Annotated in this window: 39 protein-coding genes and 2 tRNA genes; 6 read left to right on the top strand and 35 right to left on the bottom strand. The window is 55.1% G+C overall.

Annotated features, from left to right (window positions below):
- From rnr to PVA01S_RS20625, 9 genes are all read right to left on the bottom strand, one after another.
- The coding region (rnr, locus tag PVA01S_RS20585; RefSeq protein WP_127609147.1) for a ribonuclease R at window positions 1-2279 on the bottom strand (2279 nt) is incomplete at its 3' end.
- Window positions 2280-2599: 320 nt separating this feature from the next.
- Entirely contained in the window at window positions 2600-2839 is a 240-nt protein-coding gene (secG, locus tag PVA01S_RS20590; RefSeq protein ID WP_054797504.1) for a preprotein translocase subunit SecG, read from the bottom strand.
- A 130-nt stretch (window positions 2840-2969) separates the two neighbouring features.
- Complete coding sequence (locus PVA01S_RS20595) at window positions 2970-3680, bottom strand: M50 family metallopeptidase (RefSeq protein WP_127609149.1); 711 nt, start codon at window positions 3678-3680, stop codon at window positions 2970-2972.
- A 244-nt stretch (window positions 3681-3924) separates the two neighbouring features.
- Window positions 3925-5217: a phosphopyruvate hydratase gene (gene eno, locus PVA01S_RS20600; protein ID WP_054797503.1), complete on the bottom strand. Its 1293-nt coding sequence runs from the start codon at window positions 5215-5217 to the stop codon at window positions 3925-3927.
- A gap of 44 nt (window positions 5218-5261) precedes the next feature.
- Window positions 5262-6806, bottom strand: coding sequence for a 2,3-bisphosphoglycerate-independent phosphoglycerate mutase (gene gpmI, locus PVA01S_RS20605; protein ID WP_127609151.1), 1545 nt, complete (start codon window positions 6804-6806; stop codon window positions 5262-5264).
- 1 nt (window position 6807) lies between these two features.
- On the bottom strand, window positions 6808-7560 hold the full coding sequence (gene tpiA / locus PVA01S_RS20610) for a triose-phosphate isomerase (protein ID WP_127609153.1): 753 nt from the start codon (window positions 7558-7560) through the stop codon (window positions 6808-6810).
- A 57-nt stretch (window positions 7561-7617) separates the two neighbouring features.
- The gene (locus PVA01S_RS20615) at window positions 7618-8802 is read right to left on the bottom strand and encodes a phosphoglycerate kinase (protein ID WP_127609155.1); all 1185 of its coding nucleotides are present in this window, start codon (window positions 8800-8802) and stop codon (window positions 7618-7620) included.
- A gap of 288 nt (window positions 8803-9090) precedes the next feature.
- Entirely contained in the window at window positions 9091-10098 is a 1008-nt protein-coding gene (gap, locus tag PVA01S_RS20620) for a type I glyceraldehyde-3-phosphate dehydrogenase (protein WP_127609157.1), read from the bottom strand.
- Between the two features lie 60 nt (window positions 10099-10158).
- Window positions 10159-11187 carry a sugar-binding transcriptional regulator gene (locus PVA01S_RS20625; protein WP_127609159.1) on the bottom strand — a complete coding sequence of 343 codons (1029 nt, stop codon included), beginning with the start codon at window positions 11185-11187 and terminating at the stop codon, window positions 10159-10161.
- Between the two features lie 243 nt (window positions 11188-11430).
- Between PVA01S_RS20625 and PVA01S_RS20630 the strand changes: the two genes are divergently transcribed.
- Together PVA01S_RS20630 and clpP are read left to right on the top strand one after the other, a co-directional pair.
- Window positions 11431-11505, top strand: a tRNA-Arg gene (locus tag PVA01S_RS20630).
- A 133-nt stretch (window positions 11506-11638) separates the two neighbouring features.
- Window positions 11639-12220, top strand: a complete 582-nt coding sequence (gene clpP, locus PVA01S_RS20635) for an ATP-dependent Clp endopeptidase proteolytic subunit ClpP (RefSeq protein ID WP_127609161.1) — start codon at window positions 11639-11641, stop codon at window positions 12218-12220.
- Between the two features lie 79 nt (window positions 12221-12299).
- On the opposite strand, the gene PVA01S_RS20640 is transcribed toward clpP, so the two are convergent.
- From PVA01S_RS20640 to PVA01S_RS20760, 25 genes are all read right to left on the bottom strand, one after another.
- Complete coding sequence (locus PVA01S_RS20640) at window positions 12300-13112, bottom strand: hypothetical protein (RefSeq protein WP_127609163.1); 813 nt, start codon at window positions 13110-13112, stop codon at window positions 12300-12302.
- Window positions 13113-13335: 223 nt separating this feature from the next.
- Window positions 13336-15114 carry a copper amine oxidase N-terminal domain-containing protein gene (locus tag PVA01S_RS20645; RefSeq protein WP_127609165.1) on the bottom strand — a complete coding sequence of 593 codons (1779 nt, stop codon included), beginning with the start codon at window positions 15112-15114 and terminating at the stop codon, window positions 13336-13338.
- A 451-nt stretch (window positions 15115-15565) separates the two neighbouring features.
- Window positions 15566-15835 carry an HPr family phosphocarrier protein gene (locus tag PVA01S_RS20650; RefSeq protein WP_010500412.1) on the bottom strand — a complete coding sequence of 90 codons (270 nt, stop codon included), beginning with the start codon at window positions 15833-15835 and terminating at the stop codon, window positions 15566-15568.
- A gap of 225 nt (window positions 15836-16060) precedes the next feature.
- Window positions 16061-16987, bottom strand: a complete 927-nt coding sequence (gene whiA, locus PVA01S_RS20655; RefSeq protein WP_127609167.1) for a DNA-binding protein WhiA — start codon at window positions 16985-16987, stop codon at window positions 16061-16063.
- 5 nt (window positions 16988-16992) lie between these two features.
- Complete coding sequence (locus PVA01S_RS20660; RefSeq protein WP_127609169.1) at window positions 16993-17982, bottom strand: gluconeogenesis factor YvcK family protein; 990 nt, start codon at window positions 17980-17982, stop codon at window positions 16993-16995.
- Window positions 17979-18878, bottom strand: coding sequence for an RNase adapter RapZ (gene rapZ, locus PVA01S_RS20665; protein WP_127609171.1), 900 nt, complete (start codon window positions 18876-18878; stop codon window positions 17979-17981). The genes PVA01S_RS20660 and rapZ overlap by 4 nt, the downstream gene beginning before the upstream one ends.
- A gap of 295 nt (window positions 18879-19173) precedes the next feature.
- Window positions 19174-20124, bottom strand: coding sequence for an ROK family glucokinase (locus PVA01S_RS20670; protein WP_127609173.1), 951 nt, complete (start codon window positions 20122-20124; stop codon window positions 19174-19176).
- A 190-nt stretch (window positions 20125-20314) separates the two neighbouring features.
- Window positions 20315-21262, bottom strand: a complete 948-nt coding sequence (gene trxB, locus PVA01S_RS20675; RefSeq protein WP_054797499.1) for a thioredoxin-disulfide reductase — start codon at window positions 21260-21262, stop codon at window positions 20315-20317.
- Window positions 21263-21296: 34 nt separating this feature from the next.
- A complete protein-coding gene (locus tag PVA01S_RS20680) occupies window positions 21297-23045 on the bottom strand; it encodes a tetratricopeptide repeat protein (protein ID WP_127609175.1) in 1749 nt (582 codons plus the stop codon).
- A gap of 180 nt (window positions 23046-23225) precedes the next feature.
- Window positions 23226-24176 (bottom strand): ribose-phosphate diphosphokinase, encoded by a 951-nt coding sequence (locus PVA01S_RS20685; RefSeq protein WP_054797498.1) that lies wholly within the window; start codon window positions 24174-24176, stop codon window positions 23226-23228.
- Between the two features lie 100 nt (window positions 24177-24276).
- Window positions 24277-25104: a histidinol-phosphatase HisJ gene (gene hisJ, locus PVA01S_RS20690; protein WP_054797497.1), complete on the bottom strand. Its 828-nt coding sequence runs from the start codon at window positions 25102-25104 to the stop codon at window positions 24277-24279.
- A gap of 31 nt (window positions 25105-25135) precedes the next feature.
- Window positions 25136-25828 (bottom strand): bifunctional phosphoribosyl-AMP cyclohydrolase/phosphoribosyl-ATP diphosphatase HisIE, encoded by a 693-nt coding sequence (hisIE, locus tag PVA01S_RS20695; RefSeq protein ID WP_127609177.1) that lies wholly within the window; start codon window positions 25826-25828, stop codon window positions 25136-25138.
- Window positions 25825-26583 (bottom strand): imidazole glycerol phosphate synthase subunit HisF, encoded by a 759-nt coding sequence (gene hisF, locus PVA01S_RS20700; protein WP_127609179.1) that lies wholly within the window; start codon window positions 26581-26583, stop codon window positions 25825-25827. Before hisF ends, hisIE begins: the two co-directional genes overlap by 4 nt.
- Window positions 26584-26628: 45 nt before the next feature.
- Window positions 26629-27357 carry a 1-(5-phosphoribosyl)-5-[(5-phosphoribosylamino)methylideneamino]imidazole-4-carboxamide isomerase gene (hisA, locus tag PVA01S_RS20705; protein WP_127609181.1) on the bottom strand — a complete coding sequence of 243 codons (729 nt, stop codon included), beginning with the start codon at window positions 27355-27357 and terminating at the stop codon, window positions 26629-26631.
- Between the two features lie 40 nt (window positions 27358-27397).
- Complete coding sequence (gene hisH, locus PVA01S_RS20710) at window positions 27398-28018, bottom strand: imidazole glycerol phosphate synthase subunit HisH (protein ID WP_127609183.1); 621 nt, start codon at window positions 28016-28018, stop codon at window positions 27398-27400.
- 3 nt (window positions 28019-28021) lie between these two features.
- The gene (hisB, locus tag PVA01S_RS20715; protein WP_127609185.1) at window positions 28022-28639 is read right to left on the bottom strand and encodes an imidazoleglycerol-phosphate dehydratase HisB; all 618 of its coding nucleotides are present in this window, start codon (window positions 28637-28639) and stop codon (window positions 28022-28024) included.
- Entirely contained in the window at window positions 28632-29921 is a 1290-nt protein-coding gene (gene hisD, locus PVA01S_RS20720) for a histidinol dehydrogenase (RefSeq protein WP_054800217.1), read from the bottom strand. Before hisD ends, hisB begins: the two co-directional genes overlap by 8 nt.
- 17 nt (window positions 29922-29938) lie before the next feature.
- A complete protein-coding gene (hisG, locus tag PVA01S_RS20725; protein ID WP_054797495.1) occupies window positions 29939-30583 on the bottom strand; it encodes an ATP phosphoribosyltransferase in 645 nt (214 codons plus the stop codon).
- 15 nt (window positions 30584-30598) lie between these two features.
- Window positions 30599-31798 (bottom strand): ATP phosphoribosyltransferase regulatory subunit, encoded by a 1200-nt coding sequence (locus tag PVA01S_RS20730; RefSeq protein ID WP_127609187.1) that lies wholly within the window; start codon window positions 31796-31798, stop codon window positions 30599-30601.
- Between the two features lie 287 nt (window positions 31799-32085).
- On the bottom strand, window positions 32086-32586 hold the full coding sequence (locus tag PVA01S_RS20735) for an acyltransferase (protein WP_127609189.1): 501 nt from the start codon (window positions 32584-32586) through the stop codon (window positions 32086-32088).
- Window positions 32583-33239: a pyrophosphatase PpaX gene (gene ppaX, locus PVA01S_RS20740; RefSeq protein ID WP_127609191.1), complete on the bottom strand. Its 657-nt coding sequence runs from the start codon at window positions 33237-33239 to the stop codon at window positions 32583-32585. The genes PVA01S_RS20735 and ppaX overlap by 4 nt, the downstream gene beginning before the upstream one ends.
- Window positions 33240-33270: 31 nt before the next feature.
- On the bottom strand, window positions 33271-34269 hold the full coding sequence (lgt, locus tag PVA01S_RS20745) for a prolipoprotein diacylglyceryl transferase (RefSeq protein WP_127609193.1): 999 nt from the start codon (window positions 34267-34269) through the stop codon (window positions 33271-33273).
- Window positions 34270-34330: 61 nt separating this feature from the next.
- Window positions 34331-35272, bottom strand: coding sequence for an HPr(Ser) kinase/phosphatase (hprK, locus tag PVA01S_RS20750; RefSeq protein ID WP_127609195.1), 942 nt, complete (start codon window positions 35270-35272; stop codon window positions 34331-34333).
- A gap of 143 nt (window positions 35273-35415) precedes the next feature.
- Window positions 35416-36540, bottom strand: a complete 1125-nt coding sequence (locus PVA01S_RS20755) for an ABC transporter ATP-binding protein (RefSeq protein ID WP_127609197.1) — start codon at window positions 36538-36540, stop codon at window positions 35416-35418.
- Between the two features lie 93 nt (window positions 36541-36633).
- Window positions 36634-37737, bottom strand: a complete 1104-nt coding sequence (locus PVA01S_RS20760; protein ID WP_127609199.1) for a PucR family transcriptional regulator — start codon at window positions 37735-37737, stop codon at window positions 36634-36636.
- Window positions 37738-38015: 278 nt separating this feature from the next.
- Between PVA01S_RS20760 and PVA01S_RS20765 the strand changes: the two genes are divergently transcribed.
- From PVA01S_RS20765 to PVA01S_RS20780, 4 genes are read left to right on the top strand one after another with little or no spacing between them, the layout of a single operon-like run.
- The gene (locus PVA01S_RS20765) at window positions 38016-39281 is read left to right on the top strand and encodes a nickel-dependent lactate racemase family protein (protein ID WP_127609201.1); all 1266 of its coding nucleotides are present in this window, start codon (window positions 38016-38018) and stop codon (window positions 39279-39281) included.
- A 24-nt stretch (window positions 39282-39305) separates the two neighbouring features.
- Window positions 39306-39698 carry a hypothetical protein gene (locus tag PVA01S_RS20770; RefSeq protein WP_127609203.1) on the top strand — a complete coding sequence of 131 codons (393 nt, stop codon included), beginning with the start codon at window positions 39306-39308 and terminating at the stop codon, window positions 39696-39698.
- 7 nt (window positions 39699-39705) lie between these two features.
- Window positions 39706-40314: a gluconate 2-dehydrogenase subunit 3 family protein gene (locus tag PVA01S_RS20775; RefSeq protein WP_244933003.1), complete on the top strand. Its 609-nt coding sequence runs from the start codon at window positions 39706-39708 to the stop codon at window positions 40312-40314.
- Entirely contained in the window at window positions 40311-41891 is a 1581-nt protein-coding gene (locus tag PVA01S_RS20780; RefSeq protein ID WP_127609205.1) for a GMC family oxidoreductase, read from the top strand. The genes PVA01S_RS20775 and PVA01S_RS20780 overlap by 4 nt, the downstream gene beginning before the upstream one ends.
- 114 nt (window positions 41892-42005) lie before the next feature.
- Here PVA01S_RS20780 and PVA01S_RS20785 read toward each other — a convergent pair.
- Window positions 42006-42078: transfer RNA gene (locus tag PVA01S_RS20785), tRNA-Lys, on the bottom strand.
- Window positions 42079-42087 lie beyond the last annotated feature (9 nt).

Raw genomic sequence — 42087 nt, forward strand, 5'->3', positions numbered from 1 at the left:
CGCTTGCCGCTTGCGCCGGTGCCCGTGCGTTCGCCGCCTCCCCGCCCGGCCAAGCCTTCCCGTGCGCCGCGGCCGCCCCGCTTGCCTTGGCGCACCGCTTTCAGCGCGTCAACGAGGCTCACCTTCTGCTGCCGCGGCTTCATGTCCACCATCTCGAAGTCGATGGTGCGTTCATCCATGTTCACACGCGACACACGCACCTTCACCTCATCGCCAAGGCGGAAAATCTTCGAGGTGCGCTCGCCGATCAGCGCGTGCTGGGCATCGTGGTAGTGGTAGTAGTCGTCCGTTAAGTCGGACAGACGGATAAGCCCTTCCACGGTATTGTCCAGCTCGATGAACATGCCGAAGCTGGTCACGCTGCTGATGATGCCGCCGAATTCCTCGCCGACCTTGTCGAGCATGAACTCGGCCTTCTTCAGCGACTCCGTCTCGCGTTCCGCATCTACGGCGACGCGCTCACGCTCCGACGACTGCCGCGCGATATCTTCCATCCTCGATGCCAAGTATTCGTGACGCTTGTCGCTGAGTACGCCGCCGCTCTCCAGCACCTCGCGAATGACGCGATGGATGATCAGGTCCGGGTACCGCCGGATCGGGGAAGTGAAGTGTGAATAAAACTCCGCCGCGAGGCCATAATGGCCCAGACTATTGGCATCATACTTCGCCTGCTTCATCGAACGAAGCATCACGGTGCTGATAACCGTCTCTTCCTTCGTACCCTTGATTTCCTCCAGCAGCGTCTGCAGCGCCCGCGGATGCACCGTATTGCCCTTGCCGCGCACCACATACCCGAAGTTCGTAATAAACTCCATGAAATGCGCCAGCTTCTCGCCGTCCGGGTCTTCGTGAATCCGGTACAAGAACGGCACCTTCATCCAGTAGAAATGCTCCGCCACCGTTTCATTCGCCGCCAGCATGAACTCCTCGATGATCATCTCGGCGATCGTACGGTCGCGCTTAATAATGTCGGTCGGCTTCCCGTTCTCGTCTACCAGGATTTTCGACTCTTGAAAATCAAAATCAATCGCGCCGCGCCGCATCCGCTTGGACCGAAGCTTCATCGCGAGCTCTTCCATCAGCCGGAAGTCGTCCATCAGGTAGCCGTACTTCTCGAGCAGCTCCGGTTCCGGAGCTTCTTCCGTAAGCAGCGTACGTACGTTCTTATACGTCATTCGCTCGCTGGTCTTGATCACACTCGTGAAAATATCATGCCGGACGACATTCGCATCCTGATCGAACTCCATCTCACAGGACATCGTCAGCCGGTCGACCTGCGGATTCAACGAGCAAATCCCGTTCGACAACCGGTGCGGCAGCATCGGAATGACCCGGTCCACCAAATACACGCTGCAGCCGCGGTTGTACGCCTCCTGATCAAGCGCCGAGCCCTCGCGCACATAATAGCTCACATCGGCGATATGAACGCCCAGGACGTAGTTGCCGTTCGGCAAACGCTCGACGTTCACCGCATCGTCCAAGTCCTTGGCGTCTTCGCCGTCGATCGTAACAATCCGCTTGCCGCGCAGATCGCGCCGTCCCTGACTGCGGATCTCCTCCTCCGTAATCGACTCCGGTGCGGCGGCCGCTTCGTCCATCACATCGTCGGCGAACGATTCCGGCAAGCCGTGCTTCCGGATGATTGACAAAATATCAATGCCCGGATCATTCTTATGCCCCAAAATTTCGATGACTTCGCCCTGTGCCGCAGCGCGGCCTTCCGGGTACGACACGATCCGCACCACGACCTTGTGCCCGTCCATCGCTCCGTTAAACGCATCCTTCGGAATAAAAATATCCCGCACGACCCGCTTGTCGTCCGGTATGACGAAAGCATACTCTTCCAACGACTTAAACAAGCCGACAATTTGTGTATTGGCACGGCTGACTACGCGTACGACTTCGCCTTCCATACGACCGCCGGACGCGCTCTTCGAGTTGACGCGGACCAGAATAATGTCGCCGTTCATGGCGGTTCCCATATCATTGGCGTGAATGTACACATCCGGAAGCTCCCGGTCGTCCGGGATCAGAAATCCGAACCCTTTCGCATGCGCTTGCAGCTTGCCTCGCAGTAAATTCATCCGTTCCGGAATACCGTATCGATCGTTCCGGGTACGTAATATCAAGCCCTCATTTTCCAAATCGTTCAGCAGCTTCAAGAACTCTTTAAATGCCTGAGCATCCTCCAGTTCAAAATGCTGCTCCAACTCGTGGTACGTCATAGGCTTATAAGCCGTTTCTTTCATAAAATCGAGCAATGCTTCTCTTGTGATCATTGGCGCTCACTCCTATCTTCTCTTTCTAATTTATGTGGAGGAACCTGCCGCCCGCTTGTTCCCATGCCCGTATTGACCGAGTGTAAGTAAAAATCCCGAATGCATCACCAACCCGTTCCCGCTCGTCGTCCAGCAGCAGTCCATGCGAGGATTCCGGGGAATAGGCGATCTGCCGGAAAGGCGAGGACATATGCTTATCTATGTAATCGGCGCTCCTCGGAACGACCAGCGTATCTTTCAAGCCTCCTCCGCTTCATTACCCGTCCGGAGAGAAAAAAAAACAGCAGGAGTAATATTCCCCTGCTGTCGTTGTTTTATGATTAAGCGGTTTTTACAAAGTACGCCACGATCAGAGACAAAACAAAGAAAACAACGGCCAACGCCATAGTCAAACGCTGCAAGAACAGCTCCAGACCGCGCGCCTTCTGTTTCCCGAACAAATGCTCCGCACCCCCGGAGATGGCACCGGATAATCCCGCGCTTTTGCCCGGCTGCAGCAATACGGCCGCGATTAATCCAATCGACGCAATCACCAAAATAATTTTCAGTGCAATTTCCATCTTCACACCTCCTACGAGCAGCAATCACAACTTGTCCGAAAATAGACAGCAAGCTTATTATACCACAAAAAAAATACGCTGACAAATCCAGTCCATACGGATGTGCAGCGTAACGGTATTTTTGTCAGGTTCAACGTTCGAACTGTTGCTGGATGCGAGGCTTCCCTTCGCGATGAGACGATCGTCCGCGGAGGAACAGCTTCAGCGCTTTGACCGCGCACCATAACGAGAAGACGGTAAACAGCACGGCCCAGCCGATCGCCGGGAACGGCGTCACCGCGCTCAAGTTGGAGGCGTCCCCTGCTCGCATCGGATCGTTCCACGCGTACATAATGAGCGAAAGCGGCCCGAAAACCGATTCCTCCAGCGTCAGGAACGCCAGCAGCAAGTAGTACAGATCCCGCAACCATCGCGGAGCGATAGCCAGCACGATCACGTTCAGAATGATGAACCCGATCAGCCACGAAATACCGGCCGGATTCCGAACGAACAGCACCAGAGACAGCACCGCAAGCAGTGTCATTACCTGCAGCCCGAGGCGCTCTTTATCCCGCGACCGGAGCCGGAACAACAATAGCGCAAACAGCGAAGCTGTCGCATACCCCGCGAGCGAGATCGGAATTAAGCTCCATCTGCTCGATACCTGCGAATACGTAACGCCGCTGTGGTTGGCGTACAGCTCAATGTACATCACCTTGCCGGACAGCGCCAGCGTGACGACAGCGTGACCGAATTCGTGGATCATGGTATCCAGATTGCGGAAAAAATCGCTGAAGGGAATCAAATGCGTAAGAAAGGCCGATACCACAAGAAACAGTACAGTCTTTATCAGATTACCCATAAGATTCCCTCCAGGGGTTGGTCAGGTGAACAAGGTTGAGGCTAGGCGTTGCCTCCTGTCGGCTGCGAGCAGCTGTATGCCCTCCGGCCTTTGTTAAAAACGGATGATTGGATTTGAAATAAGCTGCGGGTATCATCCGTTTTTAAAGGCGGCACGTAAACTCTCCGGTGCATACACTACTCTTCGCCTGACGGCAAAGCTCCAAGTCCAAAACCTCTTCTACCTGACAGTTTATTTATATATATTATTTGAAGTTTTTCAAGTTGTAGAACGCGGATTTGCCTGCGTATTGAGCGACATCGGCCAATTGATCCTCGATGCGGAGCAATTGGTTGTATTTCGCTACGCGGTCCGTACGGGAAGGCGCACCGGTTTTGATTTGGCCTGCGTTCGTCGCTGCCGCGATGTCGGCAATCGTGCTGTCTTCGCTTTCGCCGGAACGGTGGGAAATAACCGCCGTGTAGCCGGCGCGCTTCGCCATTTCGATCGCGTCGAACGTTTCGGTCAAGGAACCGATTTGGTTCACTTTGATCAGGATGGAGTTACCGATGCCTTTCTCAATACCTTGGGACAGACGCTCGGTGTTTGTCACGAACAGATCGTCGCCGACGAGCTGAACTTTGGAGCCCAGCTTCTCGGTCAGAAGCTTCCAGCCATCCCAGTCGTCTTCGGAGCAGCCGTCTTCGATCGTGATGATCGGGTATTTGTCGACCCAAGCAGCCAAGAAATCGACCCACTCGGCGGACGTGAAGGATTTGCCTTCGCCTTCGAGGTGGTATTTGCCGTCTTTAAAGAACTCGGTGGAAGCGACGTCCATGCCGAGGAATACGTCAACACCCGGCTTGTAGCCTGCGCGTTCGATCGCCGTGATGATCGTTTGAATCGCTTCTTCGTTCGAACCCAGGTTCGGAGCGAAGCCGCCTTCGTCGCCGACAGCAGTGTTCAGGCCTTTTTCTTTCAGAACCGATTTCAGGCTGTGGAAGATTTCAGCGCCTGTGCGAAGCGCTTCTTTAAACGTAGGAGCGCCTACCGGCAAGACCATGAACTCTTGCACGTCTACGTTGTTGTCGGCATGCGCGCCGCCGTTGATGATGTTCATCATCGGAACCGGGAGCGTCTTCGCGTTGAATCCGCCGAGGTAAACGTACAAAGGAATGTCCAAAGCTTCGGCAGCTGCGCGGGCAACCGCCATCGATACCGCGAGGATCGCGTTCGCGCCCAGCTTGCCTTTGTTCGGAGTGCCGTCAAGCTGGATCATGCGCTGGTCGATGCCAACTTGGTCCAAAGCGTTCATGCCGATGATTTCCGGAGCGATGATGTCGTTCACGTTCTCAACGGCTTTCAGCACGCCTTTACCAAGGTAACGGGATTTGTCGCCGTCGCGAAGCTCTACAGCTTCGTAAGCGCCGGTAGAAGCGCCGGATGGAACGATTGCGCGGCCGCGCGCGCCGGACTCCAGATACACGTCCACTTCAACCGTCGGGTTACCGCGGGAGTCAAGCACTTCACGAGCGTACACATTAGAAATTACTGTCATGATTCTAAACACTCCTTATCATTTTTAATCAAGCTTCGGCGTCATTAAACACGCTGAGCAATCAGCGAAGTTCCGGTCATTTCCTCCGGCTTCGCTACGCCGAGAATCGCCAAGACCGTTGGGGCAATATCTGCCAAAATGCCATCGTTCCTTAGTGTAACATGACTATCCGTCACAATGAAAGGCACCGGATTCGTCGTGTGCGCCGTATTGCGCGAGCCGTCCGGATTCGTGACGACATCGGCGTTGCCGTGGTCGGCCGTAATCAGCGCAACGCCGCCTTTGGCGAGAATCGCTTCGACCACTTGACCGAGGCAATCGTCTGTCGCTTCGATCGCTTTCACCGTCGGCTCCAGCAGGCCCGAGTGCCCGACCATGTCCGGATTGGCAAAGTTCAAGATGATGACGTCCTGACGTTCCGCTTCGATCTCGGCGACCGCTGCCGCCGCGACTTCGTAAGCGCTCATCTCCGGCTTCAGGTCGTAGGTGGCGACCGCCGGCGACTTGATCAGAATGCGGGTTTCCCCCGGAAGCTCGACATCCCGGCCGCCGCTGAAGAAGAACGTCACGTGCGGATACTTCTCCGTCTCGGCGATGCGAAGCTGCTTCAGGTTGTTCTGTACGAGCACTTCGCCGAGCGTATTGTCGAGATTTTTCGGCTTATACGCCACGTAACCGCCGACCGTCTCGCTGAACAGCGTCAAGCAGACGTAGTGCAGATCCGTCGGCGCTTTATCGCCGCGGTCGAAGCCGCGGAAATCGCTGTTGGTGAATACTTGCGACAATTGAATCGCCCGGTCCGGGCGGAAATTGAAGAACACGACCGCATCGCCGGATTCGACGAGTCCGACCGGCGTACCGTCCGGCTTCACGATGACCGTCGGCATGACGAATTCGTCAAACACCGAACGCTCGTACGATTCCGTGATCGCTCTCATCGGATCTTCATACTTCGGACCGTCGCCGTATACCATCGCACGGTACGACTTCTCTGTCCGCTCCCAGCGCTTGTCACGGTCCATCGCATAATAGCGGCCTTGTACGGTCGCGATGCGGCCGACGCCGAGCTCGGCGATTTTGGCAAGCAGCTGCTCCATGTACTTTGCGGCGCTGTCCGGGGCTACGTCGCGGCCGTCCAGAAACGCATGAATGTACACATCGTCCAGCTGCTCTTTCTTGCAGGCTTCGAGCAAAGCGAACAAGTGTGCGATATGGCTATGCACGCCGCCGTCGGAGAGCAAGCCGTAAAGATGCAGCTTCTTGCCGTTCTGCTTGGCGTGACGAATCGCGCCGAGAATCGTTTCATTATCGTAAAACTCGCCGTCGCGAATCGATTTGGAGATCCGGGTCAAATCCTGGTACACAATCCGTCCCGCGCCAATGTTCAAATGGCCGACTTCCGAGTTGCCCATCTGACCCTCGGGCAGGCCGACCGCTTCCCCGCACGCCGTCAAGGTCGTGTGCGGGAATTGGTTCCAATACCGATCGTAGTTCGGCTTCTTCGCTTGGGCAACAGCATTGCCCTGCACGTCGCCGCGCAGGCCGAAGCCATCCAAAATAATGAGCGCTACCGGTTTCGGTCTGGCCATTTTACTTGGCCCCCTCAACCAGCGCGATGTAAGAGGCCGGCTCCAAGCTGGCGCCGCCCACGAGCGCACCGTCGATATCGGCTTCGTTCATGTACTCGGCGATGTTGTTCGGCTTCACGCTGCCGCCGTATTGAATCCGGACCGCTGCCGCCGTTTCCGCGCCGTACAGACCTTCGACCAGGCCGCGGATGTAACCGATCACGTCCTGCGCATCGGCCGCCGTAGAAGATTTGCCCGTTCCGATCGCCCAGATCGGCTCGTATGCGATCACGACTTGAGCTGCTTGCTCCGCGCTCAGACCGGCAAAAGCCGCTTCCGTTTGCACTTTGCACACGTCTTTCGTTTGACCGGCTTCGCGTTCTTCGAGCTTCTCGCCTACGCACACGATCGGCGTCAAGCCGTGCTTGAACGCGGCATGCACCTTCTTGTTCACCGTCTCGTCAGTTTCCGCGAAGTAAGCGCGGCGCTCGGAGTGCCCGATGATAACGTAATCTACGCCGAGGTCTTTCAGCATAACGCCGCTGATTTCGCCCGTGTAAGCGCCGTTGTCTTCAAAGTGCAGGTTTTGTGCGCCGACTTTCAGCGTCGTGCCTTTCACGGCTTCGACCAACGCCGGAAGGTTCGTGAAGGGAGCGCAAATGACGCTCTCCACGCCGTCTACCTCCGCTTTGCCTTTAACCTCGTTAACGAATGCTACGGCTTCGCTTACCGTTTTGAACATTTTCCAGTTGCCTGCAATAATCGGTTTCCGCATCGATGTCCGAGCCCCTTTCCAAATTTGCCTTAAGCAGCTTCATCTGCTTATCGTAAGCTATTCCTTATCGTTCAAAGCCACGACGCCCGGAAGCGCCTTGCCTTCCATAAACTCGAGGGATGCGCCGCCGCCGGTCGAGATATGATCCATCTTGTCTGCCAATTGGAACTTCTCGGCCGCCGCCGCCGAATCGCCGCCGCCGATAACGGTGTAAGCGCTCGTCGTCGCGCAAGCTTCCGCCACGGCACGCGTTCCGTGCGAGAACGGTTCGATTTCGAATACGCCCATCGGTCCGTTCCACACGACCAGCTTGGACTCGGCAATCACCTTGGCATATTTCTCGCGCGTTTTCGGCCCGATGTCGATGCCTTCCCAGTCCGCCGGAATTTCGCTGATCGATACGATTCGCGTGTTCGCTGTAGGGCTGAATTCGTCGGTGACCACGATGTCGTCCGGCAGCAGGAAGTTCACGCCTTTTTCCTTCGCTTTGTTGATGAAGCTGAGCGCCAGATCAATCTTCTCGTTATCGACGAGCGATTTGCCGATCTCGTTGCCAAGCGCCTTCAGGAACGTGTAGGACAAGCCGCCGCCGATAATGATGTTGTCGGCAATGTTCAGCAGATTGTTGATGACGTCGATCTTGTCTTTGACTTTCGCGCCTCCGACGATCGCAGTGAAAGGACGCTCCGGATTGTTCAACGCTTTCCCGAGCACATCGAGCTCCTTCTCCATCAGAAGGCCGGAAACGGCCGGCAAGTGATGCGCGATGCCTTCGGTCGAAGCATGAGCGCGGTGAGCAGCACCGAACGCGTCGTTCACATACAGGTCGGCCAGCTCCGCAAACGACTTGGCCAGCTCCGGATCGTTCTTCTCTTCACCGGCGTAGAAACGAACATTCTCAAGCAGCAGCACGTCGCCGTCGTTCAACGCTGCGACTTGCGCTTTGACCGCGTCGCCGATCGCTTCATCCGCTTTCAAAACCGGCTTGCCGAGCAGCTCGGACAAACGAGCGGCCGCTGGCGTTAAGCGCAGCTCCTCCACAACTTGTCCCTTCGGACGGCCCAAGTGGCTCGCCAGAATCACTTTCGCGCCGCGCTCGGTCAAATACTTGATGGTCGGCAAAGTTTCACGAATCCGCGTATCGTCGGTAATGTGGCCGTTCTCCAGCGGTACGTTGAAATCCACCCGCACAAATACCCGTTTTCCGCTAACTTCGACGCCACGCACGCTTTTCTTGTTCATTTCTCGTCGCCTCCCGATTGATTACTCGATATTCTTTCCCGCATTCTCTCTTTAATTTTCGCTCTCTATCCGAATTTTCCCTATCTGTTCACAAATTAGGCACATTTACCCGCACACAAAAATTGTGGTCATGATCTGCGTCTCGCCCGCACCTCCCGCTAGGGAACTCCGCGTTGGCCCGCTCCCGTGCAAACCGATACCGGCTTGCCGGAAGCGGACAAATGCCGTCCCTGCGCTATTGGTCGAACTTGAGTTTCAGTTCATCACCACAATGGGTTTCAAGCGATCTTACAGACCTTTTTTCGCGATGAAGCTAACGAGATCCACGACGCGGTTGGAGTAGCCCCACTCGTTATCGTACCAGGAAACAACTTTCACCATGTTGTCGCCGACAACCATCGTGGACAACGCATCGATTGTCGAGGAAGCAGGGTCGCCGTTGAAGTCGCTGGATACGAGCGGCTCTTCGGTGTAGTTCAAGATACCTTTCAGCGGGCCGTTAGCCGCTTCTCTCAAAGCTGCGTTAACTTCATCAACCGTTACGTTTTTGCTGACTTCAACTACGAGGTCCGTTACGGAAACGTTAGGTGTTGGCACGCGCATAGCCATACCGTTCAATTTGCCTTTCAGCTCAGGCAATACGAGGGAAACGGCTTTCGCTGCACCGGTCGTGGACGGAATGATATTCTCGGCAGCTGCACGTGCACGGCGCAAGTCTTTGTGCGGCAGGTCGAGCACGGATTGATCGTTCGTGTAGGAGTGAACCGTCGTCATCATCCCTTTTACGATACCGAACGTGTCGTTCAATACTTTCGCAAATGGCGCCAAGCAGTTCGTTGTGCAGGATGCGTTGGAGATAATCGTATGTGCAGCAGGATCGTATTTATCTTCGTTAACGCCAAGCACGATCGTGATGTCTTCGTTCGTAGCAGGTGCGGAGATGATAACTTTCTTCGCGCCGCCTTTCAAGTGAAGCTCGGCTTTCTCTTTAGCTGTGAAAATACCGGTGGATTCAACGACGATTTCAACGCCGTTAGCTCCCCATGGCAGGTTTTCCGGGTTGCGCTCGGCAAAGACTTTAACCGTTCTGCCGTTCACGATCAATGCGCCTTCCGTCGACTCCACCGTAGCGTCCAATTTGCCGTGCGTCGTGTCATATTTCAGCAAGTGAGCCAATGTTTTAACATCCGTCAAGTCGTTGATGGCTACGACTTCAACTTCAGGGTTATTCAGCGCTGCGCGGAACACGTTACGTCCGATACGTCCAAATCCGTTAATACCAATTTTCGTTGCCATGAGAAAGTTCCTCCTAAAATATGGTTTCTTTTTATATATGTCAAGACAGGTATAAACCCGTCAAGATGTCAAGCTTCTTACGATTTCAGCGGCGGCAGCCTCATCCGTAACGAGCACATCCTCGTGACCATGGCGGAGAACGGCGACGATCGCCTCGCCCTTGCTCTTCCCGCCCGCGATGCCGATGACCGTATCCATCTCGTGAATGTCTTCGATGCGAAGACCTACCGTAGGCATCTTGTGCAAAATGCGGCCGCTGCGGTCGAAGTAGTAGCCGAATGCCTCCGCGAGCGCTCCTTCGCGCTGCAAACTGCTCGTCGTTTCCGGATCGACCTTCCGGCGTCTTGCCATGACCATAGCATCTCCCATGCCGTGTACGACCATCCTTGCCCGGCGGATGAACTGAATGATCTCGGCGATATGATCGTCCTGTATCAACGATTGGTAGGCCTCTTCATTCAAGTGGTCCGGCACGTGCAGCAGCCGGTATCGGGCGCCGGCCTTCTTGGCCATCGTAGCCGCCACCGTGTTGGCCTGCAGTTCCACGCTTTCGCCAAGTCCGCCTCGTGCGGGGACGAACCAGCAGCTCTTCATCGACGCCGTAGCATTCAACTGATCGGCCACCTGCGCCATCGTTGAGCCCCCCGTAACGGCGATGACTTCATCTTCTTTAACCAGCTTTCGCACCACCAAAGCGCCGGCGCGGCCCAGTTCCTTCTTCGCATGCGGCGAAACTTCCGAATCCCCCGGCACGATCACCACCTGCTTCAAGCCGAATCGGTCGCGAATGAGCTCTTCCCACTCCGTCAATCCGAATACGTCTTTGACCAGCGGCTCGATCTTCTCGAGCAGAACGCGGCCCGCATCGGTGATTCGCATCCCCGAAGCATCGATCTGAAGCAAGCCCTGTTCTTTGAGAAAATCGACTTCACCGCGCAGCACCCGCTCGGTCGATCCGATCGAAACTGCCAGCGTACGGCGTCCGACGACTCCCGAAATAAGAATGTGCTGCAGAATCGTGTACCGTTTTTTCATCGTTTCGAGCAGGTCGGGCAGAAGCTGCTTCTGAATATCCAGAATATCTCGCATGGCCTCGAATCTCACATCGCTCTCTGTTGGGACTCTTTTTGTCCCGGTGATACATTTTCAGTCCCACATGACCCAAAAAAAGAACTAAGCTTCTCACTTAGATGTTCCCATTATAATTCAATTTGATTCCACATTCAAGTAGATATCCGCCTAAAAAAGACATCAACTTTGACTTGCAATTCATTGGAGAATGTCTTATAATAACTTTTGCTGTCACTCTTTGTGACTTGCACAACATCATACGCGCCCGTGGTCCAATGGATATGACGTAGGCCTCCGGAGCCTGAGATTAAGGTTCGATTCCTTACGGGCGCGCCATCTATACTAACGACAATCAGCCCTAACTTCACGTGATGGCTGTTTTTTTTACTCTTTGTTTGACCTTTCTTGACCTTTGTTTGAATTTCCGCTATGATGGATATAGTTTAATTATAAAAGGAGGCTGCAGCACATGAGTTTTATTCCTATGGTTGTCGAACCGGATGCAAGAGGGGAACGCGCATATGACATTTATTCGCGCCTGCTTAAGGACCGGATTATTTTTCTCGGTAGCGGAATCAACGACGTTGTAGCCAATTCGATCATCGCGCAACTGCTTTTCCTGGCCGCACAAGACCCGGACAAAGACATTAGCCTGTATATCAACAGTCCCGGCGGCTCGATCACTTCGGGGATGGCGATTTATGACACGATGCAGTTCATTAAGCCGGACGTTTCGACGATCTGCGTCGGTATGGCCGCTTCGATGGGTGCATTCCTGCTGGCGGCAGGCGCCAAAGGCAAGCGCTATGCGCTGCCGAACAGCGAAGTCATGATCCACCAGCCGCTCGGCGGTGCGGAAGGCCAAGCGAGCGACATCGAAATTCGCGCTAAGCGCATTCTGAAGATGCGCGACAAGTTGAACACGATCCTTGCGGAGCGCACGGGACAATCGTTCGAGCGGATCGAGAAGGACACCGACCGCGACAACTTCATGTCCGCGGAAGAAGCGAAAAACTACGGCTTGATCGACAACGTCATCGAGCGGATCTAAACCAAACCTGTAACAGCCCTGACTCTACGGCTCTCCTGCCGCGGGGTCAGGGCTGTTGTCATATCGCCAGACGGCAGGGTTATTCCGACGCCGTAGTGAACGTGAACGTATGCGTACGCCGCCCTGCCTCTACGGTGATCTGCACACGCGCTCCGGGAGCAAAGCCGCCCTCCGGCCTGTAGCTCATACCGCCGCCGGAACCCGCGGTCTCTCCCGGGACCGGTGTATCCGGCGAATCTGCGTAACGAACGCGCATGCCCATGCTGTCGTGCCGGCCCTTCCACACAACCCGAACCTCGCTATCGCGGGGAACCTCCAAGCTTCCGTCCGCCGGAACCGTTTGCGCGATCCAATGCGAGCTTTGATAGCAGTCCCAGCCCCACCACCCCCCGATAACTGCCGCGAGTAGAGCGAAATAAATCGCACCCTCCCTCGCCCTCAGCCGCAGCTCCGGCTCCATCCGGCCGGTTAATGCATAGCCTGATACGACCGCCGTCATTAACGCCGTGACCGCCAGCCAGATGTGCAGCAGCATGCCAAGCCCGAACCCGATCCGTTCCCACGGCATCCAATGGCGTACGAAGCTGCCCCCGTACATCAGCCAGCTGAACAAGGCGGGCACCTGCCCCAAGACGACGAAAGCCATGCCGACGATACCAAGCAGCAGCAGGCCTCGTTTCACCGGAAGCGAGCCCAGTCGGTACATCCGCGTACAGACTCCGACGACAAGCCCGCCGATGACGGCGAAGAACCCCCACCTTCCGATTTCTTCCTCGCGGATGCCGCCCAAGATATACCAGGGAACATAAGGTATAAACAGCGTGCCTATTGCAAATAAGCTCCAACCTGTCACTCTCATCCAATTTTCCGGAGCATGCCGTCCGATTCCCATGTTACCTGCGCCCCCCTGCTTGGTTTCCAAAAATTGACCTGCTCGTTTCTATAACGGTTCAGGAGACGCGAAGGTTACGCGGGATCGAATAACGTTTCGATGACGATTGACTGACGGCGGACATCAAGACGCGCTCACTCCATCGTGCTTAAGGCTTCGGGCATCCCGCCATTCGCACAAAAAAACCTCCCGATTCCGCTAAAGAACCGGGAGGCTTCGTTCGTTACTTGGTTTCACGCTCGTCGAGCGGGTAGAAGATTAAATCGATGGGGAACGCCGAACCGGCCGGCGGGCTGAACTCGATATCGAGCGCTTCTTCCGTCCCCGTCGTTTTAGCCAGAATCTGCATGCCGTCAAACGCCGTGATGACGCCGGATTCCGGCACAAGGCGAATTTCGCCGTTGATTTTGAACGGACCTTTAAAGACACCGCCCTTTGGCAAAATCATAACCGCCATTTTGCGCGGCTTATCGGCGTGAATTTTGTACACAACCCCATAATTGCCGTCATTGTTCACCTGCTGCATCCGAATCGTATCGTAGCCCGGCTGGAACGGATCGATCTTCCCGTCCCCGACGATCAGCCTCGACGGGCTCGTGAAGGTGGTCGCGTCGATGTTCCACTGCACCTCGGACACCGGGAACGAGCCGCGCACGTGTCCGTTGAACGGAAGCAGCGGTAACGTCAGCGAGTTTTGCGAGATCTGGCTGGAGGCGATGAACGAAAACTGCACCAGTCCGTCCGTTTCGACGTCATAGAACAGGTTCACGCCTTGACCCGGATAGAAGTCCGGCATTTGTTTATAGACGAACGTTTGATTCGGCGGAATCGTCAGCTTCTCGTTCAGCGGGTCGCCGAGCAGGAAGTCGACTGTCGCTTCGTTTCCGATCAGGTTCGCATATACGGAAGGCCATACTTCGCCTTTGTTCGTCGTTCTGACGGTGACCGGCTTATCCGTCATATTTTTGGCGAGTATCGCCATCGTCACTTTTTCGTTCGTACCGTTAATATGGTCTGCGTACAGGCGACCCTTGCCTTCGATCGTATCCTGATACAAAATCCCTTGCTGCTCGAACGTCTCGGGACTGTCGCTGACAAGCAGCTTGCGCGATTTGTCTTCCGTCACTTGCTTCGGCAGCTCCGGCAGCTCGTGGAAATTGCTCCACAGTACGGACCAGTTCGTCTTGATGAACGAGCCTACCGGGCTGCGGTAAATCGGATACTCCACCTCATTCAGATAGGTCTCCTTGCCGATAACCAGATAGCGCGTGTAGGGCTCGCTCCGGTTCCCGTGAATGTCCTCTACCGTCAAGGTCACCGGATAGGTGCCCGGCGTGAAGATCGCTTCCTGGCGGCCCTTCCAGTCGAACTTCGCAATGCCCTCGGCATCGGGATCGTAGCTCAAATCGACGTATTTGATCGGCTCTCCGATCTTGTAGACCGACTTGCCGAAGCTGAACTTGGCTACCGGCTTGGAGTTGCCGGTATCCGGGATATAGATGCCTTGCGGCGTCTTCACATATAACACTTCGACGCGTTTAAGCTCGTCGTTGTATGTATAACGGGCGCCCATGTAATCCGCCAGCCAAGTGAGTTTGACCATCAAGCGGCCGTTCACGATCGCCGCCGCGTCGTCAAAGCGCATCCAATAACCGTTGATCCAGACGGATTTGTTATCGCTGTCGAGCAAAATTTGCGCGTTCGGCGTCTCCATCTCGATCATCCGTGTCTGCTCGTTCCATTCGACTTTCATGCCGAACGCATCGCCCAGAAATTTCGCCGGAACGAACATTTTATCCTTGATAATCGTTGCCGGGGCGTCGAGTGTGACCTGCTCCCCGTTCAAGAACGCTTCCGCTTTATTTAAGTACAGCAGCACGTACGTCGTCCCTGACGATACCGAAGATTCCTTCTTGTCAGCAGCCGATGCGCTGAAGCCAAACGTCCCGAGCAATAGTGTGAAAACCAGCAATAAGGCCAGTTCCTGTTTCATACGTCTCATGTGTTGTTTCTTCTCCTCTTCTGTCTGTTTCAGGATACCAATATACGACGACAATTTAGACGATAGCTGCCTATAAAAGGTTGCGCCCCATTTGCCGCGTGTTTCGAGTATTAGTCGCCGTTTAGCCAGATGTTCATGAAATGTACAATTTTAAACATACAAAAGCCTCGACTCCCCTCCAGGAAATCGAGGCCTCCCGTTCATGTTTACCCACTACGCGACCACGAGCACAAATGCCACCAATTACGCCGCGAGCGAAATTTCCGCTAACGATCCTGCCTCGCTTTACCGGTCTGCCGCAGGCACGAAAATTGCAAGCGCATTCATCTCTGTCGTTCGCTTCCAGCAATCTGTTCTATCTGAAACAGACTGCCGTGATTCGCGAATACCGATACCATTACCGCAATCCCCGGAAGGGAAGAAGCTTCCTCCCGGAAGCTTGCGGCTCTGCTTATTGGTTCTCCAATTCCTCTTTGCTGACCAAGGTGACTAAAGCGTTTACAGCCTGCTCTGCGTCCGAACCTTCGGCACTTATGTGAACTTCGGTCCCTGTGCTGATGGCCAAGCTCATAATCCCCATGATGCTTTTGGCATTCACTTTCTTCTCGTCCTTCTCCACGAAAATCTCGGAAGAGAACTTGTTTGCTTCCTGTACGAAAAGTGCCGCCGGTCTGGCATGAAGGCCTGTTTTCAACTTAACGACTACTGGGCGTCTCGACATGCAACCAATACCCCCTACTTTTATTAGCTCATCCATGAAGGGCAAATCACCCTATAGATAAATTTTATTTTTACAAATTGCAACGGTAGACTGACTTGCTTACAGCGGTAAACAGCTGTAATCGCAAAAATGCGATTTTTCAACTAGTATAGCATTTTTCGGCGTTCTGCACTAGAATTTTTGATGATTTCCACAAAATATCTATATTTGAACCGGCTAAAGTTCTTATTTTCGCAACTTCTCCGCCATCTCGTCGATCTTCCGCAACCGATGGTTGACACCCGATTTGCTTACATGGCCTTTCAGCATATCGCCGACTTCCTTCAAATTCATGTCAGGATGCTTCAAGCGGATCTCGGCCACTTCGCGCAGCTTCTCCGGCAAGTTCTCAAGCCCGACTTCCTTCTGCAGCAGCCGGATGTTATCGATCTGCCTGACTGCAGCGCCGATGGTCTTGTTTAAATTCGCCGTTTCGCAGTTAACCAGCCGATTAACCGAATTGCGCATGTCTTTCATGATGCGGACGTCCTCGAAGCGCAGCAGCGCTTGATGCGCGCCGATCAGACTTAAGAACTCAATAATCTTCTCGCCTTCCTTGATGTACAAGACGAAACCTTTCTTCCGTTCGATACAGCGGGCGTTCAGGTCGAATTCGTTGGCCAGCTTGCAGATCGCTTTGCAATGCTCCTCGTACATCGAGTAAATCTCCAGATGGTACGACGAGCCTTCCGGGTTGTTTACCGAGCCTCCGGCCAGGAACGCTCCGCGCAAGTATGCGCGCTTACAGCAGCTCCGTTTAATGATGCCCGGTTCGATGCCGTCCGTAAAGTGGAATCCTTCGGAGACGATGTACAGCTCCTTGAGGATATCCTGTACTTGTACCGGTACGCGCACGATATATACGTTGTTTTTTTTCAACCGCATCTTTTTCCGTACAAGCAGCTCAGTGTGCACATGAAACGTTTTTTTGAGCAGCGAATAAATTCTTCTGGCAATCGCGGCGTTTTCCGTCGAGATGTCCAGCACGATTTTTTGGCTTGTCAGCTGTACGGTACCGTTCATGCGAATCAGTGCGGATAACTCAGCCCGTTCGCAGCAGCGGTCGGACTCCATGAGCGTTAGCTCTTTTTTCGTTTGTGCGGCGAAGGACACAGAAATCACCTCTTCTTGAACATCCAGCTTTCCACCAGTTGATAAATGTGCTGACTTAACCTCTCGGCATCATGACGCAAATACGTGCGGAACAAAACAAGCTTGTCGGCGATGATCTTGTACCCTTGCTTGGTTACCTCGTCCAGATCGAGATGAACGACCCTGGCGCCCTGCTCCGCATATCTCGCCTGCACCTGCTCGGGAATTTCGCCGTTGTTGACAATGACGTAATCGAACAAATCTTCGCCGACATGGTCGCGAACCGCCTTTAGATGATCGCTCACTTTGTAATCGTCCGTCTCGCCGGGCTGCGTCATCACATTGCAGATGAACATCTTCAGCGCCTTCGATTCCACAATCGTCTTCGTAATTTCCGGTACGAGTAAATTCGGCAAAATGCTCGTATACAAGCTGCCGGGGCCGACAAGGATGGCATCCGCCTCCCGAAGCGCTTCCAACGCCTCCGGCAAAGCTCGCGCGTCCTTCGGTTCGATGGAAACGCGGCGAATTACGCCCCCGGCTTTCGGAATCTTCGACTCGCCTTCGATGATGCTGCCGTCTTCCATCTCCGCCCGCAGCACCAGCGCCTGGTCCGAGGATGGAAGCACGCGGCCGCGCACGGCCAGCACGCGGCTCAGCTCACGCACGCCGGTCACGAAGTCGCCCGTAATATCGCGCATCGCTGCCAGCATTAGGTTGCCCAAGCTGTGGCCTGCCAATCCATTTCCTTTATCAAATCGATATTCCAGCAGCTGGCCCAGCAGCGGCTCTACGTCCGCAAGCGCCGTCAGCACGTTGCGGATATCGCCGGGAGGAATGATCTCCAGCTCCGAACGCAAAATGCCGGAGCTGCCGCCGTCGTCCGCCACGGTAACGACCGCCGTAATGTCGATCGGCTTTTGCTTCAACCCGCGCAGCATCACCGACAGTCCGGTGCCCCCGCCAAGCACAACGATTCGCGGTAAATAGGCTGCGCTCTCCCGATCAGAGCTCATTGTTTCACCTCAACCCGATCTCGCTCGGAATCCCGGTGGCTCACACGGACAATCTCCGTCTCGCCGTTAGCCATCACCTTGCCGAGATATTCGGCGATCGCTACCGAACGGTGCTTGCCTCCGGTGCAGCCGATACCGATAACGACTTGGCTCTTTCCTTCTTTTTTGTACTGCGGCACCAAAAAATGAAGCATATCGAGCAGCTTCGTCAAAAAATCCTGAGTCTCGTTCCATTTCATCACGTATTCATATACGTCCGGGTCTTGGCCGGTATTAGGGCGAAGGTGATCGATATAATGCGGATTCGGTAAAAAGCGCACATCAAAGATCAAATCGGCGTCGATCGGAATGCCGTACTTAAAGCCGAATGAGATCACATTGATGGAGATGATGCCCGTCTCGAGGTTCGTAAACCTGGATACAATACGTTCTTTAAGCTGCACCGGTTTCAAGCTGCTCGTATCGATGACTTGCGTGGCAAGTCCCTTCAGCTCCTCCAGCAGCTTCCGCTCTTGGTGAATCCCTTCAAGCGGAGCTCCGTTCGGCGCAAGCGGATGCTTCCGCCGGCTTTCCTTGTAACGCTGAACAAGTGCGGAATCGGTCGCATCCAGAAATAAGATTTCGTACGTTAACGTGTAATTCTCGTTCAAGTAGCGCAGCGACTCGGACAACGAATCGAAAAATTCGCGGCCGCGCAAGTCGATCACGAGCGCCACTTTGCCGATGCGGCCCTTCGATTGCTCGATCAGTTCGGCAAATTTCGGGATGAGCACCGGAGGCAGGTTATCTACGCAAAAGAAGCCCAAATCCTCCAAGCTCTGCACGGCGATCGTTTTGCCCGCGCCCGACATGCCGGTAATGATGACCAGCTTGCCTAGGCTTTGCATTTCTTCCATGGGGACTGTAGCACTCCTTTGTTAGGCTCGGAGTTGCTGCGTGGAGGCGAGACAAGCTACCTTTGCGATAGGTTTCCGCGTCCGGAGAAACTCCCTCCAAGCTCAGTTAAAATTCGGTTTCTAAAGAACAAAAGCAGCAGGGTAAAGACCGAATTTTAAAGTAGCCACGTAAACTTTCCGGGTGTTTCTCCTCCCGATCACGAATCGCAGCTAGTTAACAGCCGCCGCTCGCAGCAATCCTCGCTATAGTATATGAAAGGTTCGCGCTTTGACCTGCGAACCTTGCTTTCAAAAATTAGCCGCGCAGGTTCAAACCTGCGGCGCCAACGATACCGGCGTCGTTGCCGAGGATGGCCGGCACGATGTCCACGCCCTCTTGCGCTGTTTCCTGCGTGCACTCGCGGTAATATTTGCGGATCGCATCGAACAGAATGTCGCCGGCTTTGGACACGCCCCCGCCTACGACGAAACGCTGCGGGTTGATCACGACAGACACGGTGGCCATCGATTTGCCGAGGTACATAGCGGCGCGGTTGATAATGCGAAGCGCCGTCTCATCGCCGGTTTTCGCAGCATCGAACACGTCCTTGGCCATAATGTTCTCCACGAGCGCAAGCGAGGTATGCTCCCCGCGCTCTACGGCCTCTTTCCCCATACGGATGATGCCCGTCGCCGAAGATACGGTTTCGAGACAGCCCTTCTTGCCGCAGCCGCAATCGATCGCTTCGAGATCCGGCACGATGATCATATGACCGAGCTCACCGGCCATACCGTTCGAGCCTTGATAGATGCGGCCGTTGATAATGATTCCGCCGCCTACGCCCGTTCCAAGCGTGTAGCATACGATATTCGCGATGCCTCTGCCCGCGCCGGCCCAAGCTTCGCCAAGAGCGGCCACGTTCGCGTCGTTATCGATTTTGACCGGTTTGCCGAGCTTCTCTTCAAGAATTTTTTTGACCGGCACATTCCGCCAACCCAGGTTGGGAGATAGCTTGACAAAGCCTTCCGGGATATCCAGAAACCCCGCGATCCCGGCACCGATTCCGGCCACTTGATCCCATGTATATGCGGATTCCGTTACAAGTTTACGCGCATACTGCGCAATATTTTCCAGCACTACATCGGGGCCGTGCTCGGTTCCGGTCGGCCCTTCGTCCGTTTGCAGCAGATTGCCCTGTTCGTCGCACAAACCTACCTTAATCGCGGTGCCTCCCAAATCGACTCCCAAATACACTTGATCGCCCATACCCGTCTTCTCACCTCATAAATAATCGCATCGTCTAACTTTGTATGTGTTCGAGCTTTATGGTCTTGTCCAGCCGCTCAGGATGAGCGCTCCATGTTCCAACTATAAGGCAACCCACCCGGGAGGTCAAGAAGAGTCCACGGGAAAAAACGTGGAACAAGTTTGTTCCACGCTTTATGCAGACGGCCTTTTAGAGCGTTTGGCTCCAGTCGTGCACCATGTGTCCTTCCAGAAACTTCTCACAATCGAGCGCGGCCATACATCCGCTTCCCGCCGCGGTAATCGCTTGACGGTATTTGCTGTCCTGCACGTCGCCGCACGCGAACACGCCTTCAACGTTCGTCATCGAAGTGCCGGGCTTGACCAAGATGTAGCCGACCTCATCCGTAACGATTTGACCTTCAAGGAAATCCGTGTTCGGCTTATGGCCGATCGCGACGAAAATGCCGTCCGTCTCAATGATTTCTTCCTGGCCGGTCTCGTTGTTTTTCACTTTCAACCCGGTAACGCCCTTGTCGCCCGACACGACTTCAAGCGGAGTCCGGTTCAAGCTCCACGAGATCTTCGAATTCTCGCGCGCGCGGTCCTGCATGATCTTCGAAGCGCGCAGCTCTGCTCTGCGATGCACCAGCGTCACTTGCGTAGCGAAGCGCGTCAGGAAATTCGCTTCTTCCATCGCCGAATCGCCGCCGCCGACCACGACGATTTTCTTCCCGCGGAAGAAGAATCCGTCGCATGTGGCACATGTGCTGACGCCGCGGCCCATGCTTTCCTTCTCGTTCTTAATGCCGAGCAGCTTCGCCGAAGCGCCCGTCGAGATAATCAGCGATTCCGCTTCAATATCGCCCAAGCCCTCGACGTTAAGCTTAAACGGACGTTTCGACAGATCGACCTTGTTGACCCAGCCGGTCTTGAATTCTGCGCCGAAACGTTCGGCCTGCTTGCGCATATTATCCATTAATTCCGGCCCCATAATGCCTTCGGGGAAACCCGGGAAGTTCTCGACCTCCGTCGTCGTGGTCAATTGACCGCCGGGTTCAGGACCTTCGATGACGAGCGGGTTCAGATTCGCGCGCGCCAAGTAGATAGCTGCCGTTAAACCGGCCGGGCCGGTTCCGATTACGATTGATTTGTACATAGAAGGTGTCCTCCCTACAGATCCCGCTTATTTTTTAGGATGGAGCTTCCAGTCCGGAAAACTTTCGGAAAATGGAGTCCATTTTCTCGCGTAAACCGCAAGCCTCGTCGATGAGCTTGGCGTTCTTGCTGACCGTAGCCACGGAAACGCCATAACGGTCGGCTGTCTCTTGAAAGCTGACAGGACGACGGTGCATCCGGGCGATCCAATATTCGAGCGCCGCGGCCCAGCCCTCCACCTTTGCGATTTTCGGAACGGCGGGAAATACCCGCGTTAAATATTCTACCCAAAGGGTCTGTAAATCGTACTGCTGTACGATATCGTACCGCCGCGCCATTTCACGCTGCGCCAATTCCATGACCAGCTGCCATTTCCGGTCCCATACGGGCAGGCTCGGAGAATGCGGCGACGGTGCGACGGTCGTCGAACGGCCTTCCAGCACCGCCGGCAGCGGATCTTTCACCCCGATGCTGCGCAGGACGAACACGGCCATCTTTTTCAAATAGTCGTCTTCCTCCGGCTCCAGAATAAACTCCGTCAGCGCATCCTTTACTTCATCGTCCGCAATAAGACCAAACGCCTGAATGACCTGCAGCTTCGTATCGGTATCGCCGTGCCGCAGCGCCCAGAAGAACGAGGAACGGACGAGCGGATCTTTTTTCAAGTGATCCGGCAGGCCGCCTTCCTTACGCTCCATGCCGCGCAGCTGTTCCTCGAACGGCAGGTGATAATGATAGCTCACCTGAGCCTTCGTATCGCCGTCGCGACGCTTGTTCAAGATATTCAAATAAAATCTCGGAATATCCGAGCCCGGATCGTTCTTCTCCGCTTGCCGCCACAACCGCTCCGCTTCGTCCCAGCGGCCGGTATTGTATGCGGCTACGGCCGCATAGTGGAACAAGCAAGGGTCCGGTCCGGCCTCGCCTGTCTTTAACAGCCTTTTGAACAGCCGGTACGCTTTGTCATGTTCACTTAATATACCCATCGTCGTGGCCAGTTTAAACACATGGTCCTGATGGAAGGGATACGTCTTGCGCAGCATGTCCAGCAGCCCCGCCAGCTTCTCGCGGTCGCCGAAATGCTGGTAGAAAATCGCCAGGTTGCAAAGCGCATGCAGATTGCCGGGCTCCAGCTCGAGCACCTCGCGAATCATCTGCACCGATCGGTCGAAATGACCCATATAATAATAAGCGAGCGCCAAATTGTTGCGCGCCGCCATGAAGTCCGGATGGTTGCGAATAATGGTCTCCAGCAGCCGCACCGCTTCGGAGAACTTACCTTCCTCCAGCATGCTGCGCGCGCGATCGTGCTCGAACAAGCCTTCCCGGCTCTTGATCGTCGTCAGCTTCGCAGGACGATCGAGCTCCAGGCGCAGCAGCTCCATCATTTCTTCGGACTCTTCGAGAAATTGCCCTGTCGGATCGTTCTCCAGATAATGAACGATCGCCTTCTCGGCCGACTCGTAATTCTCCATATTGGCAAAATTGTTGGCCATATAAAAATAACATTCCGTCATCGCCGGATCGATCTGATCCAGGACATGCTGCAAAATGCGGTTCGATTCCTCGTAGTTGCCCATTTCCGACAAAAGCCCAGCCAAATTGCAATGGTTGACCGGATTTTCAGGCTCATACTCGGCCGCCCGGCGAAAATACTTCAATGCCTTATCGTAATGATAACGGTCCAGGGATTGAACGGCTTTTTCGAAAAAGAACGTGGCATCCATTTGCATCGGAACGACATTGGTGCTGGTCTGGGGCAGCACACGTTTTTTCTTCTCCATGGTTAAGGCACCTCCGTGACCCGTCCGGTAGAGCTTACCGCCGAATACGAATAACGAATGACGTTAGCTATCGTCTGTTGCTTCCCGGAATTCTAATGATTCCTAATTATAACACAATCCGGCCCAAAACCGTAGGTTTTGAAAGCCGGAGACGTGTGGAAAAAACATTTAGGATAAGTTTTATACTCCGCCGTACTTGAACAAGGAGCTGAGCGAGCCGCCCGACACGATAATGTTGATCGCATCGGCGAGCAAGTGGGACACGGACAATACCTTGAACCGGGCGGAATGATCGTCCGGAATCGCGATCGAGTCCGTAATCACCACCTCCGCAATGTTCGGATGGTCCAGACGCTGCAGCGCCGGGCCGGAGAACACCGGATGCGTAGCACAGATATAAGCGTCCTTGGCTCCGCGCTCTTTCAGACCTTCGACAACATTCACGATCGTTGTGCCCGTATCGATCAGGTCCTCGATAATGATCGGCGTGCGTCCCTCGACGTCCCCGATGACGTGCGTAATAACCGCTTCGTTATGAGCGGGTCTTTTCTTGATCATCATCGCGAACGGCGCATCGAGAATGTTGGCCAAATTCTCAGCCGTCGTAGCGCGTCCAGCGTCCGGCGATACGATGATCGGATTTTCGATATTCAGACCTTTAATATAATCACTAACCAAATCCAGCGCCGTCAAATGATCCACCGGGATGTTGAAAAAGCCTTGAATCGCCGGAGCGTGCAGGTCGATCGTGATCACACGGTCGGCGCCCGCCGCCGTCAGGAGATCCGCAACCAGCTTGGCCGAAATCGGCTCGCGCGGCGCGGCTTTACGCTCTTGGCGGGAATAACCATAGTAAGGAACGACAAGGTTGATCGTTCTCGCGGATGCCCGTTTCGCCGCATCCATCATCACGAGAAGTTCCATGAAGTGCTCGTTAATCGGATGCGAGAACGTTTGTACGAGAAACACGTCGCAGTTACGAATGCTCTCTTCGTAAAGACAGTAAATTTCCCCGCTCTTAAATCGGGAAAGTTTGATCTGACCTAGCGGCACTTCGAGCTCTTGACAAATACGCTCCGCCAGTTTCGGGTTGGACGAACCCGAGAAAATCTTCAATTTGTCGGTATACATGGTTACCTCCGCTTTCTGTTGTTACGTGGTTCGTTTGACGATGCCCAGACTCGGAAGTCTTGAGCGTTTACATAAAATTTAGAATGCTTCCACTCCCTCATTATACATGAAAAGAATCGAAACCAATAGGCACCATCGTCCGTTTCCGGCCCTTAAATGTGGCTAATTCGTTAAATCCGACATTTTTCAACAAATCGACGGCTTGATCCAAATATTGGGCGAGCCGCTCCGGCTGATGCGCATCGGAGCCGATGGTGAGCGGAATTCCAAGCTCCAGGGCGTATTCCAGCATGCGCCGGCTCGGGAACATCTCGTTCACCGGCATCCGCAGCCCCGACGCATTCAATTCGATCGCCATGCCCGCCGCCCGGACCGCCTCCAGCGCTTGTCGTTCGAGGTGTTCGACGCTTTGCTCGGGCTTGAAGCCGAATCGCTTAATGACGTCGATATGGCCGATGTAATCGTAGAATCCGGTTCGGCAAGCCTTGCCGACGGCGTCGTAGTATTGCTTGTATACTTCGTAGGCGTCGCGTTCTTTCCAGCCATCGGTTTGCCGGTAGTCCGTAATGTCCCATTCGCCCAGAAAATGAACCGAGCCGATGACGTAATCCCATGGATACGCCTTCACAAGACGCTCGATCTCGGCTTCCCAGCCTTCGATATAGTCGCCCTCCATCCCGACCCGGATGTCGATACGGTCTTTGTATTTCTCCTGCAGTCGGAACGCCTCTTCGACATAATTCGGCAATTCCTCCATCGGCATAGCCATGCCGGGAAGATAGGCGGCCGGGTCGACATGGAGCAAGGGCATGTGATCGGACAGCCCCAACTGGACGAGCCCGATCTCAATGCCCTTCAACACGTACTCCTCAAGCTCTCCCGACGCATGTCCGCAGCGCACATGGTGCGTATGGTAATCAATGCGCATAGAAACGCTCCTTATCCTGAAAATCTGACGTTTATTTCTGTTTATTATGACGACGATCCAGTTCCCGCATCACGTCGTCCAGCGGCAGCCTCTGCTCGCGCAGCAGCACCATCAAGTGGAAGATGAGATCGCTTGCTTCGTAACGCAGCTCGTCTTTGTCGCGATTTTTGGCTGCGATGATGACTTCGGCCGCTTCTTCGCCGACTTTCTTAAGAATTTTGTCGACGCCCTTCTCGAACAAATACGTCGTGTACGCGCCTTCGGGCCGTTCGGCATCGCGCTGCGCAATGGTCGCTTCGAGCGCGTTCAAGATGGCGAAGCGGTCCTGCTTGTCGGAATCGTTCGCCGTTGCCGCATCCGCCGCCAGCGCGCCGATCTTCGCGTCATGATAGAAGCAGCTGTAGCTGCCTGTATGGCAAGCCGGGCCCGCTTGATCGACCTGCACGAGCAAGGTGTCGCCGTCGCAGTCGTACCGGAGCGAGCGCACCTTCTGAATGTTACCGCTCGTCGCTCCTTTATGCCACAGCTCGCTGCGCGAACGGCTCCAGAACCAGGTTTCGCCCGATTCCAACGTTTTGCCGAGCGACTCCCGGTTCATGTACGCCATCATCAGCACTTCTTTGCTGACTGCATCCTGCACGATGGCCGGCACGAGACCGTGCGCGTCGAAGCGCACCGCAGCTAGGAGCTCCTCCAGGTTGGTTGCCGTTTTTCGTTCGCTCATCGCACTTCCACTCCTTTAGCCTTGAGGTCGTCCTTAACCTCTTCGATCGTTATCTCTTTATAATGGAAAATCGTTGCAGCCAGACCCGCATCCGCCTTGCCTTCCGCGAATACTTCGTAAAAATGCTCCTTCTTCCCCGCTCCGCCGGAAGCGATAACCGGAATCGTCAGCAGCTCCGACACCGCCTTCGTGAGCGGCACATCAAAGCCGTCCTTCGTGCCGTCGGCATCCATGCTAGTCAGCAGAATTTCGCCGGCGCCGAGGCGTTCCACCTCTTTCACCCATTCCAGCGCCTTCATGCCCGTGGCGTTCCGTCCGCCGTGGGTGAACACTTCCCACTCGCCCCACTCCTTGTTGAAGCGGGCATCCACAGCGACGACGATGCACTGCGAACCGAACCGGCGCGCGCCGTCGGACACGAGCTGCGGGTTGCGCACCGCCGCCGTGTTAATCCCGATCTTATCCGCGCCTGCGCGCAGCAGCCGTTTCATATCGTCCACGCTTGCGATCCCGCCCCCGACCGTGAACGGGATCGTAATTTGCCCCGCCGTCTTCTGCACGACCTCGACCATCGTCGCCCGTCCTTCGTGCGAAGCCGAGATATCGAGAAAAACCAGCTCGTCCGCGCCTTCGCGGTCGTAAATCGAAGCAAGCTCCACCGGGTCTCCGGCATCGCGCAAATTGACAAAGTTAACACCCTTGACGACCCGGCCGTCCTTGACGTCAAGACAGGGAATGATTCGTTTGGCTAGCATAGCCGTACCCCTTTCGTATGGAATGCGCACGAGAGCATAGGTCCGTTAGACCAGACTGTGCGCTTCCTCCAGCTTGATGCTGCCGGTGTACAGCGCCTTGCCGACGATCGCGCCGCCGACGCCCTCGTCCGTATGCTCCGCCAGCTTTTGCAAATCTTCATATTGGCTGACGCCGCCCGATGCGATGACCGTTTGACCCGATACTTTGGCCAGGTTGACAATCGCCTCTACGTTCGGTCCGCCCATCATCCCGTCGCGGGAAATATCGGTGAAAATAAACGTGCGCGCGCCTTCCCTTGCCAACTCGACCGCCAGCTCGTCGGCTTTGACCGTCGACGTCTCCAGCCAGCCGCGTGTCGCCACGTAACCGTCGCGGGCGTCAAGTCCGATCGCAATCTTCTCGCCGTGCTTCTCCAGCACGCGGCGGACGAAGTCGCGGTCTTCAATCGCCGCCGTGCCAAGGATGATGCGGGACACGCCGAGCGACAGCACATAGTCGACGTCGCTTTCCGAGCGAATGCCTCCGCCGACCTGAACCGGAACGCTGACGGAACGCGCGATTTCACCGATCAGCTGGTCGTTCACCGGTTTACCCGCTTTCGCGCCGTCCAGATCGACCAAGTGGATCCATTTCGCTCCCTGGGCTTCCCAAGCCTTCGCCACTTCAAGCGGATTCTCGTTGTACACCGTCTCTTGATTATAGTCGCCTTGAATCAGACGAACGCACTTGCCTCCGCGGATGTCGATGGCGGGATAAATGATAAAAGCAGACATGATTCGTTTCCTCCACTACATATAGAGTTCAAGGGGCCGCTTAGACCGTTTGTTTCTTCTCGCACAACCCCAGAAAGTTATCAAGCAGCTGCATGCCGACGCTGCCGCTTTTCTCCGGATGAAACTGCATCCCGTACACATTGCCGCGACCGACAATAGCCGTCACCTGCTGATGGTAGTCCGTTGTCGCCAGCAGATCGCTCTCCCGCTCCGGCTTCACATGGAAGGAGTGGACGAAATACACGTGACCTTCCTCCACACCGCGAAAAAGCGGGCTGTCGCCGGCGCGGAACAACAGCTTGTTCCAGCCCATATGCGGCACCTTGTAATCGCCGCGGAAGCGCACGACATCACCCGGCAGCAGATTCAGCCCTTCGTGGTCGCCGTGCTCCTCGCTGCGGCTGAACAGCAGCTGCATGCCGAGGCAGATGCCGAGCAGCGGCTTGCCGCTTGCCGCGTAGGCCGCCGTCGCCTCATCCAATCTCGAGGCGCGCAGATGCTCCATCGCATCGCCGAACGCGCCGACTCCGGGCAGAATCGCGCCCTCGGCTTCGAGCAGCTCGCGCTCGTCCGAGGTGATCAGCGCCTGATAACCTAACCGCTCGACTGCCGAACGAACGCTGTGCAGGTTGCCCATTCCGTAATCGATAATCGCGATCATGGCTTACAGAACCCCTTTCGTGGAGGGCACTCCTTGTACGCGCGGATCAATGCTCGTCGCTTCGTCGAGCGCACGCCCCAACGCTTTGAACACCGCCTCGATCATGTGATGCGTGTTGTGGCCGTAGTGCACGATGACGTGCAGCGTAATGCGCGCTTCAAGCGCGAACTTCCACAGAAACTCGTGCACAAGCTCCGTCGTGAAGCTGCCTACCGTTGCCGACGGATACTCGGCGCGGTACTCGAAATGCGGGCGGTTGCTAATGTCGATGACAACCTGCGCCAGTGCCTCGTCCATCGGAATAAACACGCTCGCGTAGCGCTTGATGCCGCGTTTGTCGCCGAGCGCCTCTCGCAGCGTTTGGCCGAGACAAATGCCGATGTCCTCCACCGTATGGTGGTCGTCGATCTCGACGTCGCCCTTCGCATCCACCTTCAAATCAAATTGGCCGTGCTTCGTAAACAGGTCGAGCATATGATTCAAGAACGGCACGTCCGTCTCGATCTCCGACACACCGGTTCCATCCACGTTAAACGCAAGCCTGATGTCGGTTTCATTCGTACGGCGCGCCACTTCCGAGCGGCGTCCACCCGGTTGTTGACCTTGTCCTTGTTCAGCCACGAGAGTCCCCTTCTTTCTGCAAACGAATTTCGATGGCGCGCGCATGCGCCTCCAGCCCTTCATGGCGTGCCAAGGCGATAATCTTATCCCCGTCGCGCAGCAGCGCTTCCTTACTGTAGTAAATCACGCTCGACTTCTTCATAAAATGATCCACGTTCAGCGGCGACGAAAACCGCGCCGTGCCGTTCGTCGGCAGCACGTGGTTCGGACCGGCAAAATAATCGCCGACCGGCTCCGAGCTGTACGGACCCAAGAAAATGGCGCCCGCATTCTCAATCTTGCTTAAATATTGGAACGGCTCGCGCGTGAGAATTTCCAGATGCTCCGGGGCGAGCCGATTCACCGCGTCTACGCCTTCTTCGAGGCTCCCTACGGTCAGAATCGCGCCGTAATCGCGCACCGATTGCCCGGCGATTTCACGCCGCGGCAGCTCGGCAAGCTGGCGCTGCACTTCCGCCTGCACCGCTTCCGCCAGCGCCTCCGACGGCGTAATCAGAATCGCCGACGCCATCTCGTCGTGCTCCGCCTGCGACAGCAGGTCGGCCGCCACATAGGCAGCATCCGCCGACTCGTCGGCGAGGACAACGATCTCGCTCGGTCCGGCAATGCTGTCGATATCGACGGCGCCGAACACGTATCGCTTCGCCAGCGCCACGTAAATGTTGCCCGGACCGACGATTTTGTCGACCGGGGCGATCGAATCCGTGCCGTAAGCAAGCGCCGCCACCGCCTGCGCGCCGCCGACGCGATAAATTTCGCGTACGCCAGCTTCCGCTGCCGCCACCAGGATGTGCGGATTAATCCCTTCGATACCCGCCGTTGCCGGGGGTGTCACCATGACGATTTCCGGTACGCCCGCCACCTGGGCCGGAATCGCGTTCATCAGCACCGAGGACGGGTAGGCCGCTTTACCGCCTGGCACATACAGCCCGACCCGCCGCAAAGGCCGCATCACTTGCCCGAGGATGCTGCCGTCCGGCTGCAAATCCATCCACGACGTACGCAGCTGCTTCTCGTGAAAGCGGCGAATGTTGACGGCCGCTTCGCGAATCGCCGTCAGGAACTCGTCATCCACTTGACGATACGCCGCTTCGATCTCCGCTTCGGCGACACGGAGGTCGCTCACGTCGGCGCGATCGAACTGCTTGGCGAACTTGCGCAGCGCCGCGTCCCCGTCTTGACGGACCTCTTCGATAATAAGCCGTACGCGCTCGTTCTGCTCCGGCGAGCCGTACTCGACTTCCCGTTTCAAAGCAAACTCCGATGCCGGCATCCGTTTCATCTGAGGGCAACCTCCTTCTATGCTTTCGCCGCCAAGGCCGCTGCGATGACCGGCTGCAGTCGGTCGCACAGTGCTTGTATAGCGTTATTTTTCATCCGGTAGCTTACCCGGTTCGCAATCAACCGGCTCGTAATCGAGAATATCTCTTCGTGCTCCGCGAGCCCGTTTTCCCGAATCGTGCTGCCCGTTTCGACCATATCGACAATCCGGTCGGCCAACCCGATCAGCGGCGCCAGCTCAATGGAGCCGTTCAGCTTGATCACTTCCACCTGCTGTCCCCGCTCCCGAAAATACTGCGAGGCGACGTTCGGATACTTGGTCGCCACCCGCGGATTCAGCACCGGCTTCCAATCCGGCAAGCCGATGACCGACATGCGGCAGCGGGCAATACCGAGATCGAGCAGCTCGTAAACGTCGCGGTTTTCCTCCATCAGCACGTCCTTGCCGACGACGCCGATATCGGCTACGCCGTATTCCACATACGTCGGAACGTCGACGGGCTTCGCCATAATAAACTCCATATTGGCTTCGGGCACCGCGATAATCAGCTTGCGCGATTCGTCCGTTTCGTCCGGAATCGCGAGGCCCGCCTCGCGGAACAGCTTCGAAGCTTGCTTATAAATACGCCCTTTGGGCATCGCTACTTTCAATAACTCCTGCATGGGCTCGCCGCTCCTTTAATTCACAAACTCAATGACGCTCTGATATTCGATCCCCCGAACGCGAACCGAACCGCCGGCCAGCTGTTCTTTCTCATACTGACCGTCCGGGGCGAGCAGCGTCTCCACCGGCGCTTGCCGCTCCATCCGCAGCTCTCCCGCCCGGCTTAACGCCTGCTGCCGGTTGTCCGCCGTATAGACGATCAGCACGCGGTTCGACGTCTCTGCGGCAGCCTCCTTGCTGATCACTTCAAGAATCCGGTTCGTCTTGAGCGCAAAGCCGGTCGCCGGGGCCGGACGGCCGAACTGCGCCAGCAGGTTGTCATAACGACCGCCGCTGCACACCGGAAATCCGAGATCCGCCGCATAGCCTTCAAAGGTCATGCCCGTGTAATAAGAAAAGTCGCCGATCATGGTCAAATCGATCAGCACATGCTCGCTGACGCCATACGCCTCCAGCACGTCCCACACTTCGCACAAATGTGCGATCGCTTGCTGCGCTACCGGATCGTCGGTTAACTGACGCGCTTGGCGGCAAATCTCTTGGCCCCCTCGCAAGCGAAGGATGCCCTCCAGCTCTTCCCGCACCTCCGCCGGCAAGCCCATCGTCTTGAGCGCTTCCCGATAACCGACGTAATCGCGGTTCAGCAAGCAGTCCTTCAACTGCGTCTGCGCATCCGTACGGTCGCGAAGCGTTTCCTGGAACAAGCCGTTCAGGAAGCCGACATGACCCAGCGCGATTTTGAACGGCTTCACGCCGGCCGCCTGCAAGCAAGCGACCGCGAGTGCGATCACTTCCGCATCGGACTCGCTTGACGCATCGCCGACGAGCTCAACGCCAGTCTGGAAAAATTCCGCATCCCGCCCCGCTTCCGCTTCAATCGCGCGAAAGACGTTCGCGTGGTACGACAAACGAAGAGGGAACGCATGTTCACGAAGCAAGGACGAAACGACACGCGCGATCGGCGCCGTCATATCCGAGCGCATGACGAGCGTCGTGCCGTTACGGTCGAGCAGCTTGAACAGCTTCTTATCTTCCGTCGAGCTCGCTACCCCTACGGTATCGTAATACTCCAACGTTGGAGTAATGATCTCTCTGTAACCCCAGCGCTCCAAACACTGCATCAGTTTGAACTCAATGCTGCGCAGCTTGGCCGCCGCCTCGGGCAAATAATCTTTGACGCCTGTCGGCTTTTCGAACACTTTCGGTTTGGACACCGGTCTTCACCCTACTATTCGTAATTTTTGCTTTAGTTCGCTAATGTGCTACCATACTACCAAAATAAAGAATGTAATCGTTAGTCTACCATGGAAACGAGACTCCGTCAATGGAATAACACGAACGTTCTCCGTATGTCTGCAGAGCTTCATCCGAACGCCCGAGCGGAACCCGGGTGCGGTATTTCTGCTTGTAAACCGTCGTTTCCGACAAGAGCGGAACTACGTTCGTTATTCCCGTTCAAACCGGTGTGAAGGGCCCCTGTTAGGCTAAATCGGATATCGTTTTACTCCCCGCTCTCCCGGACGTCCTCTCGTATTACGCGCAGGGGATTGCCCGCGACGAAGCTGTACGGCGCAACGTCCTTATGCACGACCGAGCCTGCCCCAATGATCGCATGATCCCCGATCGTTACGCCCGGCAGTATGGTGCTGTTCGCTCCGATCATCACATGGGAACCGATCTTCACCTGCCCGAGCCGGTATTCCTTGATCAAATACTCATGCGTCAGGATCGTCGAATTGTATCCGATGATCGTATTGTCCCCCACCTCGATCTTCTCCGGGAAGAATACATCCACCATGACCATTAAAGCGAAAGAGGCATGCTCCCCCACTTTCATCCCTAAGATACGGCGATAAATCCACCGTTTCAAAGGCAAGGAGGGCGCATACCTGGCGATCTGGATAAAAATAAAGTTACGAATGGCCTTCCATCGGCTTATCGTACTGTATACTTGCCATAACGAGTTAGGCCCGTCCACCGGATATCGGTCCGTCTGTCTCAAGCGTTGGATTCTCCTCCTATGCCGGCAATCGGCAATAGTTCGCGAATATCGTCAATAACGTGGGCCGGCTCATACCGGCGCAAATATTCGACGCCTTTCAACGACCAGGCGACCCCAACCGAGGAGACACCCGCATTTCGGGCCGCCTCGATGTCGTAATGGCTGTCGCCGACCATCAAAGCGCTTGAGGCGTCCACACCCAATTCGCGCAGCGCTCTTAAGATGCCTTCCCCGTGCGGCTTCGGCTGTTCTACATCCTCGACCGTGACAATCGAATCAAAATAACCGATAATGCCGGTCAGCTTCAGGCCCATCTCTGTCGTCTTCCGGATTTTACTGGTGACGACGCCGAGCTTCACCCCCGCTTCACGCAATTGGGCGAGCGTTTCCGGCACATGAGGAAACGCCGTGACCAATTCATCATGCCGGTTGATGTTGAAAGCCCGGTATTTCATGATCAAATCTTCCACCTGCTCCCGCCCCGAGAAATCCGCCATCTGCTCGTGCAAAGGCCGCCCCATGTTGGGAATGATGCGCTCCCGCGTTACAGGCTCCGGCGTGTCCCAGTCAAACGTATGTAAAAAAGATTGAATGATCAGCTCATTCGTATCGAGAATCGTCCCATCCAAATCAAACAGTACGGCTTGAATCATGCTTCTGCTCCTTCGTTTGCTGGTCTCATGTTCATCTTGTTTCCTCTGCCTCTCCCGGCTTCGCCTCATTCGGAGCTCCTTCGGCGTTTACCGCCGTCGTCGTCTCGCTCGCTGCTGCCGCACCGACCTGTAGAATAGGATCGGAATAATGCTCTGCAGACGCTCCTGTCTTCCGCCGCACGATGATCACGACGATCGCGGCAATAACGATCAGTACGGCCAGCAGCTGCGAAATCCGCACATTGCCGCCGTACGTCATCACCCCAGGCTCAAACCCGATCGCGCGCATCGGCGACCATAAGCTGTGCATCAGGGAGACCAACCATTCCGGTCCGGTGAAATCCAGGCTGTCCGTCCGGACCCCTTCAATGAAGAAGCGGCCGATCGAATACCAAATGAAATAGCTGAAGAACAACTCGCCTGCCCGCAAGAACCGTTGACGGCGCAGTACGAACAAGATCACAAGTCCGGCTAAATTCCACAATGACTCGTATAAGAAGGCCGGGTGATAATACTGTCCTTCAATCAACATCTGATTGACGATAAAATCAGGCAGATGCAGATTGTTCCGTAAGAACGCTTCATTTACCGGTCCACCGTGCGCTTCCTGGTTCATGAAGTTGCCCCAGCGCCCGATGGCCTGTCCGATGATCAGCCCCGGCGCGCAAATGTCCGCAATCCTCCAGAACGAATAGCCTTTGCGCCGTACATAAATGACAGCAGCGATGATTGCGCCGATCAAAGCGCCGTAGATGGCGATGCCGCCATGCCAGATCTTGACTACTTCGATCAAATTACCCTTGTAATCTTCCCACTTAAAGGCGACATAATAAATTCGCGCGCCGATGATGGCCGAAGGTACGCCGATCAACACCAAGTCCATGAAAAAGTCCGGTGAAATGCCAAACCGCTTGCCTTCTTGCACCGCTAGCAACAATCCCATCATCGCCGCCGCACCCAGGATAATGCCATACCAATAGACCGTCAGCGGTCCAAGTGAAAATGCGATCGGATTCAGAGCTAAAAACATGCGCTATCTTCTCTCCTTATACGAAGCGAACGGTCCGAGAACCGCTCCCCGTTCAATGGGATTATTCCAAGTCGTCCATATCCTCGTTTAACGATTCCGTCAATTTGTTCGTAAATTGCAGCGCGGCATTATAGCCCATCCGTTTCAAGCGGTAATTCATCGCCGCCACCTCAATAATGACCGCCAAGTTCCGCCCGGGACGCACAGGAATCGTGACAAGCGGAATATCCGTGTCGATAATCCGGGTCTTCTCTTCGTCCAGTCCCAATCGGTCGTATTGCTTGTCCTGCTGCCAATTCTCCAGCTTACAGACAACCGAAATTTTCTTCGCGGTGCGTACCGCTCCGGCTCCGAACAACGTCATGACATTAATAATACCAATCCCGCGGATTTCCAATAAGTATCGAATCAGCTCCGGCGCGTTCCCGATCAGCGTGTGGTCGGCCGTTTGGCGAATTTCCACCGCATCGTCCGCAATCAAGCGGTGCCCGCGCTTCACAAGCTCAAGCGCTGTTTCGCTCTTCCCGATACCGCTCGAACCGGAGATAAGCATGCCGATACCGTAAACGTCCACAAGTACGCCGTGAATCGTCGTTGTCGGTGCGAGACGATTTTCCAAAAATCCGGTCAAGCGGCTTGCCAAAATCGTCGTCGCCATCTGCGTCCGCAGCACCGCGATCCGGTAGTCGTTCGCCGCCGCCAGCAGCTCGATCGGCGCTTCCAGGCCGCGGCTAATGATGATGCATGGGATTTCATCCGGCGCGCAAAGCCGGTGCATCCGCTCCGTGCGTTCCTCCGGCGACAGGCCTTCGAAGAAGGTCAGCTCCGTTTTTCCTAAAATCTGTACCCGGTCATGCGGATGAAACTCGTAATAACCGGCCAGTTCCAGCCCGGGTCGATATAGGTCGGCAGTCATGATCGGACGCTTCAAGCCCTCATCGCCGCATATAATCTCAAGTTGAAACTCTCTTACCAAATCCGAAACTTTTACTTTTTTAGGCAAGGTCGTTCGTCTCCTTTTTATACCAGTATCCTCATCGTAAAGGAATCGGCCGCATAAATCAACCGCTGCCGCCCGCTTTGCTTATCGCTATCATTCAAATAAAAAACCAGCCTTTCGGCTGGTTTTTTATTTATACGATTCCATTAGCCATTCAGCAGGATGGAAGCTGTCGTTTCTTTGTCGAAGAAGTGAACTTTGTTCATGTCGATCGCCAATTTGACGTTCATCCCTTCGTGGAAGCCGGAACGGCTGTCTACGCGGGCAACAACGTTGGAGTTGCCGATACCGTTCAAGTGAAGGATCATCTCATGACCGAGGTTCTCGGACACTTCGATGTGAGCGTTAACGATCGAGTTCGGGGACGCCTCGATGAAGATCGCTTCTTCATGGAAATCTTCCGGACGAACGCCGAGTACGACTTCTTTATTGGCGTAACCTTTTTCACGGATAATTTTGGCTTTGCCTTCAGGCAGCTGAACGTCGACACCCGTTGTACGGAAGTGCAGCTGTCCGCCTTGCTCAGTAAAGCTGCCGTTAACGAAGTTCATCGATGGGGAACCAATGAAGCCCGCTACGAACATATTAACAGGGAAGTTGTAAATCTCTTCCGGCGTAGCTGCTTGTTGGATAACCCCTTTATCCATAACGACGATCCGATCGCCCATCGTCATGGCTTCTGTTTGGTCATGCGTGACGTAAACGGTTGTCGTTTCAAGCCGTTTAACCAGTTTCGTAATTTCAGCGCGCATCTGTACGCGAAGTTTAGCATCCAGGTTGGAAAGCGGTTCGTCCATCAGGAACACTTGCGGTTCGCGAACGATCGCGCGGCCCAAGGCAACACGTTGGCGCTGACCGCCGGACAATGCTTTCGGTTTACGATCGAGCAGGTGCTCGATGTCGAGAATTTTCGCCGCTTCGCGAACGCGAGCGTCGATGTCGGCTTTCTTGAACTTGCGAAGCTTCAAACCGAAAGCCATGTTTTGATACACGTTCATGTGCGGATACAAAGCGTAGGATTGGAATACCATTGCAATATCGCGGTCTTTCGGAGCCACGTCGTTCACCAAACGGTCGCCGATGTACAATTCGCCCTCGGAGATTTCTTCCAAACCTGCGATCATACGAAGCGTCGTCGATTTACCACAGCCGGAAGCGCCTACGAGTACGAGAAACTCTTTATCTTTGATGTCCAAATGGAAGTCTTTAACCGTTGCTTCCGCTGCACCCGGATATTTTTTTACGATGTGGTTTAAACGTACGCCTGCCATGATTAATTCCCCCTACGAGTTGATATCTTCTTAATATGCTTACATCATACCTTACTGATCCGTTGATGACTATGCACAATCTTCACAAAAAAATCACTTTCTTTTCGTTACTTTGTACAATAACAAGGCGATCTTCACAAGCACCGCATGATTGAACGTCCGCACGTCCAATCCCGTTTCCTGTTTGAATTTATCCAGCCGATAAAGCAGCGTATTCCGATGAATATAGAGCTTCTTGGCCGTCTCGCTGACATTGCAATCGAGCTGAAAAAAATGCTCAAGCGTCGTCATCGTCTCCGGATCGAAAGCGACATCAAGCCGCTTGAGCACCCGCTCCAGAAAATTGGCCTTCTCCGTTTCGGGAAGCATATGGACGAGCTTCTCCAACTGCAGCTCCCAAGGCATATGCATATTACTGCCGATATGATAGGTCCGACCGAGCATGATCGTCTCGCGCAGCTGAAGCACGGTGGCATATAACGATTTGGCCGGAAGGATCGGGTAATGAACGGCAAGATGGCATTCACCCACCCATTCATTCTCCAGCATTTCGTGAAGACCGTAACCAAGTGCGGCGAGCTGATCTTCCAGCGTTTCGTCGGACGCATCGGCTTTATCGTCCCCGCCGTCCATCGTCAATATTTTTTCCGGACCGAGAATAAGCCATTCTTTATCCGTGAGGGGAATCAGTGTAAGCGGCGCATCGAAGAAAGACTCTAACAGCTTCTTCAGCTCTGTATAATGCGCGCGCCGCGACGTAATCTGATCGACATACAGCAGCAGCGGAATTTTCGTTGCGTACAGCGATAATTGCGACACCAGCGTATCCGGCAGCTCCGCTTGCGTATAGCCGAGTTCCTGCTGGCCTTTGAACCATTCACGGATCAATGCCGCTTTCCGTTCCTCTTCACCGCTTGGCGAAGCCGATTTTTTATCCTGCTGTTTCCGGTTTTCGAGCAGCAATCCAAGGAGCATCCGTTCCTTGGGCGTTACCGACCCGGCGGGCACTTGCAGAAGCAGCGCGTCTTGCCCTTCTTTGTGCACCAAAAAATAAACTTGGCCGTTCTTGTCCACCCCGGAGACGGCGCCGCCGTTTTCCTCGACCTGCTTGGACCATTCTTCCACTGAACATTTGACGCTGCTGACAGGTATACCGAGCGCGCTTTCGACTTGCTGACGTACGAGTTCCCAATCCATTCCTTGGCTCCCTCTCCTTATTTGCAACCGGTACCGACGAACCGCGTCACGTTGCAAACGTTTTCTCTATTTCGGCGCCACTCCCGGCGACATCCTCTTATTGTAGCATAAACAAAAAGGAAGCAAAGGCTCCATTCCCGATTTCATTTCCTTATGATCGGACGGGCGGCCGTATAAACATCCCTTATTTCCCGGAAACAGGATACTTTTTATGATATTGGGGAAAAATTGAACTGCTTTCATCACTTTTAACTTCATACAGGGGGTGAAATCAGAAGATGCCCATGCTGCGTTATGGCCAGACGACCGTAAGCTTCCAGATCCCTTCGGGCCATACGCTTCGCACCGTCACCTATAGGCTTCCCAGAAATCCGGGATCTCAACTGGAATCCAGAGCCCGAATTCGCCGCGCGCTCGATGCACCGATCAGCAGCTCTCCGCTGCGCAGGCTTGCCCGCAGCAAGACGGAGGCGGTTATTTTAATTCCCGACGGAACGCGCCTATGCCCTAGTCCCTTGCTGCTTGAGCCGCTGTTAGAGGAATTGAACGAGGCTGGGATCCCCGATGATCGCATCGATGTGGTCGTCGCTCTAGGCTATCATCGGCGGCATACGCAAGAGGAGCTGCGCGAGCTTGTTTCCCATCCCGTTTATACGCGGGTTCGGGTACATAATCATTCCTGCTTGTCCGAAGATTGCGTTTATATCGGGACGACGACGCTGGGAACGCCCGTTGAAATTAACCGCCTTGTCGCGGCTTCACCGCTGCGCATCGTCATCGGGAATATCGAGCCGCACTCGCTCGTCGGCATATCCGGAGGCGTCAAATCGTTAGTTCCCGGCGTTGCCTCCAAGCGCTGCATTGAGCACAACCACGCGCTCTCGCTTACGCACAAAGCCATCGTCGGGAGCTCGGACAACCCCGTCCATCGCGATTTAGAGGAAGCGCAGCGGTTGGTGCCGGTCCACTTCATGCTGAATGTGATCGTCGACCACGACCGTCATGTCTTGGACGCCGTTGCCGGCGATATCGTGAAAGCCCATCAAGTGGGCATGAGGCTTGCTGCCGAGCGGTTTCTAGTGCCGGCTTCGCCCGTTTATGATATTGTGATCGCCTCGCCGGGCGGGTATCCGAAGGACCTGCATATGTATCAAGCGGTCAAAACGCTGCGTAACGCCGCAGCCTTCACGAAACCGGGCGGGACCATCATTCTCGTGGCGGAATGTTCCGAAATGCTCGGTAACGGGCAATTTCAAGCCTGGCTCGATACGATGCATAACCGTTCACACACGGTAGCCCAGCTTAGGGCGCATTTCGTATTGGGGGCGCACAAAATTTTACATATAGACGAAATTCTTGCTCACCATCGCGTATATCTGTTGTCCGCTATGCCGCGACCCGTCACGCAGCTGCTCGGATTTACTCCCGTCGAATCACTGAACTCGCTGCTCGAAGAGCTTCTGTCCCCGCAACGACCTACGGCAGCGGCCTGTCTGCCTTATGGCGCGCTGACCTTTCCTAAACCGGCTTCACCGAGCCTATAAAACGAAGCCATGGAGGCGATGATCATGGATTGGATAAGCTGGTCGCTCGACCGTGTCATTTATTTGTTTGTCGGCGTTGCCTTCTTCGTCCTTTGGATTCAAGTGGCGCTGTCGCATTACCGGCAGAATTTCCATCACAAATCGATGTGGACCCCCGTCGTAGCGGCGCCTATCTTCAGTCTGACGGCCGTGTGGCTCGCCTTCGACCGCAGCCACCTGCTGCTTCTGGTCTTTGCGGGACTGATGTGGCTGGGCGTCATGATCGGAGCCGCCGGTTTCTATTATCATTTTCACGGCGTCGGCGTCCGTGTCGGCGGCTATTCGATGCGCAACTTTCTGGCTGGGCCTCCGGTCGTTTTGCCGCTTCTCTTTAGCGCGTTAAGCGTACTGGGCTTGCTTGCTTATTACTGGAGGTGAGAGAGGAATGTCTATTAAACGTTTGACCCGCTATCCCTCTTATGACGTTATGAGTCAGCGGCACGAATGGGATGAGCACACACGGCGCATCGTCCTTGACCGCCTGCAGACAGGCGGCGGCTATACCTTCCTGACGGCTGTTGAAGCTGAAAACTTGCGGGCTTGGTGCTGCCTGTTATTGGATGACGAGCGGCCGGAGATCATACAGTTCGTACTCGATCATATTGACACCAAGATGAATTCCGGTCAGGAAAGCCAGCGTAAACCTGGCGAACCGCCGGCTCCGGCGCTCGTGCGCAATGGCTTGCAAGCGCTCGACTCGGCTTGTCAGAGGCTACATACGAAACGATTTTTTCATATGGATCAGGAGCAAAAGAAGCAGATTATGCATGCAATCAGTCAAGGAGACGGCTCTCCCCCCGATATTTGGAGGTCTATCCCGCAGCAAGCTTGGTTTCAAAAGCTGTTGACGCTTGCGATTGACGGCTATTACTCGCATCCGGAGGTTTGGTCGGAAATCGGATACGGAGGGCCCGCCTATCCCCGCGGTTATGTACGCATGAATCCGGATGTGCCCGACCCTTGGGAGCCGATAAAGGAAGGTAAGCCCTCATGAACAGGCGATATGGAGATGAAACCGTCGACGTCTTGATTGTAGGCGCTGGCGCCGCCGGAGGCGTCTTGGCCAAAGAGCTGAGCGAAGCCGGTATGAAAGTAGTCGTGCTGGAGTCGGGGCCCTATCGCGACCCTCAGCATGATTTCGCGAGTGACGAGCTGGCGATGCAGCGGTTGGGCTGGCAGGATACGCGCGTTGTTGACGGATCCGATCCGCTGGAAATGGGTCACAATAACTCCGGCTGGGGGGTTGGCGGCGGTACGACGCATTTTACCGGGGTGTTTCTGCGGTTTCACGAGTCGGACTTTCAGACGCGTACGCTCGATGGCGTCGGGGAGGATTGGCCGATCCGGTATGCCGATCTGGAGCCCTACTATGAGAAGATCGAGCGGGACATTGCCGTATCCGGCCCGAAATATTTCCCTTGGGGGCCGTTCCGTGGACCGTATCCGTATCCGGAACGTGATCCGATCAGCCCGAATGCGCAAGTGTTTGCCCGCGGCTGCGAGAAGCTGGGCATCGGCTGGACGGTCACGCCACTCGCGATTTTATCCGCACCGTTTGAAGACAGGCCGCCCTGCATCAACCGCGGGTTTTGCAATCAAGGCTGTATGCCGAACGCCAAATTCAGCACGCTGATTGTCCACATCCCCAAAGCGGAGAAAGCGGGAGCAGAAGTGCTTGCGGATTGTACCGTGACCCAGGTGAATATGAATGCGACCGGTAGGGTGACCGGTGTTACGTTCGTACATCATGGCGATACCTATGAGCAAAAGGCCCGCATCGTCGTATTAGCTACCTATGTCGTCGAAACCCCGCGGTTGTTGCTCAATTCCGCCAACGGCCAGTATCCCGAAGGCCTCGCCAACCGCAGCGGTTGGGTGGGCAAAGCGTTCATGACGCACAGCAGTCATGATGTATACGCCCGTTTCGACGACGAAGTGCGGCTCTATAAAGGTACGCCCGTGCTCGCATCGACGCAGGACTTTTATAGCACGTCGCCGGACCGCGACTTCGCTCGAGGCTATACCTTGCATGCGCACGGCGCCAGACCGCTCGGCTTCGCTCAAGGCATCGCCAAATCCGGGGGTGCCGGAGGACCGGTCTGGGGCAATCGGCTGCGCGAGGCGATGCTTGATTATAATTACTACGGACGCGTTACGTTGGTCGGGGAAGTGCTTCCAGACGAAGCCAACCGCATCACCTTATGCGAAGAGAAGGATGTTCACGGCCAGCCGCGAGCTAAAGTGACATTCGGTTATGGAGAGAATGACCGGCGATTAATTCGACACGCTATCGGTACAATGAGCGCTATCCTTGAAGCCTCCGGCGGACGTGTCGAATTCATTGTTCCCGATACCGCCCATCTGATGGGCGGTTGCAGAATGGGAGACAACCCGGAGACGTCGGTCGTGAACAGTTACGGACAATGTCACGACATCCCCAATCTGTTTCTATGCGGTGCCAACTCCTTCGTCACTTCAGGCGGCGGTAATCCGACGAACACCGTCATGGCGCTCGCGCTTCGGACGGCGGATTATATCAAGCAGAGCGGTACGAGGCTCGAACTGCAATGAGAACCACACGGTTCGTCCTTGTGAACGGGGGGCGATCCGTGTGAGTAGAGAAAAGGAATGTTGCCAAAACAAAGAAGAGATCTTCCATGAGAAGATCTCTTCTTTGTAACAAGATGAGCCATGTAGGACTCGAACCTACGACACCCTGATTAAAAGTCAGGTGCTCTACCAACTGAGCTAATGGCTCTTACATGAA

Source organism: Paenibacillus validus NBRC 15382 (genome assembly GCF_004000985.1).
GTDB lineage: Bacteria > Bacillota > Bacilli > Paenibacillales > NBRC-103111 > Paenibacillus_G > Paenibacillus_G validus.

Excerpts from the sequence above, each read along its gene's own strand:
- trxB (WP_054797499.1), bottom strand. The coding sequence starts at position 21,262 with ATGTACAAATCAATCGTAATCGGAACCGGCCCGGCCGGTTTAACGGCA.
- hisIE (WP_127609177.1), bottom strand. The coding sequence starts at position 25,828 with ATGAGCGAACGAAAAACGGCAACCAACCTGGAGGAGCTCCTAGCTGCG.
- PVA01S_RS20765 (WP_127609201.1), top strand. The coding sequence starts at position 38,016 with ATGCCCATGCTGCGTTATGGCCAGACGACCGTAAGCTTCCAGATCCCT.
- ppaX (WP_127609191.1), bottom strand. The coding sequence starts at position 33,239 with ATGATTCAAGCCGTACTGTTTGATTTGGATGGGACGATTCTCGATACG.
- hisD (WP_054800217.1), bottom strand. The coding sequence starts at position 29,921 with ATGAAACGGATGCCGGCATCGGAGTTTGCTTTGAAACGGGAAGTCGAG.
- PVA01S_RS20615 (WP_127609155.1), bottom strand. The coding sequence starts at position 8,802 with ATGAACAAGAAAAGCGTGCGTGGCGTCGAAGTTAGCGGAAAACGGGTA.
- PVA01S_RS20680 (WP_127609175.1), bottom strand. The coding sequence starts at position 23,045 with ATGGAGAAGAAAAAACGTGTGCTGCCCCAGACCAGCACCAATGTCGTT.
- lgt (WP_127609193.1), bottom strand. The coding sequence starts at position 34,269 with ATGTTTTTAGCTCTGAATCCGATCGCATTTTCACTTGGACCGCTGACG.
- PVA01S_RS20625 (WP_127609159.1), bottom strand. The coding sequence starts at position 11,187 with ATGCGAGATATTCTGGATATTCAGAAGCAGCTTCTGCCCGACCTGCTC.
- hisJ (WP_054797497.1), bottom strand. The coding sequence starts at position 25,104 with ATGCGCATTGATTACCATACGCACCATGTGCGCTGCGGACATGCGTCG.
- hisF (WP_127609179.1), bottom strand. The coding sequence starts at position 26,583 with ATGCTAGCCAAACGAATCATTCCCTGTCTTGACGTCAAGGACGGCCGG.
- PVA01S_RS20645 (WP_127609165.1), bottom strand. The coding sequence starts at position 15,114 with ATGAGACGTATGAAACAGGAACTGGCCTTATTGCTGGTTTTCACACTA.
- PVA01S_RS20755 (WP_127609197.1), bottom strand. The coding sequence starts at position 36,540 with ATGGCAGGCGTACGTTTAAACCACATCGTAAAAAAATATCCGGGTGCA.
- hisG (WP_054797495.1), bottom strand. The coding sequence starts at position 30,583 with ATGCAGGAGTTATTGAAAGTAGCGATGCCCAAAGGGCGTATTTATAAG.
- PVA01S_RS20650 (WP_010500412.1), bottom strand. The coding sequence starts at position 15,835 with ATGTCGAGACGCCCAGTAGTCGTTAAGTTGAAAACAGGCCTTCATGCC.
- eno (WP_054797503.1), bottom strand. The coding sequence starts at position 5,217 with ATGACAGTAATTTCTAATGTGTACGCTCGTGAAGTGCTTGACTCCCGC.
- hisA (WP_127609181.1), bottom strand. The coding sequence starts at position 27,357 with ATGTCTGCTTTTATCATTTATCCCGCCATCGACATCCGCGGAGGCAAG.
- PVA01S_RS20670 (WP_127609173.1), bottom strand. The coding sequence starts at position 20,124 with ATGGGCGATCAAGTGTATTTGGGAGTCGATTTGGGAGGCACCGCGATT.
- PVA01S_RS20770 (WP_127609203.1), top strand. The coding sequence starts at position 39,306 with ATGGATTGGATAAGCTGGTCGCTCGACCGTGTCATTTATTTGTTTGTC.
- PVA01S_RS20775 (WP_244933003.1), top strand. The coding sequence starts at position 39,706 with ATGTCTATTAAACGTTTGACCCGCTATCCCTCTTATGACGTTATGAGT.
- gap (WP_127609157.1), bottom strand. The coding sequence starts at position 10,098 with ATGGCAACGAAAATTGGTATTAACGGATTTGGACGTATCGGACGTAAC.
- PVA01S_RS20640 (WP_127609163.1), bottom strand. The coding sequence starts at position 13,112 with ATGGGAATCGGACGGCATGCTCCGGAAAATTGGATGAGAGTGACAGGT.
- gpmI (WP_127609151.1), bottom strand. The coding sequence starts at position 6,806 with ATGGCCAGACCGAAACCGGTAGCGCTCATTATTTTGGATGGCTTCGGC.
- secG (WP_054797504.1), bottom strand. The coding sequence starts at position 2,839 with ATGGAAATTGCACTGAAAATTATTTTGGTGATTGCGTCGATTGGATTA.
- rapZ (WP_127609171.1), bottom strand. The coding sequence starts at position 18,878 with ATGGAAGAAATGCAAAGCCTAGGCAAGCTGGTCATCATTACCGGCATG.
- hisH (WP_127609183.1), bottom strand. The coding sequence starts at position 28,018 with ATGATCGCGATTATCGATTACGGAATGGGCAACCTGCACAGCGTTCGT.
- PVA01S_RS20595 (WP_127609149.1), bottom strand. The coding sequence starts at position 3,680 with ATGGGTAATCTGATAAAGACTGTACTGTTTCTTGTGGTATCGGCCTTT.
- PVA01S_RS20780 (WP_127609205.1), top strand. The coding sequence starts at position 40,311 with ATGAACAGGCGATATGGAGATGAAACCGTCGACGTCTTGATTGTAGGC.
- PVA01S_RS20760 (WP_127609199.1), bottom strand. The coding sequence starts at position 37,737 with ATGGATTGGGAACTCGTACGTCAGCAAGTCGAAAGCGCGCTCGGTATA.
- tpiA (WP_127609153.1), bottom strand. The coding sequence starts at position 7,560 with ATGCGGAAACCGATTATTGCAGGCAACTGGAAAATGTTCAAAACGGTA.
- PVA01S_RS20660 (WP_127609169.1), bottom strand. The coding sequence starts at position 17,982 with ATGAGCTCTGATCGGGAGAGCGCAGCCTATTTACCGCGAATCGTTGTG.
- PVA01S_RS20685 (WP_054797498.1), bottom strand. The coding sequence starts at position 24,176 with ATGTATACCGACAAATTGAAGATTTTCTCGGGTTCGTCCAACCCGAAA.
- clpP (WP_127609161.1), top strand. The coding sequence starts at position 11,639 with ATGAGTTTTATTCCTATGGTTGTCGAACCGGATGCAAGAGGGGAACGC.